The organism is Novosphingobium sp. NFX11, assembly GCF_057376415.1.
Window position 1 is genome coordinate 753,429 of sequence record NZ_CP080385.1, and the last position, 57,076, is coordinate 810,504.

Here is a 57,076-nt window from a genome sequence, read left to right on the forward strand (position 1 = left end):
CAAGCTGCGCCGCCTCGTCGGGCGCTACTGCCAGGTCTGCTACCTCGACGCCACGCGCGAGATCGCGCACGTGGTGGGCCACCACATCCACGTCGCCACCACGCTCGACGGCGACACCGCGCCGCGCGGCACCAGCCTCTACGCCTTCACCCCGCGCGCGGTGGTGGAGAGCACGAAGGAAGCGTGGCGCTCGGAAAGCGACAATCTGGAGAAGATGGGCAAGGGCCGCTGGTCGATCGGCCACCGGGTATACCGCGCGGCGCTGGTGCTGCTGGCGTTCCACGCGATCCTGTTCGCGATCGGCGGCTGGCGCGCAAACGCCGTGGCGCTGGCCGGGATGATCGGCGCGCGGTTCTGGATCGAGAGCTTCAACTACTTCCAGCACTACGGTCTTATCCGGATTCCCGGCACCCAGATCGACCGCCGCCATGTGTGGAACCATCTGAAGCCGATCTCGCGCGTGATGGGCTTCGAGATCACCAACCACGCCGATCACCACACCAACAGCTTCGCGGCGTTCTACGAACTGGTGCCCGATCGGCAGTGGATCCCGATGCCGAGCGTGTTCGTGTGCTTCTTCTCGGCGCTGATCCCGCCCTTGTGGCACCACAAGGTCATCATGCCCGCGCTGCGCCGCTGGGACAACGAGATGGCCTCTCCCGCCGAGCGCGAACTGGCACGCGAACAGAACCGCCGTGCCGGATGGCCCGACTGGTTCGAGGACAAGCCCGTGGCCGAAGGACAGATGGCGGCGGCGTAAGGCCCCTTCGTCATTGCGAGCGCAGCGAAGCAATTCAGGGCCGCGTAAACCGCCCTGGATTGCTTCGCTGCGCTCGCAATGACGAGGAGGTGGCCTTTGAGTGGCAGCCTCGCCGCTCCGGATCAGGCCTGCAATCGCTGCCCGATCCGGTCCATGGCTCCCGATGGAAGCCCCGCCATCGCCTCAAGGTAGGCTGCGGGGCTTGCGCTGATCTCGCCGATCTTGGCGAGGCCGGCTTCCAGATACTCCGGCCGCACCGACATGGCTTCTTCCAGCACCCATTGCGAACCGCGAGCACGATCCTTGCCGAGCAGCGCGTCGAGCCCGGACTCGATGCGCTCCGGTCCCATGGCGTTGGTCAGCAGGTAGTCGTGGAACACGTCGTCGCGGTGGACACCGAGCGCGATTTGCACCAGCGCGACCGCCAGCCCGGTGCGGTCCTTTCCGGCGAAACAGTGGATCAGGGTGGCGCCGTCGTCCTGGTCCAGCGCGGTCACCAGATGGCCCATGGATTCGCGAAAGCGCGGGCTGTCGGGCAGGATGCGGTAGATCCGTGTCATATGCGCGACGACTTCCTCGATCGTCGTCATCTTCAGGAACGCGGCGACGGCGTGGGGGATCGTTTCGTCATGGGCGGTCGCCCGGCGGATCGCACCGGCATAGCCGTCGAAGGCCCCGCCCCTTTCGAGCGTGCACTCCGAACCGGCGCGCAAGTCGATGATCGTCGCCACGCCGAGCGCGGACAGGATGCCCTCGAACCCCGCCCCCGCCGCTTCGAGCTGGCCCGAACGCAGCAGGCGCCCGGGCTTGAGCCGGGCGCCGGTGGCGGTGGCATAGCCGCCGAAGTCACGCAGGTTGTGGACGGGCGAGCCCGCCGGAAACGCGCCCTGAAGAACCGGGGGGTGCCGGTGGCCGGCTGGCTGTTCGATGTCATCACGCAAGAATCCCGTTGCTGGATTTCGAGGGGCCTTCTGGCAGCTTCGGCGCCTCGGGGTCAACGAAATGGTACATGGATTTACGATTTCCCGTCAGTGCCGCCCCTTCTCCAGCAGTGCGGTCAGGTGGCTCAGCACCACATGGGCGGAGGTCGCCAGCCAGCTGAGCAGTGCGTCCTGATGGTTGTTGCCGTCGCGCGCGGCGGTGAGGCAGCTGGAGAGGTCGATCACCGCGCATTTCCACGCGGCGAGCACGTCGTAGAAGAACAGCGCGGCCGGATCGACCGTGCGGCCCGAGGCATTTTCGTAGGCGGACAGGAATTCGTCCCGCCGGAACAGGCCCGATATCATCGTCTCGCCATCGGCACCCCGGTTGGCAAAAATGGGCTGGAGATTCCAGGCGAGGTCCTCGTGGAAGTCGCCGACGTGCGCCAGTTCCCAGTCGAGGATGGCGGTGACTTCGCCGCCCGCAGGGTCGAACAGGTAATTGCCGGTGCGGTAGTCTCCGTGGACCAGCACCGGGTCGGTGCAAGCAGGCAGGTTCTCGCGCAGCCAGCATTCGGCCAGCGCCATGATCGGGAAGGCATCGACGACGTCATCCGCCCAGACCTTGCCCCACCAGTTGACCTGCCGCAGCGCCATTTCGTGCGGGTCTCCGCCCGGCATCGCGAAGTCCGGCAGCGCGGCGGCGCGATAGTCGAAGCCATGGATGCACACGAGGTTGTCGATGAAGGCGGGCGCCAGCAGCGCGATCCAGTGCGCGTCGAAATCGGTGCGCAGACCCGATACGGAGGCGGCGGCCTGCGGCGGCTTGGCGACGCCGGGCACGAACGTCGTGACCAGCGCGGGCAGGCCGAAGGTGGCGCCGTCGATATCGGCATGGCGCACCTCGGGCACCGGCACGACCCCATGCATCGCACGCAGCACCTGATCCTCGCGGCGGCGGCATGTCTCGATGAGGCCCTCCAGCGGGTCCATGCGCAGGACGAGGCGCTCGCCGCCGTGGTCGAACACGAACTGCTCCTTGGAAGCACCGCCCGCCATGCGCCGCAGGCCCGAGATGCTGCCGGGGCCGTACAGGCTTTCGAGCGAGGCGGTGACCTGCGCGATGCTGCGCGGGATATAGGGCCCGGTGAGGCGGCGGGCCTTCTTCTCCTCGAGGATGGCGAAGATGCGAGGTTCGATGGCCACGCAGGTATCGGTGGTTTCGGCGGTCAGGATCACCGGGCGGTCTCCATGGTCAGGTTCGCGATGCTGTGCAGTTCGGCGGGGTTGAGGTCGAAACCGCTGGCGGCGAACCACGAACGATCGCGCAGCGACTGCCGCGTGCTGAAGGCAAGGACGGCATGGTGCAACGCCTCGCGAAAGGCGGGATCGCCATCCCTCGCGGCGGCGCGCACGAGGCTGTCGGTCGCGCGCATCACCGCCTTGTAGTGCGCTTCCGCCCCGCCGCCCGGCGCGCGCGCCTCGGCCAGATCGGCGGCGGCGGCGCGGGTGGCCGGGCCGCCGGAGGGCGCCAGCCCCTCCAGCGTCGCCTCGAGATCGGCAAGGCAGGTGCGCGCATAGCTTTCCGCCTTGCTCCACTGGATCGCCAGCAGGCGCAGGTGCCCGACGATCAGCGCCGCCTGCTCTGCGGCCAGGCTGTTGAGCGGATCGATCGCCGGGCGCACCACGTCCTCCATGGCGCGCACCATCGAGGCGATCCTGAGGTCGATGTCAGGCGTCATGCCAGATCGCTGCGCAGGCGATTGAGCGGGAAGCCCTCAAGGTACGTGCCCACGCCGATCGCCCCGTCGCTGCGGTGCCAGCGCGCCATCGTGATCGGCGAGAGGTTGTTGCCGTAAGGCACCCACGGGTGATGGACCAGCACGGAGCCCGAGACGGTATGTTCGCGGTCGTCGCGATCGACGATCGTCATCTCCATCGTCGTGGGGAACAGCCCCGGCCGGTGCGTGCGGACCGAGCCCGCCTTGGCCCCGCGCACTTCGCCGCCCACCAGCGCATAGCCGTGCTTGAAGACGTGCTGCTGCCCCACCGGCGCGGTGCGATCGACCGAGAAGATGCCGTGGAGCGCCAGCCCATCGTCGAAATGGGCATTGGCCCACAGGATCGGATGGAAGCCGTTCTCGGGACGCGGCCCCCAGCTGTGGTCCATGGTCGAGACGCAGTCGATCGCATGGGTCCGCCCGCCCAGCGAGAGCGAGCCCTTCATCCGCACCGTCATGTCGAAGTGCGCCGAATAGGCCGTCCCGAAGCCCGAGTTCGCCACCGCCGCCGCCGCGTCCGCCACGGCCATCGGGTCCATTGCGGGGTCGTGGATGTCGTAGGGCTCCATCAGCGCGGTGGCCTCGATGTGCAGCTTCACGCCGCCCGCATCGTAGTCGAGCACGTAGTCGCGGATCGAGGTGGCCTTGAACGACAGGCCGGTTTCCAGCCGGAAATCCTCGGCCCTATCCACCAGCGGGTTGTGGTTGATGAGGTCGATGTAGACCGCATCGTCGGCGCTGAACCCTGCCCGGTCGATGATCTCGATGTCGCTCACCGTCGCGCCCACTCCGGCGCGGTGGACGATGTAGATGAAGCCGAAGATGTTGGCCTCGGGAATGTAGAAGTTGAAGTATCCGGTCTCGGCCCAGTCGGCGCGGCTGACGTCGGGAAGGTGCAGGCGGGTGTCCGCATCGGTAATCATGCGTCTCTCTCCTTAAAAACGGTAGCTGAAGGTGGCGCCGTAGGTCGCGGGGCGGCCGGTGTAGCGGACGTAGACGTCCTGGGTCTGGAACGCGCTGGTCCAGTAGTACTTGTTGAAGACGTTGCGGCCCCATACCGAGAAGCGCCAGCTGTCGTCCGGCGCGTGCACACCGGCGCGCAGGTCGACCAGCGTATAGGCCCGGATTTCCAGCTGCGGGATGTCGCCGATGCTCGCGGTGGTGCGGCTGTTGTAGTTCGCCGAGGCCCCGACGAAGCCCTGCATCGAGGCCGTCAGCGGGAAATCATACCCCGCATCCGCCACCACCGACCACTTGGGCGAGAACGGGAAGCGCGCGCCCGAAAAGTCCGCCAGCTCGCCCGACTGGTTGAAGCCCGTGAACCGCGTGATCTCGGTATCGAGATAGGTCCCCGCCACGTTCAGGTGCAGGCCGTCCGCAGGCTGGATCACCACTTCGAGTTCGGCGCCCTTCACCCGCGACTTGGGCACCTGCACCAGCGCGTCGAGCGGCCCGAATATCTGGTCGAGGATACGCCCGCGCAGCTGCTTGTCCTTGTAATCATAGTAGAACACCGCGCCGTTCAGCTGCACCGCATGGTCGAACAGCGGTTGCTTGAAGCCCACTTCGTAAGCGGTGATCGATTCCTGCGCGACCGGCGCCAGTTCCTTGGCGGTGGCGGGCGCGACGGTCGGGAAGCTGCCTGCCTTGTAGCCCCGGCTGACGGTGGCGTAGATCAGCCCGCGATTGCCGGTCTTGTAATTGACGCCCGCCCGCCACGACAGGTTGTCCTCGTTCAGCTTGGCCTTGAGCGGGGTGATGAGCGGAAAGCCCTCGGCGGTCAGCGAATAGCACTGGCCCTCGGCGATCGGCACCACCGGCTGTCCGGGGCGGATCAGCGTTTGCAGGAATTCGAAGATCGGCGCGAAGCTCTCGTTGCCGCCCGGCCCCGGACCGACGAGCGCGCAGCTGGCGTTGTCGCGGCGGCTGTCGGTATAGCGCAGCCCCGCCTGCACCGTCAGGTTCGGGATCACCTCGTACTCGACATTGGCGAAAAGCGCCGCCGTCTTGATGAGGGAATCGTTGACCGGAGAGACGTTGCCGCCTTCCATCGGCCCGACGTAGTGCGTCGTCGCATCGGTGGCGTAATAGGTCGCGTGATCGCGCGTCTTGTCGCGCTGGTAATTGGCGCCGACGATCCAGCGCAGCCCCGCACTCGTGCCGGTCAGGCGCAGTTCCTGCGACAGCGAGGTGACTTTGCCGTCGGTCAGGATGTCGGCGATCTGCAGCGGCGTCGCGTCGTAGTCCTGGAAGGACTCGGTGCGATAGTGATTGTAGGCCGAGATCGAGGTGAGCGTGACCGTATCGCTCAGGTCGTAATCGACGCGCAGGCTCGCCTGGACGAAGCGGTCGTCGTGCTTCAGCGGGAACAGGTCGGTGGTCCAGTCGGCCGAGCGCGAGGTCAGCGGCTGCGGCGGCAGGGCGCGGATCGGCGCCTCGTTGGGATTGCCGGGCGCGCTGATGAAGGTCTCGGTGCGCTGCGGCGCCTGCGAGTCCGATTTGTCGAGCCAGCCGTTGACGTTGAGCGCCACCTTCAGCGTATCGGTCGGCTGCCAGTCGAGCAGCAGGCGGGCCTGCGTCTCGCGCCGGTTGCCCAGTTCGTCGCCGCTGCTGCTGCTCTTCTGCCACGGCCCGCTGCGGATGGCGCGGGCCGAGAAGCGCGCCAGCAGGTTGGGCGTGATCGGCCCGCTGACGAAGCCTTGCGCATCGATCGTGTCGAAGCGCGAATAGCTGAGATCGGCGCCCGCCTGGAAATCCTGCGTCGGCTTGGCGGCCACGAAGTTGATCGCGCCGCCGGTGGTGTTCTGGCCGAACAGCGTGCCCTGCGGACCCTTGAGCACCTCGACCCGCGCCACGTCGAGCGCGGCAGCCTTGGTCATTGCGCTGAACGGCAGCGGCACTTCATCGGTATAGACCGCCACGGTCGGCGGCGTGGCGAGCGAGAACTCGACGAAGCCGATGCCGCGCAAGGTGTAGATAGGGGTGTTGAACGGCGACGGCTGCGCGGTCAGGCCCGGCACGATCTTGGCGAGGTCGGCGGTGCTGGAAATCCCCGCCTGAAGCAGTTGCTCGCCCGAGGCCGCGGTAATCGACAGCGGCACTTCGTTGATCGACTGCGAGCGCTTCTGCGCCGTCACGATGATCTCGGCGATGCCGGAAGACGTCGGCGGCGCGGTTTCGCTGGCCTGCGGCTCGGCAGTTTGCGCCCAGCCCGGCATCGGCGCAAGGGCGCTGGACGCAAGAAGAAGCCGGGCGAAACGCCCGTTGCACGCGAATGCTCTGTTCATGATGTTCTCCCAATACTTTGTTCTGGTTTTATTTTTACTTGGTAATCAGAAGAGCGATTGATCCCTCTGCTTTCCGCCCGAACACCTCCCTCCAATCCCGCTCAGCCTGAGCCTGTCGAAGGCCCCGAAGCGCGGCGATAGGCTGCCTGTGCTTCGACAAGCTCAGCATGAGCGGAAACAGGGGGAGCCATGGGGCAGGATGGGGGGCGGATCGCTTAAGCCGTCAGCGCGGCTCCGGCCTTGTCGCCCTGCCCGTCGAACCAGTCGGGCCAGCCGGCGCGGCGGTTCTGTTCGCGGGCCAGTTCGCGTTCTTCGGGGCTGGCCAGTTCGTTGTCCCAGCGGCGCAGCGCGGGCTTGATGATGAGGTTGTGCCACAAGGGCGGGATCAGGGCCGAGAAGAAGCACACGAACACGCTCGGCATGCGGATCCACTGCCGGTCCGGGACCAGTTCGTGATAGGCCGCGAAACTGTTGGTGTGGTGATCGGCGTGGTTGGTGATCTCGAAGCCGATCAGGCGCGAGAGCGGGCGCAAGTGGTTCCACACATGGCGCCGCGCGATCGGGCCGTCCTCCAGCCGGACCAGGCCGTAGTGCTGGAAGTAGTTGAAGCTCTCGATCCAGAAGCGCGCGACGATCATGCCCGCCAGCGCCACCGCATTGGCGCGCCACCCGCCGACCGCGAAGAGGATCGCCTGGAAGATCGCCTGCGCCAGCAGCGCCTTGTAGAGCCGGTGGCCGATCGACCAGCGCCCCTTGCCCTGTGCGGCAAGGCCGTCGCTCTCGGTCGTCAGCGCCTCGATCGTGCTGGAAAGCACGGCGCGCACGGTGAAGCCGTAAAGCGATGTGCCGCGCGGCGCGGTATCGCCGTCCTTCACGGTCGCGACATGGATATGGTGCCCCACGACATGCGCGATCTCGCGCGTGCAGTCGAGGTAGCAGACTTGCGCATAGCGGCCGACGAAACGGCGCAGCTTGCCGCGCTGGTGGTAAAGCTCGTGGCTGGACGGCACCAGCGGCACCACCGAAAGCCAGCCGAGTGAAAGAATGACACCGATGTACTGACCCGCGGTGGCATCGGGTGCGCGGACCACCCAGAAGGCGGCGGCTACGTAGAGCCCCGGAGCCAGGAATGTCGCCAGCCACACAGGCAGATCGGCCGCGAAACCGCGCTTCATCCGGCGCGCGGAAAGATCGTCCGGCAGAATGCTGTCTAATAGAGCGAGGGCCGGCAGGGACGCAATTCCCGTCCAGACCCAATACCCTCCCAACGCGAATCCGGCATATGTACATAGCTGGACGAGCGCCGCTACATAGTAGCGAATACTGGACATGTTCCTCTCCTACATTTCATAGGATTTATTTTTATATTTTGTGTCTGGTATTTCTTACGCGGAGCATGCCGGGTTTCGGCGCGGGGACATTTCCCCTGTGGGCCATCGGCGTCGCTGTAGTGGAATGTATTACATTACAGATGATGACCGTCAACTGATTTATCAATATTGCGTAAAATTTATACGCAGTCCAGACTGCGCCGCGCGGCGCCTTGCGGGATCGATTCCCCGGCAAGGCGCAGGGCCGATACGTCCCACAGGGACGACAAGGGAGAGAACTGCATGATACTCAAAGGAAAGACCGCCATCGTCACGGGCGGCGCGACCGGCATCGGCCGCGCCATCGTCGAGCGATTCCTGGCCGAAGGCGCGCAAGTCGCGATCGCCGACATCAAGGGCGCCGAGGACGCCGCTGCCGCGCTGGGCGCCAATGCCTTCGGCGTCGCCACCGACGTCGCCGACAAGGCCAGCACCGAATCGATGGCACGGGCGGTGACCGACCGGTTCGGCGGCATCGACATTCTCGTCAACAATGCAGGCATCTTCACCGGCCTCAACTACACCCCGATGGAAGCGATCGAGGTCGATGCGTGGCGCCGCATCATGGACGTCAACGTCATGGGCCCCTGGCTCTGCGCCCGCGCGGTGCTGCCTGCGATGCGTGCCGCCGGCGGCGGCAGGATCATCAACATCGCCTCGGTCATCGCCAACCTCGGCATCCCCTTCATGCTGCACTATGTCGCATCCAAGGGCGCGCTCGGCGCTATGACGCGCGCGATGGCGCGCGAACTCGGCGCGACGCAGAGCGGGATCCTGGTGAACTCGATCTCGCCGGGCTACACCCACTCGGACAACGCGGTCGCCAACGCCGACCAGCACGCCGCCTTCGAAGGCACCGCGGCCTCGATGCGCACGATCGCCCGGCCGCAGCAACCGGGCGACATCGCCGGCGCCGCGCTGTGGCTTTCCGGTCCGGACGGCGGCTATATCAACGGCCAGAACATCGCCGTCGATGGCGGCATCTTCATGACCCAGTGACGCAGTGCCTCCCCGCGCGTTACGCACGCACGGGGAGGCACTTCAGATATGGCTGTGGCACCCTTGTGGTACCTCTAGGTGCCGTTGAGTGCATCCCGGTTCCGGGTCAGGTAAGAGCGGCTCAGCACGTCCTGCTGCACCCCGAAACCCAGCATTCCCGCGCAGTTCCAGCGCATGAAGCTCTGCGCATAGACCATCGAGGGGAACGGCGCCCAGACGCACCCGTTGATCGCCGCCGCCGTCAGTTCATGCCGCCGCCCCAGCGCATCCTCCACCTGCAGGTGGTTGGACATCGGCAGCCCGGCGTGGCGCTCCACCGCCCCTTGCGCGGAGACAAGACCGCTGACCACGCCGTCCTCCAGCACGTAGCCGCTGATGAGCGGGCCGAAGCCCGACCGCGCCGCCGGATCGAGGCCGAGGAAGGCGTGAACCGTCAGCTTTTCCGCGAAAGAGCCGTGAATCCAGGTGGCATTGCCGTTGTCCCGTTCCTTGCGCGGCCCCCAGCTGCGGTCCAGCGTATCGACGCAATCGACCGCGTAATCGCGCCCGCGCAGCCGCAGGCGTCCGGTGATCCGGCCGGTGATCTCGTAGTGCCCGGAGAACGCCGCCCCTCCCCAGCCCGCGCCGATGCGGCCCGCCGCCATCGGGTCCATCGCCGGGTCGTTCATGTCGAACGGCGCCATAAGTGCCTGAAAATCAAGTTCGAATGCGGTATCGTCGATACCTTCGTAGCGTATCCGGTAATGGGAAAGCGGGGCGACTGCCTCCACCGCCAGCCCATTGGAAAAGGCATAACGCAGCAGCGAGGTCGGGCACGGCAGATGCTGCTGGTTGTCGACATAGGCCTGCGCCTCCCACGCCGGAGCGATGCGGTCCTGCACCAGCACATCGACCATCGCCACGCCCAGCTTCGGCCGCGAAAGCACGTAGATGCTCCCGGAAATGCAGGCTTCGGGCACCGAAAACGGGAAGAAGTTGGTCTCGCACCAGTCGTAGGATGCATCGGCGCCGAACTGGAATTCGGCGTGTTCCCTGGCAATCATTCGCCATCCCTTCAATCAGTTGCCCGCGACCATGGCCTCCACGGTCGGCAGCAGAATCCGCATCGTGGTCGAAGCCCGCATCCTGAAACCAGCTACGCGCCCGCCGCGCCTGCCGGATGGAAAAGGCCAGCACCGCCGCGTCTATGGCGCGCCGCACGGCGGGTTCGCCGTCCTGCGCCATCGCGCGCACCAGCCCCTCCAGCGCGCGGCCGACGCGGTGGAAGGCAAGGCGCGGGTCGGCGGGATCGTCCACTTGCGCGCAGACCCCGGCCAGTTCGCGCCGCGCCCCCACTGCCGCAGGTCCGCCCTCGACCGGCGGCAGCGCGGCGACCACGGCCAGCAGGTCCGTCAGACACAGCGCGTGATAGGCGCCGATCAGCGGCATGTGCCGCTCCAGCATGCGCAGTTGCGCGAGCACCACGCCGCATTGCTCCACCGCCAGCAGATTGCCGGAATCGACTGCCGGAACAACGACATGCTCCAGCGTCTGCACGACACTGGCGAGGCGGATGATCGGGTCCGGTGTCATGCCATTTCTCCCGAAAGCAGCTCGCACAGGGTGCCGGACATCCCGGCCGTGCACGAGGCGAGGAACGCCAGCAGCGCGTTCTGGTGGTTGGTCCCGTCGCGCGCCGCGATGATCGACGAGCAATGGTTCATGGCGATCAGCTTGTAGCTCGTCAGGACGCGATACCAGTGCAGCGTCGCCGGGTTCACCGTGCGCCCGGTCAGCGCCTCGTAGCGCGAAATCAGGTGCTCGGTGGTGAACATCGAGCCGACATGGAACACGCCGTCGGCATCGCGGTGGCCGAACAGCGGCTCGAAACTATAGGCGAGATCCTCATGGAAATCGCCGATATGCGTCAGTTCCCAGTCCAGCAGCGCGGTGATTTCCTGCCGATCCTCGTCGAACAGGAAATTGCCGACGCGGTAGTCACCGTGGAGCAGGACCGGCTGCTCGCAGACGGGCAGATGGTCGTAGAGCCAGGTCTCGGCCAGCGTCAGCAGCGGCAGGGAATCGGTTTCCTCCAGCGCCCGCACGCGGGTCCAGTAATTGACCTGCCAAAGCGCCGCGTCGGTGGTTTCGGGCCGGGGAACGACGAAATCGTCGAGCCCCGCCGCGCGATAATCCACCGCGTGAATGGCGGCGAGATGGCCGATGAACTGCGAGGTCAGCGCAGCCCCGAGGCTTTCCCCGAACCGCGCCTTCAGCCCCGATGGCCCCGCGCCGCTGTCGCTGGGCTTGGTCACGCCGCCGACGAAGCCGGTGACCATCAGCGGCTGGCCCATCGTCTCCCCGTCGCCGTCCTCGGTCAGGACGGGCGGCACCGGCACCACACCCGCGACCGCGCGCAGGACTTGCGCCTCGCGGCGGCGGCAGGTCTCGATGATACCCTCGCGCGGGTCCATGCGCAGCACGCAGCGGGCGAAGGCGGGGTCGATCTCGCCCTCGACATCGAAGACGAACTGCTCCTTTGAGGCCCCTCCCCCATGCGGCGCACGCCCCATGCCCGCGCGGCTATGCCTTCGCGGGCGAACAGGACCGAGAGCCCTTCCGCGATATCGGCCGCGGTTCGAGGGATATAAGGCCCCAGCTTGCGGCGTTCCTGTTTCGCCAGCAGGATTTCGAGGAGCCGGGGCTCGATCGCATCGCGGTCGATCGCGGCCACCGGTTCTTGCGCTAAGCGCTGTGCCTGGGTCTGCATGACTCCTCCCTTTTTCTATTTTCCGGTGAACACGGGCTGCCGTTTCTGAGCGAAGGCGGTGATGCCTTCGCGCGCGTCGGCAGAGGCGGCGGCGCGGGCCATCGCCTGTGCTTCGGCCTCCATCTGCGCCTCCGCCGGGACTTCGCCCGAGAGACGCAGCAGGCGGCGGATTTCGCCGATGGCGCGGGTCGGTCCGGTGGCGATCTGGCGGGCGAGTTCTTCCGCCCGCGCCGCCAGTGCCTCGTCGCCTTCCAGCACTTCGTCGACCAGCCCGGCCCGGGCGGCGGCGGCCGCGTCCCAGGTCTCGTTGAGGATCAGGAAGCGGCGCGTATGGCTGCGTCCCATGCGGTGTACCAGCGAAAGCGAAGCACCGCCGTCGCAGGCCAGCCCGATCCCGGAATAGGCCGAGACAAACCGCGCCCGGTCGCTCGCCAGCACGAAGTCCGCCCCCGCCGCCAGCGCCACCATGCCGCCCGCGCAGACGCCGTGGACCGCCACCACGATCGGCGCATCAAGGCGCTGCAGCCGCAGAATTCCGGTATGGAAGTCGCCGGTCCACTGCTTCATCAGGCGCGGCAGTTCGTCCAGCCTTGGCAGGAAACCCGCGATGTCGCCGCCATAGCCGAAGGCCCTGCCTTCCGCGCGGATCAGCACGGCACGAACGTCGCTGCGTTCCGACAGGTCGACCGCCACGTCATAGAGGTCGCGGCAGAATGAGCCGTTGATGGGGTTGCCGGTCTCGGCCTTGGTGAACGTCAGCGCGGCGATGCCGCCCTGCACGTCGAGGCGCATCGTCTCGTAGCTCATGCCTCGACACTCGCCAGCGGCGCCAGCCTGTCGTCGAAGGCGTTCAGGTCCGGCACGGCGAGCACCGGGCGACGGTCGATCTGCGCCACGACGCCGCGCAAATCGTCCAGCAGGGCTGCCCGCGCCGGCTCGCCGATATAAGGCACGTTGTAGCCGACGAAGGGCTCCAGCACGCTGGTGCCGACATAGCCCAGCGTGCCCTGGAAGAAATGCCGCATCATGCCGGTGACCAGTTCGCCGTGCACGCCTTGCGCGCCGAACATGTTCTCGCGCCCGCCCAGGCTCATGGCCGCGAAACTGCGCTTCCCGGCCAGTCCGCCGCGTCCGTAGAGGCGCTTTCCGCCATACCAGACGCCCGACAGCATCACCCGGTCGAACCAGCCCTTCAGAATCGCGGGTGCGCCGAACCAGTAGATCGGGAAGGTGAACACCAGCAGGTCGGCGGCCAGAACCGGTTCGATCTCTTCGAGGATATCGGGTGCCAGCGTGCCGCTTTCGTAGCCGTGGCGCTGCTCCAGCGCGTAGACGAGGCGCTCATCGTCGCGGCGGCTGCCGAAGTCGGCGGGCGAGGCGACCGGGTTGAAGCGCTTGGCGTAGAGGTCGGAAATCGTGACTTCGTGACCGTCCGCCTCAAGCTGCGAAGCGATGACGGTCTTCATGGCGGTGACGAAGGAATCGCCCTCAGAATGGGCGTGAACGAGATGGGCTTTCATCGCGGCGTCTCTCCGGCGCTGTAGAGGATGGTTTCGGGCAGGGGCAGGCTCGCCGGGTCGCGGTCGAAGCCGGTGTCGGCCACCCAGGCGCGTTCGAGCAACGTCTGCCTGCGGGTGTGTTCCAGCACCACCGGTCCGATCGCGCGCAAGGTGGCAGCGTCTTCTCCGGCCTGCTGCACGGCGGTCTCGATCGCACCGCGCAAGGCCCTGACCGCCTGCTCCAGAGCGGTGCGGTCAGGCACCACCGGCGGGGCAATCGCGCGCACGTCCTCGATGGCCTGCGTGAGTTCGCCGCGCACGGGGTGCGCATCGGGCAGGCACGCGGCCACTTCGCTGCCGAAGGCGCTGAAGTCATGCGCATCGTGTACGTGGAAGGCGTATTCCTGGGGGATCTGCTTGCGCACCAGCGCCAGCGATCGGACGATCAGCGCCAGTTGCTCACGCGCGAAATCGGCGTCGGGCGGCAGGACCGGTGCGACGATGTCCTCCAGCGCCTTCTGCACGGCGGCGAGGCGCAAGGGTGTGTCAGGAACCATTCTCGGCCCTTTCCAGATGCTGTAGAAGCGTATCGACGCAGACATGGCCGAAGCCCGCCAGCCATGTCAGCAGTATGTCCTGATGGCTCTTGCCGCCGATCACACAGCGGATGCCGGTGGCGAGGACGATGATCGCCGACTTCCAGGTGTTCATGACGCTGTAGTAGGCGATCTTGCGCGGATCGACCGGGAAGCCCGTGGCCCGTTCGTAACGCTCCAGGAACTCGGCCTGCTCGATCAGGCCGCAGACGATGAAGCGCCCTTGGGCATCGCGATAGCCGTAACCTTCCTGCAGCGTCCAGGCGAGGTCTTCGTGGTAATCGCCGAGGTGGGCCAGTTCCCAGTCGAGAACCGCCGTCACTTGCGCGGTGGCGGGATCGAACAGGAAGTTGCCGGCGCGAAAGTCATGGTGGATCACCACCACTCGCTCGATCGGTGGCGCATTGGCGCGCAGCCACTGCGCGGTGTAGCGGATGATGGGCATCGGCTCGAACGAGTCTTCCTCCCATATCCGTTCCCACCAGTTGATGACCTGATGGACCCCGGCGGTGCTGTTGGGCTCCGGCCGATCGAAGGCGTAGAGATCGGCCGACTGCCAGTCGAATTGATGTATCCGCGCCAGTAGATCGACGAACTGTCCGCCTAGCGCATCCTGCAGTTCGGACGAGAACCCGGTGCCCAGCCCGGTGACGTTGCCGCCCGAGCCCGGCGCCTTGGTCACGCCCTCGACAAACCGGGAGATCATCGCCGGACGGTCGAACCATTGCCCCTCCGCGTCTACCCAGGGCGCATCGGGCACCGGCACCGTACCGGCCATCGCGCGCATCATCTGGAATTCGCGCAGGCGGTGTGTCTCGACGACGGATTCGGGCGGTTCGCGCCGAAGGACATGGCGCGCCTCGGTTCCGTCCGGTTGTGCCAGCGTGAAACTGAACTGCTCCTTCGACGCCCCACCGCCCAGCGGCGCGACTTGGGAGACCCGGGCGCCCGGCATGGCGTGCGCGAAGAAGCGTTCCAGCCTTGTCGCGATCTCGCTGACCGGACTAGGCACGTAAGGTGGGCCGGAACGCGCCTGCAGCTTTCGGGTAAGCGCCTGATCGATGGTGCGTTCGGTCGGATAGCGCAGGCGCAGCGCATCGATCCACTCGCGGGTGGGATGCTGCTTGCTATCCATCGCAGCGCCCGATCAATTTCTCGATGGAGGGCAGATCGGCGGTGTTCACGTCGAAGCCGCAGGCCGCGAACCAAGCCCGGTCCCGGGCGGCCTGACGGTTTGCATGCAGCAGGACTTCGCGGTGCAGCGCTCGGCGAAAGTGCGCGTCGCCGTCCCGATCAGCGGCGCGGACCAACTCTTCCAGCGCTTCGGACAAGGCGCGGTAGGCGACTTCGCCGCGCACGGGAGGCTTTCCGGCGAGGGCCGCCAGTCCAGCGGCTGCGGCAAGGGTTTCGGGCCCTCCCGCCGCGTCGATCCTGCCGGAGACCTCGACCAGATCCTGCATGCACAGGCGCGCGTAGTCCTCCAGTTTGTCCCACTGCGCCTCCAGCATGCCGATATGCGCGAGCATCAGCCCGGCCTGCTCCTGCGCCAGCGGATTGCCGGGGTCGATCGCGGGCATGATGACCGTCGCCAGCGCGCGGCGCATGCTGGACAGGCGCACTTCGAAACCGGGGTTCATGCCGCCTTCTCCTCAAGCATCAGGCGCGTGATCTCGTCGAGCAAAGGGTGCGTGACCATCGACAGCCAGGTCAGCAGGATGTCCTGGTGGTTATGCCGGTTGGCCGCCGCTGTCAGGCCGCTGCTCGCCATCGCCACTACGCTCCACGACAGCAGGATGCGGTAGAAGCGCAAAGTGTCGCGATCGACGATGCGTCCCGTCTCGCGCTCGTAGCCGCCGATGAAATCCTCGACGGTCATGAGGTTGGAGCACAAGTAGCGCCCCTGTTCGTCGCGCGCGCCGAAGATTTCGACCAGCGACCATGCCAGATCCTCGTGATAGTCGCCGACATGGGCGAGTTCCCAGTCAAGGATCGCGGTGATTTCGCCGCTGTCGCCGTCGAACAGGTAATTCCCAGTACGGAAGTCCCCGTGGACGAGAACGAGCTCCCGCGCGGCGGGCAGGTTGCTGCGCAGCCGGGATTCGACGACCGCAAAGCCCGGGATCGGCGCATAGGCCCCCTCCCGCCAGACCCGCGCCCACAAGTTGACGCGTTGGCGCGCGGCCTGGAACGGGTCCGCATCGGGAATGGCGAAGTGCCGCAATCCTGCCGCCCTGAAATCGAAGCGATGGATCGCCGCCATCAGCCGGAGGAACTGCGGTCCGAGCCGCTCGCGCCATTGCGGCGTGAAGCCGGTGCCAAGGCCCGACACGCCTGCGCCCGCCTGCGGCGGCTTGGTGCTGCCCTGCTCGAACGAGGTTATCATCCCGGAAGCGCCGAGCCATGTCCCTTCATGATCCAGAAAGCGGGGACGGGGCACCGGAACCACGCCCTGCATGGCTTCCAGGATCTCGAACTCGCGCTGTCGGCTCGTTTCCAGCACGCCGTCGGTCGGGTCCATCCTGACCACGAGCTGTTCGCTGCCCTCTATGCACGGCGCGTCCAGCGTGAAGAGAAACTGTTCCTTGGACGCGCCCCCTGCCAGCCTGCGCAGGCCGCTTACCTTCGCAGCAGGATGGAGGTTCTGCGCGAACAGGCGCGTGAGCCGCTCGGTGATGTCGTCGATCGCGACAGGATGATAATCGGATGACGCCAGCTTCGCCGCCCGACCATCCAGCATATGCGCGAGCGTGGGGTCCTGGTCGTTCGGATCGGCGGCGCGATGCCGCGCATGATCCGGGCACAGTTGTACGACGCGGGAATCCCCGCCGAACCTTTCGGTCATACATTCTCCCATGTATCTCTATCTGTTATTATCCGGCGCCAGGCACCGGCAGATCACGATCAAGACTTGAGGAAAGAGAAGTCCCTGATATTCGGCCGGACTTGCCGGACTATCGCAGCTATCGTCCTGCGGTCTTCGTCGGACACGATGCCATAGACGATCAATGCGGCATCGTGCGTCATGCGGGCCACGAATTCGGCATCGTCCAAATCTTCCTGGACCCACAGGTCGATCACGCCGGAACTGTGCGTCAGCAATGCCAGTGCGACATCGTCACGCGAAAACGATCCATCGCTCGGATGGTCGGACAAGTAACCGCGCTCGACCAGTCCTGCGAGACTGCGACGCCAGAAGTCCAAAGCGCGGTCGAGGTAGACCGGCCGCGCACCCATGTCGCGCTCGCCCAGCTGGAACTTGTAGAGCGGGCGATAGAGACCCGGCCGCTCCACGAAGAGTTCCGCCGCGAACGTCATGGTGTGTATGGCGTAGAGGACCGGGTCCTTCTCCGAAACATCCGCTTCGCGGCCGCTGATGATCGCATCCAGGCACCGGTTCAGAAGGCTGTAGAGTACCGTCCCTTTCGATCCGAACAGGTTGTAGAACGTCGTCGGGCTGATCCCGACATGCTTGGCCAGCTGGTGCATCGTGAAGTCGGTACTGGATGTCGAAAGGATCAGCGCCTCGACGCTGTCGAGGATAAGGTCCTTGCGCTGGTCTTTCGGCAGCTTTCTCAACATTTCGGAATCCCGGCAGCACCTTCGGAATGCAGGCAATGTGTGAAGGTTAGCGCCAGAACACGACTTCGCAATCGTAACTCCTGCCACGGCCAATCAAACAGTAATTCGCTTTTCGACAGCGGAGCGAACATTTGCGAACGCTTCCGCTTCCTCAATCACCAAGGTCGGGTCCTTTTCGACCCTGTGCCTCGAAGTGTAATACGTTACAAAAACTCGGTCAATATGTTTATTATTATCTGTTTTCGAAATGCCGGAGATTTCTCGCAGGGGTTCCGCAAGAAATCTCCGGCCCGCAGGCTTCACGCCATGACGTATATCGACTTGGTGTTCTGATAGGCTGCGATCGCCTCAGGCCCGAATTCCCGGCCGAGGCCGCTGGCCTTGATGCCGCCGAACGGCGCGCCCAGGGAAGGCATGTAGCCGTTCACGCCCACTGTGCCGCTGGCCACCTTGCGAGCGATCTGCGTGGCATGATCGCCGTCCGCGCTCCAGACCGAACCGCCGAGGCCGAACGCGCTGTCATTGGCGATGCGGATGGCTTCTTCCTCGCCGTCGTAGGGGATCACGGAAAGCACCGGGCCGAAGATTTCCTCCTGCGCGATGCGGGCTCCATTGTCGACGTCCGCGAAGATGGTCGGCTCCACGAACCAGCCCTGATTGGTCGACTGCGGACGGCCACCACCCGCGACAAGGCGCGCCTCCTGCTTGCCGATGCCGATGTAGCTTTCCACCCGGTCGCGGTGTGCGGCCGATGCCATCGGCCCTACCTGCGTCGCCGGATCGAGCGCATCGCCCACCACCAGTCCGTTCGCGAACTCGGCCAGCGCGCCGACCACTTCGTCATAGCGGCGACGCGGTGCCAGCACGCGTGTGCCGTTATAGCAAGCCTGCCCGTTGTTGAGCATGCTGGCCATCGGCACGCCCTGCAGGAACGCGCCGACATCGACGTCGTCGAGCAGGATCGCGGCGGACTTGCCGCCCAGTTCCAGCGTGACCGGGCGCAGCAGTTCGCCGCAGGTGCGCGCGATCGCCCGGCCCGCGCCGGTCGATCCGGTGAAGGCGACCTTGTCGATGCCGGGGTGCGAGACGAGGTAGGCGCCGACATCGCGGTCGGCCGCGACCCAGTTGAGCACGCCTGCAGGCACACCCGCTTCCAGCGCCGCCTCGGCGAGCAGGTAGCTGTCGAGGATCGTGCCGGGTGAAGGCTTGATGACGACGGTGCAGCCCGCCGCCATGGCCGGAGCGATCTTGTTGAGCGCCAGCGTCACCGGGAAGTTCCACGGCACGATCGCGGCCACCACGCCGATGGCGGAACGCTCCACCAGCGTCTCCTTGCCCATCTGCGAAGGCCGCACGTCAGGCGCGCCGAGGCCTTCGGCAAGCTGCGCGTAATACTGCACGACGCCTGCGCCGAACTGCCCTTCCAGCAGCGTGCTGAGACCGATCGGCATGCCGTTCTGCGCACTGACGGTGCGGGCGATCTCATCCCCCGCGCCGCGACGGCGGCGACGAAGCGCTGCATGACCGCCGCGCGATCCGCCGGGCTGGCATCGGTCCAGCCCGAGCTTTCGAAAGCCTTGCGCGCTGCAGCCACCGCCACATCAACGTCGGCCTCGACTGCTTCGGGCGCGCTGCCGTATTCCTCTCCAGTTGAGGCGTTTACCAGCGTGAAGCGGCGGTCACTGGCGGGGAAACCCACTGGTTGCCGATGAAGAAGGCGTCCTTGGATATCGTCATCGTGGTCATCCTCTTGTGGTATGGGGGTGTCAGGCGCGCGCACCGGCGGCCGAACTGGCATCGGTAAACTTGTCGTAGTGAATGGCGTCCAGCGCGACGCCCTGCGCCGTCAGTTCGGCGACGGCGGCATCGATCATCGGCGGCGGGCCGCACATATAGGCCTGCAGATCCTGCGATCCGCCGAGTTCGGCGATGGCGTCGGCGATCTCCCGCGTGACCAGACCGTGGCGGACGCCTTCGACCTGCTCTTCGGACAGGACCGGCCGAAACAGGAACTTACCCTCCCAGCGAGCAGCTATCGCTGCAATGTCTTCAAGACAGTAGAGATCGCGCTCTCCGCGCCCGCCGAACAGCAGCACGACGTCGCGCGCCACGTTGCGGGCAGCCGCATCTTGCAGCAGGCTCATCAGCGGCGACAGACCGCTCCCGCCGCCGACCAGCAGGATGGGCCCCTCGCCCGGCCGCAGCCAGAACCCGCCGTGCGCGCCCTCGATGGCGAATTCGGTGTCTGCCAGTTCGCCTGCGAACAGCGCCTCGGTGAAAGCGCCGCCCGGCACGCGGCGGACGAATGCGGACACCGTCCGGCTGCCTTCCGGCGCAGGGGCATGGCAGAACGAATAGGACCTGTGCCCCGGCCCCGAAGGCCACCGCACGTTCATGTACTGCCCGGCCTTGAAGCGCAGCGGCGCATCGACCTGCCAGGTCACCTTGCGGATGTCGTGCGTCAGATCCTGCACCGAAACAATTCGGCCGCCAACCGTCACCGGCGCCTCCTCCGCATCCGGCAGATCGACCTCGATGCGCAGATCCGATTCGGGGATCGCCTGGCAAGCCAGGATATAGCCCGCCTGCAGTTCCTCGCGGCTCAGCGTGTAGCCGAACGGCGTTATCGCATCGACCTTCCCCGAGAGCAGCCGCGACCGGCAACTGCCGCAAGTGCCGACCGTGCAGTCGTGCGGATAGGCCAGCCCGTTTTCGAGCGCCTGCTCCAGCACCGTCTTGTTCCGACCGACCGAGAAGGTCGCCCCCGAAGGGACAAGCTCCACCTGCGGCTCGGGCTTCTTGCCGAATAGCTTCTTGAACATGGTCCTATCCCAAATCGGCCGATTCTCGGTGGTCCGGCTTACGATCCAACTATCAGCGGATGCTGCAAAGCACAAACTCGTAAATCTGTTGACATTCGATTCGAGCTACATAATTTACGTATCAAGGTCACGCAAAAAACGTAAAAGTGATCTGGGAATGGGAGAACAGCATGAAAGCGATTCGCTGCGTGAGCATCTGCGCGCTCGCCGTCGGACTCACCTCGCCTGCCTTCGCACAGGAAAGCCAGGATACTGCCAGCCAAGGCGGCCTGCACGAGATCATCGTCACCGCCACCAAACGCTCCGAAAACCTGCAGGACGTGCCGGTCGCGGTTTCGGCGATCTCGTCTGAAACGCTGCAGTCCAAGGGCGTGTTCGAGACCTCCGACCTCAATGCCTCGATGCCGAACCTGCAGGTGTCCTCGCCCTATGGTTCGCAGCAACCGAACTTCTCGCTGCGCGGCGTCGGCGTCGGCACCGAATTCAACGCGAACGCCGCCTCGCCCGTCGGCGTCTATGTCGACGAGGTCTATCAGGCGTTCCGTTCCAGCCACGGCCAGCAGCTCTACGATCTCGAGCAGATCGAGGTCGTGCGCGGCCCGCAGGGCACGCTTTACGGCCGCAACACCACTGGCGGCGCGATCAACTTCATCACCCGCAAGCCCAAGCTCTCCGGCACCAACGGCTATGCCACCATCGGCTACGGCAATTACAACCGGATCAACGGCGAGGCCGCGATCGAAGTCACGCCGGTGGAGGACAAGGTCGGCATCCGCATCGCCGGAACTTACGTCGATTCCGACCCCTACTTGCGCAACCGTCTGGCGCCCGGCTTGAACACTTCGGCAGCGGGCGGTGCATCGGGGCTGAACCAGGTGAATGACCGCTCGCCGGGCGGCACCAAGAGCTACGGCATTCGCGGCACCCTGCGGATGAAGCCGACCGATACGCTCGATATCACGCTCAAGGGTTACTACGCCAAGGCCGTCGGCGGCACAGAGCCACCGCTGCCGACCGGGCAGTCGAAAACCAGCGACGTCATCGATTATACTTCGCCCAATTTCCTGCTCGGCGGCCTGTTCGGATCGCTCGCCCCGGCGGGTCTGCTTCCGGCTTCGTACAGCCAGTCGGGCGAAGGACTCGGCCTCAAGGAGATCCAGGCCGACACCATCGGCAAGGCGCTGACCCGCTCGGAAGGTGTCGTTCTGACGGTCAAGGCGGAACTGGGCGACTCGCTCGATCTGGTTTCGGTCAGCGGCTACGATTCCGGGCGTTACCTGCAGTCGATCACCGACTGCGACGGCACGCCGCTGCGCATGTGCGCGATCGGCTATCAGTCCAACTTCAATGCCTTCAACCAGGATCTGCGCTTCGTGCTCGACCGGCAAGCGTTCAAGCTGATCCTGGGCGGCGGATACGGCCGCGACTCGATCACGGCGGACAACCGCCCGGACTTCTTCAATTTCCTGAGCGACGTGCGCGCGGCGGTCGGCCTGCCAGACACGTATTTCAACCCGGGCGGCGCCTTCAACGGCACGGCGCTTTCGGCTGGCTCCCTGCCCACCGGCATCCGCGCGACGAACCATTCCAAGCAGAAGCGCACCAGTTGGGCCCTCTACGGCGAGGGCAGCTACGAGATCACGCCGACCCTGAAACTGACGGCGGGCCTGCGTTACACGATCGACAAGACACGCTTCATGGACGGCATCACGACCTATTACGAGGATGCCGGCAATGCGCGGATGATCACCGTGTCGGACTTCAACGATCCGGCGCTGGGCAACACCTACTTCATCGAGCCGGTGCGCGACGAAGCCGGCAACATCGTCATCCCGTCCTACCGCGACCTCGGCGTGCCGATGCCCGGCGGGCTTGAGCGCAGCGGCAAATCCAAGAAGTTCACCGGCCGCGCGATCCTCGACTGGAAGCCGGTCGACGACGTGATGCTCTATGCCAGCTTCAGCCGCGGCTACCGGGCGGGCACCTTCAACGGCCTCGCCTACGGCAGCGCCAATCAGGTCTACTTCGTGCGGCCAGAGCAGGTGAATGCCTACGAGATCGGCTTCAAGTCTCGCTTCCTCAACAACCGGGTGCAGGTCAACGGCGCGTTCTTCTACTACGATTACAAGGGGCAGCAGGGTCAGGTGGTGGATAATACCGCCACTGCCAACCTCATCGCGCTCGACGGCACCCTCAAGGGCTTCGAGGCGGACATCCAGTTCGCCGCCACCGACCGCCTGACGCTGACCGCGTCGGTCGGCATCCTCGACAGCAAGTACAAGGGATACGATCAGGCCGCCTGCGCCGCCAAGGATCTGTCCGGGCAATTTCCCGCGCAGGACGGCTCGTGCGTCCAGACCTCGGGCGGCAACGTCAGCGTCGGAGGCAATCCCTTCCCTTATGCCGCCAAGTCCTCGCTCAACTTCGGGTTCGACTGGGACGCGGCGGAACTGGGCGGCGGCACCATCAAGCTACACGGCGATGCCTCGTACACCGGCCGGTATTACTTCGACTCGTTCAAGGACTATAGCCGCGGCCCGCTCCCGAGCGTCGCCAGCGGCAAGTTCGGCGAGGGCAACGGCGACTACTGGCTGCTGAACGGGCGCATCTCCTACGATACGCCGCGCTACACGATCTCGGTCTGGGGCAAGAACCTGACCAACAAGGTCTATTACCCTTACGGCATCTCGCTCGAAAACCTGTTCGGCAACGGCTACCGCGTGCGCGGCCTGCCACGCACGTACGGCATCGAGGCGACGATGCGCTTCTGACGGTGACTGGGGCGGGGCCGATGGTCCTGCCCCTTTTTCATGACCTTACGACAACGAGAAAAATGGGAGAGTGCCGTGGAGAACCCCTACAAGTACGTCCGGATATGCGCATGGGGAGGCCCGATCCTCCTGATCGTCACCATCATCTTCTGGGGCATTCTGGGGCGCAACATTCCGCCCTACTCCGCCGGGCTTTCCGCCGCCGAGTTCAAGGCGCAGTTCGCCCCGGTGGCGGACCAGATTCGCGTCGGCATGACCGTGACGATCGCCTGCTCCGTCCTCTACTTCGTGTGGGGACTGGCGATCACCAAGGTCATGGAGAAAGTCGAGCGGCACAACAACGTGCTCTCCACCCTGCAGTTGTGGGGCGCCGGGTTCACGACCCTGATCTTCGTCATTCCCTGCGGCATCTGGCTGACCGCCACCTTCCGCGCCGACACGCTGGAGCCCGGCACGCTGCAGATCCTGTTCGATCTGGGCTGGATGATCTTCGACCTCGCCTACTCGCTCACCACCCTGCAGATGGTGGCGCTGGGCGTGTGCTTCCTTTCGGACCGGCGCCAGGTGCCGCTGTTCCCGGCCTGGGTCAGCTGGTTCAGCATCTGGGTGGGCGTGATGTTCGTGATCGAGGCGCTCAACCCGTTCTTCAAGACCGGCCCGTTCTCGCGCAGCGGCACCGTCAATTACTGGCTCGAGTTCTCGATCTTCTTCCTCTTCATGGCGATCATATCGGTCTATCTGTTCAAGGCGATCGACCGTCTGGTCCGGGAAGAGGCGCCCTGACCGTGCATGGCCAGCCAGGCGCGGGCAACCTGCGCGAACGCGACCGGACGCTGCCCGGCGATCCGGGCGTGTTCTTCTTCATCACGGCGGACATGGCGATGTTCGCGGTGTTCTTCCTGCTGTTCATGGTTGGGCAGTTCCAGGACCCGGAAGGCTATCGCGCCTCACGCGCGGCGCTCGACCCGGTGCTGGGGCTGACGAACACGCTGATCCTCGTCTTCAGCGGCTGGTGGATGGTCCGCGCCGTCGAAGCCGGGCGCGAGGGCGACTGGCGGCACGCCCGGACGCGGGTGCTGGCGGCAATGCTTTTCGGCTCCGCCTTCGCCCTGACCAAGGGCTACGAATACTACGCCAAGGTCTCTGCCGGCGTCACGCTGACCTCCAGCGAGTTCTTCGGCTACTACTTCGCCTTCACCGGCATCCACTTCCTGCACTTCGTGCTCGGAATCGGCGTGCTGGCGGTCACCGTAGGCAAGCTCGCCAAGCCCGAAGGCGCGAAAACGCTGGTCTGGCTGGAGAGCGCCGCCGCCTACTGGCACATGGTCGACCTGCTGTGGATGGTGCTGTTTCCCATGCTCTACCTTGCGGGAGGCACGGCATGAGCGGCCGCTTCGGCAGTACCGCCACCCTGCTCGCTCTCGCCGCGCTGTCTGTGGGCAGCTTCCTGCTCGTCGAAACGGAAGCGGCGTCCCTTGTCGTCGGCCTTGCCGCCGTCGCGATCGCACTGGTCAAGGCGTCGCTGATCCTGAACCGCTTCATGCATCTGGAATGGCGCCACCGGCCTTTCGCGCCGCTGCTGCTCGCCTGGCTCGGTATCGTCGGCGTCATCCTCGGCGGAGGACTATGCGCTTTGCCCTGGAAGGCTCCGACGCACATTCCTGTCGCCGTGAATGACAGGACTCTTCCCTTCGAGATAATAAAGTGATTAACTGGTTTAGAGGCGGTTCCTGGAATCGCTCGGCCGTATTGCCATCTGTGCCGTCTCCCGGCGCAGCACGGCGTTAGCGGACACGGACAATGGCGCCGGCAACAAGCCGGCGCCGATATGAGAATGACGGAGAGTTTGTCCTCGATGACCGATCATACCATGCGCATAGAGCGCGACGGCGCCCTCGCCCGTCTCGTCTTTTCCCAGGCAGAGCGTGGAAACCCCATCAACGCCGAATTCTGCGGGGCATTCCTCGATGCCGCAAACACGATCTCGGAAGACCCGTCGATCCGGGCCGTGCTGATCATTGCCGAGGGCAAGAACTTCAGCTTCGGCGGCGATATCGCCACGTTCACCGGTGAGCTCGACCGCCTGCCGATGATGATAAAGCGGTGGACCGCTGCTCTCCACGTCGGCATCGCCCGCTTCGCACGCATGGACGCGCCGGTCGTCGTCGCCGTGCAGGGCATGTCGGCGGGGGCATGAACGGGCTTGTCGCGGGGGCGGATTACGTCGTCGGCTCGGCCACTTCGCGCTATCTCGCCGCTTATGCGGGGATCGCCTTCTGCGCGGATGCCGGAACCTCGATCATGCTGTCGCGTCGCATGGGCATCGCCCGCGCCAAGCGCTTCCTGTTGATGAACGAACTGCTCGATGCCGACGCCGCATTCAGCGCCGGGCTGGTGGACGAAGTCGCGGCGCCTGAGGATTACCTCGCCCGCGCCGAGGCCGTCGCGCGCCAATTGGCCGAGGGTCCGACCCGCGCCTTCGGGGAAATCCGCCGCCTGTTCCTGAGCGTGGAGGACCAGCCCCTCGAAACCCAGCTCGAACTGGAGGCGCTGGCCCTCGCCCGCTGCGCCGGGACCGCCGACGCCCGCGAAGGCATCACCGCCTTCGCCGAAAAACGCAAACCCGTCTTCAAGGGGGAGTGACGCCATGTGGCTATATCCCGAAGTCCGCACGATGGGCGAATTCATCGAGTATCACGCCCGCCACACGCCCGATCGCCGCGCGCTGGTCTATGGGCAGCGCAACATCTCCTTCGCCGAATACGACCGGGCCGCGAACCGCATCGCCAATGCCCTCGTCGCCCACGGGATCGGTCCGGGCGACCGAGTCGGTTTCCTCGGCCTCAATTCGCCCGACTTCTATTTCTCGCTGATCGCGAGCGCCAAGACGCGCGGCGCTTTCACCGTGTTCAACTGGCGCCTTGCCGCAGGCGAACTGGCGCAGTTGATTGCGGACAGCCGCGCCAGCGTGGTGCTGGTCGAGCGCTCGATGGAAACCCTGTGGAACGAGGCCATAGCCATCGCCGGGCATGCTCCGGCGGCGATATGGTTCGACGAGGCGGACAGCATCGAGGCCCAGTTCGCCCACTACCCCGACACCCGCCCCGACCTGTTCATCAGCGAGGAGGACATCGCCGTCCAGCTCTACACCTCCGGAACGACGGGAGTACCCAAGGGCGTGATGCTCAGCCACGGCGGCTTCAACCGCATGCGCCTGTGCGAGCATCTCGAACCCGCCTATGAGTGGGTGGACGGCGACATCTTCATCAATCCTCTGCCGAATTTCCACCTGCTTTCGATCGGCATCGCTTTCCAGTGCCTCTACAACGGCGTCGCCATTTCGGTGGTGCGGCAGTTCGATCCCGGGCTCGTCTGCGAAGCCATCCAGCGCGATCGTCCCACGCTGGTGACGCTGACGCCGACGATGCTGCAGATGCTGCTCGATCATCCGCGCGCCGCCGACACCGATTTCACCTCGATCCGGCTGACGCTCTATGCCGGATCGCCGATCTCGCTCGGCCTCATCAAGCGCGCGATCGTGCGGATGCCGGGCAAGTTCATGCAGTTCTACGGCGCCACCGAGGCGGGCGGTGCCTTCTCCATCCTCCGCCCGGACGAGCATGACCTCGACAACGAGGCCAAGCTGCAGAGCTGCGGACGGCCGTTGCCACTGATCGAATTCCGCATCGTCGACGCGCAAGGGAACGAACTCGGCATCGACGAGCCCGGCGAGCTACTGATCCGTACACCGTCGATCACAACCGGCTACTGGAACCAGCCCGAGGCGACCGCCAAGGTGCTCAGGCACGGCTGGTATCACACCGGCGACGTCGCGCGCCGGGATGCGGAAGGCCTCTACTACATCGTCGATCGCCTCAAGGACATGATCGTGTCGGGTGGCGAGAACATCTACTGCGCCGAAGTCGAGAACGTGCTCTCCACCCATCCGGAAATCGCGACCGTCGCGGTGATCGGCGTGCCCGATGCGCGCTGGGGGAAGCGGTCATGGCCTGCATCATTCGCCATCCCGGCAGCACCGTCACCGAACCCGAAGTCATCGCCCATGCCCGCACGGCGCTTGCCGGGTACAAGGTGCCCAAGCGCGTCGTCTTCATGGAAAGCTTCCCGCTGATCCCCAGCGGCAAGATCTCGAAGAAGGACCTGCGCGCGCCCTATTGGGAAGCGCACGGAAGGAGCGTGGCATGACCGGCATGCACCCGCACCTATTCGCGCCGGTTCGGATCGGGACGCTCGACCTGCCCAACCGTGTCATCATGGCCCCGCTAACCCGCGCCCGCTCGGGCCCGGACCAGGTGCCCACCGCGCTGATGGCGCAGTACTACGCCCAGCGCGCCGACTGCGGGCTGATCGTGTCGGAGGCTACAGCCGTCGATCCGCTCGGAATGGGCTGGTATGGCGCGCCGGGCCTCTACAACCCGGAGATGGTCGCGGGATGGCGTGTGGTCACCGACGCCGTCCATGCCGCCGGTGGGCGGATGTTCGCCCAACTGTGGCATATGGGCCGTCTCGTCCTGCCTGACTATCTCGGCGGAGACTTGCCGATCGGTCCTTCGGCGATCGCCGGAGAAGGCGAAACGATGGCTCCGCCGCCGCCCGGCTACACCGGCGGCTTCCTGCCGATGAAGCCCTACGTCGTCCCACGCGAAATGGACCAGGCCGATATCGACCGCGTCGTCGCGAGTTACGGCGCGGCGGCGCGCAATGCGGTTGCCGCAGGGTTCGACGGCGTCGAGATTCACGGCGCCAACGGCTACATCATCGACCAGTTCCTCCAGTCGAAGACCAACTTGCGCAGCGACGGCTATGGCGGCGACGTCTCCAACCGGGCGCGCCTGCTGCGGGAGATCATCGAGGTCGTGGCGGCGCAGGTCGATCCCGGCCGCATCGGCCTGCGGATCAGCCCCACCAGCGAACGCAAGGGCATGGGTGATGAAGACCCCGGCGCCCTCGCCGAAACGATAGGGCAGATCGCCAGTGAGTTCGGCATCGCCTATGTTCATCTGATCGAGCCGATCGCCTCGGGGTTCATGGAAAAGCCCCGGCATCCGGTCATGGACCGGCTGCGCGCGTCCTATGCCGGAGCGGTGATCCAGAACGGCAGCTTCGACGCGGCGACCGCCGATGCGTTCATCGCTGCAGGGCAGGCCGATGCGGTATCGTTCGGACGCCCCTACATCGCCAATCCCGATCTGGTGGAGCGCATGCGCGAAGACCGGCCATTGGCTGCGGCGAACTTTGACTACGCCTATGTCGGCGGAGAATGCGGCTATACCGACTATCCCCGGTATGCCGGGTAATGATCGCGACCCTGCCGGAATTATCCGGCGGGTCGGATCAGCCGCGTAACCGCCTCGATAAGCGCCTTGCGTGTCGAGGCACGGTCATACCCGAAGGCCGTGTTGAGCACCGCGCGGCCTTTCATCCACATCGCGAAGGCCGACGCCTGCTGGCGCCGCAGCGAGACGAGGCCGGCCCAGATTCCGCGCCCGGCCTGATAGCTGGCGGTGCCGTCCAGTATCCGCAAGTGCTCGACGAGGGGAAGCAGTTCCGGCTCCCGCCCTGACAGCAGCGCGACTTCGCCAATCGTTCTCGCGAAGGACACGTAGAACCCGTTGTCGCCGCTCCCGTCGGCCGGCGAGATCGCGTTCGCCATGCCTTCGGCCCAGTCCTCCAGCGTAAGCGGCTTGTCCTTCGCGCTGTATGGATTCAGCGGATCGGCCACCTTGTGGATCATGGCGCGCCACATCGCCTGATTGCGAAAGTTCGACATGCCTCCAAAATGATAGGCGATGATCGAGGGAGACACGCCAAGGTTGCCGGCGATCCGCCGCTGGTTCACCTTCTCGATCCCGTGTTCGAACAGGTCACGCGCTGCCTCTGTCAGCAGCCGTTCGCGCAGGTCGTCTGGATTGGGCGGCGCGCGCATAGCGAAACTTTCGAGCCTGGGCTCCAGCAAGGCGCTTATGCTGTGCTCTTCATCCCACGATAGATCGAACATTGCCGCCAGGAGTGCACGCAAGGTCTCGCGCTGCAGGATGGGATATTCGGCGAAGGAATCGAGGCCTTGCGCCCAGACTTCCTCCATGCACAGGTAAGTGACCAGCGCTTCGGCAAAGCTGCGGTCCCGCCCCTGCCCCTCCAGAATATCGCCCCACGCCCGGACTCGCATATCGTGCCAGGCTTCGACGTGACGCAGGTTGCCGGCCACCGCTTGCGGATGGAACAGCACTTCCGACCAGAAGCGGGCATTGTCGCTCCCATGCCGTAGCCGGATATAGTTCGCGGTCCACTCGACGAAGTTCAGATAGCCGAGCGGTCGGCCGGCGATCTCTGCGCTCAGCCTTTCGTGAAACGCGGTATCTTCGGCAAGTGCCTGCTGCAGCGCCGCTCGAAGGAGGCCTGACTTGTCGCCGAAATGATGGACGATCGCCGCGGTCGTGACTCCGGCGTTCGCGGCTATGGCGCGCATCGGCATGTTGCGGATGCCTTGCCGCGCGATCCCCTCGACAGCTTTCCCGACAAGCAGAGATTTCAACGGATAGCCGTCCTGTCCGGACGGTGCCGCTTCCTGGAGAGCCTGTACCGACATGACCGCACCTTACAGGCCCACGGGTTGAGCGCAATGACCTTGCGTGACATCGAACATAACGAATGAACAGTTATTGCTCATCACATGATTTATATATATTATTATATATCAATATTTTAATTCGACGCCGAAGTTAGATTTGGCTCGATGACAAAACAGGATGGCAAATACCTCTTGTTCGCTTTGATTAATCAGGTTACCAATTTTCAAACAGCCGAATGAGTCGGCGAACGAATGGAGAGGAAGGACGCGAGCGCCGGGGCACAACCGCCGATCGAGCGCGCTGATGCGAACTTTCCAAAAGTCTTCAAACAAGGCCGTCACGCAGATTGCGGCCGGCGAGGCACCCCACGACTGCAGGAGACAGCGGCCGATGAACGTCATCACCTCGATCCCGAAATTTGCCGACAGGCACGCCTACAAGCACGATCTTGCCCCGGACGGCCGCGAGGCCCTCGCGCACATGCTTATCATTCCTGAGCACGGAATAGCCGGCTTCATCTATCCCAGCCTGCGCGGCGGCGGCACGGCGAAAGTGCGCACCACGCTTTTCGGCCCAGGCCTTGGCGAAGAAATCCACGAGGAGATCGAAGGCGAGGCCCCCGACCTCGATTTCGACGACTGGCGCTTCGGACCGCTGGAAATGGCCATCGTCGAACCTCACCACAAAGTCGAACTGCGCTGGAAGGGAGAGCGCATCCAGTTCGAGGGCACGTACGAGGCCGCCTATCCCGTCTATGCCTTCAGCTCGCACCCGGACGGCCTGCCACCTTACTACGGCGATGATCGCACCGAGCAGCACGGCAGGGTCACCGGCCAGTTGGCCGTCGACGGCAAGACCTTCAAGGTCAACGGCTGGCTCGTGCGCGATCATTCATGGGGACCGCGCGTCTGGGGGCTCAACCAGCATTACAAGTGGTTCCACGCAGTCACTGCCGAAGCGTCGATCCATTACTTCGAAATGCAGTCGTTCGGCCGGCGCCACCTGCAAGGCTATCTCGTCAAGGACGGCAGGATGACCCACCTCGTCGATGCCGAGTACGACTACACGTTCGACGAGAACATGATGCAGCAGACTTTCGATTCCACCGTATTCGACGACGAGGGCCGCACGGCGCGGGTGGAATGCAAGGCGTTCGCCAACATCCGGCTCGACTTCGATCCGATAACCTATCTTTGCGAGGCACCCGTCACCGTGACCATCGACGGAGTCCCCGGCGCCGGGTGGTGCGAGTTCTGCTGGAACAAGGACTATTACAACTTCGCCCGGCAACATGTGGCGAAGTACGGCCAGTAGAAAGCCGGGCCGACCATGACTGCCCTGACGATGAGGTTATCCCGATGGCTACGGTCCATTCGACCAGTACATCCGCCTTCGCATCCACGCCGGACCGATCCGATCTGGAGCCCGGCATCCGGGCCGTGCTCGATCGGCGGGCACTGCGAAAGGCGGCCAGCGACGTCTATCGCGTCGCGTCGATCGCAGAAGTTGAGGAACGCCTGTCCCGGTTCCTGGCAAGCGTCGCTCCGGGCCTGATCGCCAGCGGCGTGCGCCGGCTCGGCGGCGGCGCGTCCAAGGAACAGTTCTACTTTGAAATCGGCGGCGGCGCTGCTCCAGCGCAGGCCTACGTGCTACGCATGGAGCCGATCCAGTCGATCTCGGAATCGGACCGGGGCCGCGAGGCCGACCTGCTCAACGCGGTGCGGGGCATAATTCCCGCGCCAGAACCGGCATGGCTCGACGCGGAAGGGACATTCTTCGGCCAGCCCGCAGCCATCATGCATTTCGTCGCCGGTGTGACCAAGCCGAGCGACAACGGCAATACGGTAACCGGTCTGGGCACTTATCTGGGGCCGGATCTTCGCGGCAGGATCGCACCGCAATTCATCCGCAATCTCGCCGCCATCCACGCGCTGGACCTTGCCGATCCAAACCTTGCCAGCTTCCAGCGACCGGACGCCGATCCCTGGCAGGCGGCGCGCTGGCAGGTGAACTGGTGGGCTCGCCTGCACCGCGAAGACGTGGTCCAGGCCCATCCGGTGCTCACACTCGCGGAAGAGTGGATGTATGCCAACCTGCCCGCCGCGACCGATCTGGTGATGGTCCACGGTGACTATCGGACCGGAAACTACCTGTTCGACGAGGACAGCGGCGAGATCACCGCCATGCTCGATTGGGAACTGGCCCATATCGGCGACCCGCACGAGGATCTCGCGTGGACGCTGCAGCGGATATTCGGTTCGTCCGAGAACGGCGTGCACCTTGCCAGCGCGATGCTAACGCGCGAGGACTTCATTGCCGCATATATCGCGCAGACAGGACGATCGGTGGATCCGCGTTCGCTGCATTTCTACGAGATACTCTCCGCCTACAAATGCGTGGTTATGACGCTGGCGACCGGCATGAAGACCGCGCGCGACCGCCACAATCATCAGGACGTCCTGCTCACCTGGCTGGCACCCGCAGGATACATCTTCGTGTCCGAACTCTGCCGCCTTCTGGATGAGGCAACCGCACCATGAATCCATCGATCGAAGATCGCCTCGGCAGCATGATCCGGGCCATGGAAGAAGTCGTTCTCCCCGAACTGCGGGGACGCAAGGGGCTTGCGGAGGAGCAGGCATCGCTGGTGCTGGGGCATCTCCACCAGTTGCGCGCGCAGGCAGGCCTGAACACGCATTACGAAGACGCCGAGTTCCGCGCACTCGCAACGTTGGCCGCAGAACTGGTCGCAGCAGCGAGCGGCGGCCCGGTGACGACATCCGCAGCGCATGAATTGCGGTCGGCGGCCATGCCCGCAACCGACGATGACGCCCTGCGGGCAGCGACCGTACGGACGAGCGCCGCCATAGCCGCGCTGATCGCCGCTGCGCACGTCGATGGAGATACCCGGTTCCGCACTGCCGTCTACCGGCAGGTGCTAGGCCACGGGGCCGCGACCGCCCTGCGCGACCGGAGCTGGTTCGCGATTACCGGGTTCGAAGGCCCGGACACGGAACTGCCGTCGATGACGGCTGCGCTCACGTAGTTTCGGCTTTTCGGGCCGCGAACACCGGGCTCACAAGTTACGACGGAGGGGACTGTCGAAGATGAATTCCCGCCCCGTTCGCTCTCGATCTCGAAGGCGCTTTCAGGGTGAGCCAGCTCATCCGTCTGGAACCGCGCACTTACGGGATAGAGGCGAAGATGCAATTCCAGGCACGGAGAGATCGCATGCACCCTGTATTCGTCACCCTCGAACTCCATTTCGCACCGGGCATGATAGAGACGTTCCTGACGCAACTGCCCGGCATTCTCGAAGAGACGCGCAGGACCGACGGCTTTGTCGCCATCAGTGCCCATCGCCATCATGCGGACGCCGACAGACTCATCCTTTCCGAGCAATGGCACAGTGCGCTGGCCTATCAGACCTACCTGCAGGCCCGCATCGTCTCAGGGCTGTTCACGGACCTGGCCAAACTGCTCGTTGGGGACCCGCGCATCGACATCTGGCAGCCCGCTCATCTCACCGTAACGCCGCCAGTCGACTGACAAAGAAGGCGCGGGAGGCAAACTCTCCCGCGCCCTTTTCATGTCAGCCTGCGTCTGCCAGACAGCGGCGCGCCTCGGCGTATTCGTCCACCAGCGTACCGATCCATTCGCCTGCAGGCCCCGCGACCTTGACCGCGCCGATGCCCTGCCCGGCGCTCCAGATTTCCTTCCACGCCTTGGCGTTGTCGCCGCCGCCGTCGATGTTGATCGCCTTGCCCGCCGCGCGCACGAGGTTGTCCGGGTCCAACCCGTTCTCGACGATCGAGGGGCGCAGGAACGTCGCCTTCACGCCGGTGAACGAGTCGCTGACGAGGATGTCGTCGGCCGTGCAGTCGACGATCATCTGCTTGAAACCGACCTGCGTGTTGGCCTCTTCCGACGCAAGGAAGGCCGAGCCGACATAGGCGAGGTCAGCCCCCATCGCCTCGGCCGCCAGCACCGAGCGGCCGTTGGCGATGCAGCCCGAGAGGATCAGCAGCCCGTCCCACCACTCGCGGATTTCCTGCACCAGCGCGAAAGGCGAGATATTGCCGGTGTGCCCGCCTGCCCCGGCACCGACAGCGATGATCCCGTCCACGCCCATCTGCGCCGCCTTCTGCGCATGGCGGTTGCGCACCACGTCCTGGAACACCAGCGCGCCGTTGTCCTGAAGCCGCCGCACAAGGTCCGGGTTGGCCGCCAGCGCCAGCACCACGATCGGCACCTTGTGGCGCAGCACTACCTCGAGGTCCGGCTCCAGCCGCGAGTTCGAGGCATGGGCGACGAGGTTGATCGCATAAGGTGCGTCGCCCACTTCGGCCTTGATGCGGGCGATGTCGGCATCGAGCGCCTCGGTCGTGCGCGGGTTCAGTGCGGGCATCGAGCCGATGATCCCGGCCTTGCACTGCGCGATCACGAGGTCCGCGGTGGAGGCGATGAACATCGGCCCCGCCATCACCGGAATGCGCAGTCTGCCCTTGAGGGCGGCGATCTCTTCCCTGTTCATCGTCCTATCGCTTCCATGTTATCGTGCCGTCATCCAGCACCTTGCGATCCCCAACCAACGCGCGGAACCGCGCCGAGGCATCGCCGTCCTTCCATATCTCGAACGTGACTGCGTCCCCGGGCATGACCACGCCCGAAAACTTGCAGGCAAGCGCCCCCACCGCCCCCGGATCACGCCCCAGCGCACGCGAAACCGCCACGCCGGCGACGGCATAGCTCGCCAGCCCGTGCAAGATCGGGCGCGGGAAACCGGCCTTCGCCGCGAAGCCCGGATCGAGATGCAGCGGGTTCCAGTCCCCCGACAGGCGATAGATCAGCGCCGCGCGCGGCGAGATCGCGTAGTGCCCGACCGCATCGGGAGCGCCGACCGGTTCGAACTTCGCCTCGCGCGGGGCTTCGGGGCCGCCGAAACCGCCGTCGCCGCGCAGCAGCAGGGTCTGGCGCAGGCGGCAATGGACGGCGTCGGTATCGGCATTGCTGATCTCGCGCTCCAGCACCAGCACCGCGCCTCGCCCCTCACCCCGGTCGGTCAGCGAGACGACGCTCGCCGTCCCTGTCACCGTGGCGCCGGGGGCAGCGGCTCGAAGAACTCGGCTGCCTGCGCGGAATGCACCAGCTTGCCGAAATCGACCCCGAGCGCCGGCTCGCGAATCCACATGCCGGGCGAACACAGCGTCACACCATAAGTCGGCAGAACCCGCAGCGATCGTTCATCGAGAAACGCGAGATCGCCCGCGTCGCACGGATCGTGCCCCAGCCCGACGCCCAGCGCATAAAGGATCGCGTCACGCTCGGCATAGGACTGCGTGCGCACGCCGAAGCCGTAGTCCCGGATCGCGTCGGGCCGGATCATCGTCACACCGGGTCCCAGGTGAACACGTCGCCCGAGCGGTGGAGCGGGTAGAAGTCGTTGGCGAACTGCGGGAACACGCGCTCGGTGATCGTCTCGGGCGTCCAGCCCTCGGCGGTGTGGGCGGTGCGGATCGGACGCGACTGCGAGAACAGGTAGATCTCGTTGTTGCGCACGCCGAAGACCTGTCCCGTCACCTCCTTGCCGCCATCGCTGCACAGCGCCGCGCAGAACGGCCCGATCTTGTCGGCATCGAGCTTCTTGAGGCCCTCGACCCGCTTTTGCTGCTCGGGCGTGTCGGTCGGGATCGAACTGACCATGCGCGTCCACGCCCAGGGCGCCACCGCATTGGAGCGCACCCCGAAACGCTGCATGTCGATGGCGATGCACTTCGACATGCCGACGATGCCCAGCTTGGCCGCCGCATAGTTCGCCTGCCCGAAGTTGCCGACGAGCCCGGTCGAGGAGGTCATGTGCACGAAGGCGCCCGAGCCCTGTTCCTTGAAGAACGGCGCGGCGGCGCGGCTGGTGTGGAAACTGCCCATCAGGTGCACATCGATCACCGCGCGGAAATCCTCCGGCGTCATCTTGTGGAAGATCACGTCGCGCAGGTTGCCCGCGTTGTTCACCACCGCATCGATCCGGCCGAAGCTGTCGATCGCGGCCTGGACCATCGCCTGCGCCCCGTCCCATTCGGCGACGCTGTCGTGGTTGGCGACCGCCTGCCCGCCCAGCGCACGGATTTCCTCGACCACCTGCTCGGCGGGCGAAGCGCCCTCCTCACCCGCGCCGCTAAGCGCCACGCCAAGGTCGTTGACGACCACCGCAGCACCCGCCTTCGCCATGGCCAGCGCGATGCCGCGACCGACGCCGCGACCGGCGCCGGTGACGAGCACGGCCTTGCCTTCCATCATTCCCATTGTCGTATCCTCAGTAGCTCTTGGGAAGGTCGAGGACCTTCTCGGCGATGAAGCTCATGATGAGCTGCTCGGTGATCGGCGCGAGGCGCGTCAGCGCGGCCTCGCGGTACAGTCGCTCGACATGGTACTCCTTGGCATAGCCAAAGCCGCCATGCGTCGCGACCGATTGCCACGCCGCGTCATGACAGGCGCGGGCGGCAAGGAACTTGGCGGAATTGGCCTCGGCTCCGCAGGGCAGGCCGCTGTCGTAGAGGCGCGCGGCCTTTTCGACCATCAGCCAGGCGCTCTGCAGATACATCCACTTTTCCGCGAGCGGGTGCTGGATCCCCTGGTTCTGGCCGATCGGCCGGTCGAAAACCACGCGCTCCTTGGCATAGTTCACGCCCCGGCGCAGTGCGTCGGAACCGATGCCGGTGGCGGCGGCGGCGATCAGGATGCGCTCGGGGTTGAGCGAGTGGAGGATATAGCCGAAGCCCTTGCCTTCCTCGCCGATGCGGTCCTCGTCGGGGATGAACAGGTCCTCGATGAAGATCGCGTTCGAGATCCACCGCCTTGCGGCCCATCTTGGGGATCAGGTGGACGTCGATCTTGCTGCGGTCGAGATCGGTGTAGAAGATGGTGATGCCGTCCGTCGGCTTGCTCACATCCTCGAACTTGGTCGTGCGCGTCAGCAGCATGATCTTGTTCGCGACCTGCGCGGTCGAGGTCCAGACCTTCTGGCCGTTGACGCGGTAGCCGCCGGGCACCTTCTCGGCGAAAGTCTTGATCCGCGTGGTGTTGAGACCGGCATCGGGCTCGGTGAAGCCAAAGCACACCTGATCCTCGCCCGAGACAAGGCGCGGCACCCAGCGGGCCTTCTGCTCCTCGGTGCCCTTGACCACGATCGGGTGCGGTCCGAACAGGTTGATGTGGATCGTCGAAGACGCGGCGAACCCGCCGCCGCAAGAGGCAACCTCGCGGATCATCGTCATCGCCTCGGTCACGCCGAGGCCGGAGCCACCGTATTCCTCGGGCATGGTGATACCCAGCCAGCCGCTTTCGGCCATGGCGCGGTGGAATTCGCGCGGGAACTTGCCGTCGTCGTCGCGGGCGAGCCAGTATTCGTCGTCGAACGGCTTGCAGACCGCGCGCACGCCTTCGCGGATGGCTTCGAGATCTTCCTCGGTTGGAAGCGGACGGGGTGCACTCATGACGAAATCCTCGTTGAATGGGACTGGATGCGGCGCAGCAGGTCGGGCCCGCGCCAGAGCAGCCAGGCGGCGTTGACCATGTTGCCGGTGCAGCAGGTGACGATGAACAGCACGACCACGAGCGTCAGGTTACGTTCGTAGGCGTAGATGATGAGCGAGAAGAGCAGGAAGCCGGAATAGGCATCGGCCCAGACGTAAAGGCCCCAGACCACCGACCACACGTGGAGCTGGTCCGGGATGACCTCGCCGGTCGCGAAGGCATAGAGAAGGAACGCGGTCAGGCCGACCACGATCGCAAGGCTGGCGCCGCGCGCGAAACCGCTCATCCATCTTCTCCTGCTGCGGCCAGCGTCTTGTGCGCGGCCTTGAGGTGGGGAATGTCGAACATCTTTCCGTCGATGCCGATCGTACCGAGCTGCGGATTGGCGGCGAAGGCATCGACGATGCGGCGGGCATGGGCCACTTCCTCCTCAGACGGGCTGAAGCAGCGGTTGATCGTGTCGACCTGATCGGGATGAATGGCGATGCGGCCGAGGAACCCGTCGCGCCGGGCCTTGCGGCAATCGGCCTCCAGCCCCTCGGGATCGCGGAAGTTGGCGAAGAGCGTGTCGATCGGCACGACCCCGGCCGAGGCCGAGGCGAACAGGCACTGCGCGCGGGCAACCTGATAGGGGAAGGTCCAGGAGCCGTCGGGCTCCTTGTTGTCCGTCGCGCCGATGGCGGCGCCAAGGTCTTCCGCCCCCAGGTCAGGCCGACGAGGCGTGGGTGCGGCGGCGTGTAGGACTGCAGGTTGAACATCGCCAGCGGCGTCTCGGTGGAGACGACGGCGATCTTCACCGTGCCCGCCGCCATGCCCGCCTCGGCCTCGAGCCGGTCGAGCTTGCGGGCGATTTCGGCGATGTCCTCGGCGCCATTGGCCTTGGGGATCAACAGTCCCGCAAGGCCGGGGCGCACCACGGCGGCAAGGTCGTCGTCGATCAGCCCGCTGTCGAGCGGATTGGGCCGCACGAACAGCGCAGCGCCGACCTCGCCCGCGCGGTCGAGCCAGCCCGCGACGATGCCGCGCGCCTCGGGCTTCACCGCCGGAGCAACCGAGTCCTCGAGATCGAGGATCAGCACGTCCGCCGCGGTCTGCGAGGCTTTTGCGAACTTTTTCTCGCTGTCGCCCGGCACGAAGAGAAGCGAGCGCAGCCTCACGCCGGCTTCCTCAGCATAAGCGCATTGCGCTTGGTGCGGCAGACGATCTGGTCGTTCTGGTTGAGGCCGATATGCTCGAACAGGACGATGCCCTGCGTTGGGCGAGACTTGCTGGCGCGCACCTCCAGCACATGCGTTTCCGAGCGGATGGTATCGCCGGAGAAGACCGGGTTCGGAAACACCGTATCGGTCATGCCGAGGTTGGCGACCGTGGTGCCCAGCGTCGTATCCTGCACCGACAGGCCGATCACCAGTCCCAGCGTGAAGATCGAGTTCATCAGCGGCCTGCCGAACTCGGTCTGCGCCGCATAGTCGTGATCGACGTGAAGCTGCGCCGGGTTGAAGGTCAGCGACGAGAACAGCATGTTCTCGTATTCCAGCACGGTCTTGCGGATTTCGTGCCGGATCACCTGCCCGACCTCGAACTCCTCGAACCAGAGGCCTGCCATCGTATCGTCTCCCTATTATCTTGTCAGTTCAGGCGGCCGAGGATCGCCACGGCGGCGACGCTGTTGAACGGCGCACCGCCCAGATTGTGCGTCAGGCCGAAGTCGACCTTGCCGCGCTGGCGCTCGCCCGCCCGGCCCTGAAGCTGGTTGTAGACCTCGTAGGCCATGCGCAGGCCCGAGGCGCCGACCGGGTGGCCGAAACACTTGAGCCCGCCGTCGAGCTGGCACGGGATCGCGCCGTCGCGGTCGTACCGGCCATCGAGGATGTCGGCAGGCGCGCGGCCCTCGTCCGACAGGCCGAGGTCTTCCATGATGACCAGTTCGGTGATCGAGAAGCAGTCGTGCACCTCGGTCATGTCGATGCTCTGCTTCGGATCGTGGATGCCCGCCTCGGCATAGGCCTTGCCAGCCGCGACGCGGGTATTGGGCACATGCGCGCCGTCCCATTCGCCGTACTGCATCTCCCAGCCGTTGCTGGCGCTCAGCTGGATCGCCTTGATCGTGACGGGGTTCGCCTTGCCCAGCCCGCGCGCGATGTCGGGCGTGGTGACGATGGCGCAGGCCGCGCCGTCCGACACGCCGCAGCAATCGAACAGGCCGAGCGGATCGGCGATCATCGGCGCGTTCAGGATCTTGTCCATCTCCACCGCCTTGCGCATGTGCGCTTTGGGGCTGTGGACGCCGTTCTGGTGGCTCTTCCACGAGACATGCGCCATCGCCCGCTTGAGGTCGCCCGCGTCGATCCCGTGCCGCGCGGCATAAGCTCCTGCCAGCTGCGCGAACGTGCCCGGCGCGGAGCCATAAGGCATCCACAAGTCGTTCTGCACGCCCTTGGTCTTGAGCGGCAAGCCGCCGTAGCCGGTGTCCTTGAGCTTCTCCACGCCGATGGCCAGCGCGATGTCCACCGCGCCCGAAGCCACGGCATAAGCCGCGCCGCGCAGCGCCTCGGTCCCGGTGGCACACATGTTCTCCACCCGCGTCACCGGCACCCGCTGCAGGCGCAGAGCATGGGCGGCGGGCAGCGCGGAATTGCCGACGTTGATGTCGTCAAGCGCATTGCCGACCCACGCCGCCTCGATCTGCTCGCGCGCGATACCGGCATCCGCCAGCGCCTCGCCGAACGCCTCGACCATCAGACCGTCGGCGCCGAGGTCCCAGCGTTCGCCGAAGCGGCTGCAACCCATGCCGACTATGGCGACCTTGTCCCTGAATCCGCTCGCCATCAGGCGTCTCCCAACGTCGGGCGCGCGAGCGGCGCCGCTTTCCAGAAATAGGTGCGGGTGCCCAGCTCGCGGTTCTGCGACTTGATGCGCAGCCGCATGCGGACGCGGTCCCCCACCGCAAAGCCCTGCTCGGGCCGGTCGACCATCTCCATCAGCACCCGCGCGCCGTTGTCGAACTGGACGAGACCAAAGTCGAACGGCGGATCGGGGGTGAAGTTCAGCCGGTCCGCCGTGATCGAGACGATCTTCGCCTCCAGATCGGCAAGGCGCACGTCCTCCAGCATTTCGGGCTCGGACAGAGCCGGGTTGACCGGATAGGCGCTCTTGGGGAACTGGACGTTGCCCCCACTGTCGCGCCCGCCGATGAAGCCGATGGTGTCGCGGCCGACGCGCTCCAGCACGGTGGCCTGCGATTTCTGCTGGAATTCCGCGCGCATCCCCCAGTCGAGCGACAGCGCGCCCGAAAGATTGAGGAAGCGCGTGGGCGAAGTCAGGCGGAAGCCCTGCGCGAGAACCTCGGCGAACCCGGCCACGCCCTCGACTTCGCCGGTAACCTCGAAGACCAGAGCATCGACGCCACTGCCGAACCCGACGACCAGCACGTAGTCACCTACCGCCGCCGCCGCGAGCGCCAGGCCGAGGCCGTAGAGCGGCATCGCCGTGCCCAGATCGCCCGCCGCATCGGAAACCGATTGACAATGATTGGGCGCAGCGACCTTCAACTGGCGCGCCGCAGCGGCCCATGTCCCGCCGACCGGCTCGGCCACCGCGACATGCGTCAGATGTCCCGGCTCGATCCCCGCTTCCTCGCAGGCGTCGCGGATGGCGGGGACGATCAGTTCGGCCACCGCCACGTCGCGCACGAAGCGTTCCTCGTAAACGTAAGGCGTGGGGTGATCCTGCGAGGCGTAGCGATCGACCAGATCGTGCGTCACGCTGGCGAAACCCGCCAGCCGCGCGCCGCCACCCTCGCCGATGCGCACCGCGGCGGCGCCGTCGCCATAGGCCAGCTGCGCCGCGCTGCCCGCCTGCGTCAGCCGCTTTTCCGATGCGACGACGATCTGGTCGCCCGTACCCAGCAGCGCATCGAGCATGGCAGTCGTGGCGGCGCGGCGCGAATTGCCGAAGTCCACGGTGCGCACCGTGCGCGGCAGGGCCAGCGCATCGAGCGCGATCGCGCTTTGCGAACGCTCCGTATAATAGGCCGAGGTCGAGGCGATCCGCAGACTTTCGGGCGCGGTCTGCACCAGCCCCCGCGCCGCTTCTACAGCCATCGTCAGGCTGTCCTCGTCCCAGCCCGCCAGCGCGCGGAAACCGCCACGCGGCATGCCGAGGCCGCTCCAGGAATATTCGCGGGCGATCGCCTTGCGGTCGACGCGCAGCGCGGGCAAGTATGCACCCATCGCGGTTATACCGATCTGCACCCTATCCTCCGCAAGATCATTTTTCAGGTCCGCCGCTGCTTGGCGGCGGCATATCGTCGCAGCCTTCTTGACAGCGCCGAATCATTTTGTAAACAGGTTCACAATTAGTGGCAAGGGTGATTTGGCACCCCTCGGGGCAGCCTCCGGCCAAGGGAGCAGGACTTGGATATTTTCAGACAGGATGCACTGGCCGGGAAGGCCATTCTAGTGACGGGTGGCGGCAGCGGCCTTGGCCGGGAGATCGCCCGCAGCCTCAGCGCGCGCGGCGCAGTGGTGCATATCTGCGGCCGCCGCCAGGCGCTGCTGGACGAAACGGCCGCCGAAATTTCGGCGGCGACCGGCGGCGCGGTCCATGCTCACGCCTGCGACATCCGAGATGCCGATGCGGTGGACGCGATGGTCGAGGCGATCTGGCAGACGGGCCCGCTTTCCGGCCTGTTCAACAACGCCGCCGCCAACTTCATCGCACCGACCAAGGACCTGAGCGCCCGGGGCTTCCGCGCGGTGACCTCGACAGTGATCGACGGCACGTTCTACACCACGCTGTCGTGCGGCAAGCGCTGGATTCGCGACGGGATCGCAGGCGCGGTCGTCTCCAACCTGACGACCTGGGTATGGACCGGATCGGCCTTCGTGGTGCCGTCCGCCATGGGCAAGACCGCGATCGACGCGATGACCAAGTCGCTGGCGGTGGAATGGGGCCCTTACGGCATCCGCCTCAACGCCGTGGCCCCCGGCCCCTTCCCCACCGAAGGCGCCTGGGAAAAGCTGAACCCGATCCCGGACACGCAAAGCTCGGCCACCAATTGCGAGACGGTGCCGCTGCGCCGCTTCGGTGACATGCCCGAACTGTGCAACCTGATTACCTTCCTGTTGTCGGATGGGTGCAATTACCTGACGGGGCAGACCATCGCGATCGACGGCGCGCAGCATCTCGCCGGTCCCGGCACGTTCGCCGATCTCACCAACCTGACCGGCGAGCAGTGGGACGCAGCGCGCGCCGCGATCGCAGGTTCGGTCGCCAAGGAAAAAGCCCAACGGGGGAGCAACTGAGCCATGATCGAAAGATCCCTCTTCCAGCCCGAACACGAAATGTGGCGCGACACTGTCCGCAAGTTCATCGAGAAGGAAATCGTCCCCTTCCACGACCAGTGGGAAAAGGACGGCATCGTCCCGCGCGAGGTATGGCTCAAGGCCGGTGAGGCCGGGATGCTGTGCTGCACGGTTCCCGAGGAATACGGCGGCATCGGCGCGGATTATCTCTACGACGTCATCGTCTTCGAGGAATTGTGGCGCGCGGGCACGAGCGGCCCGGGCTTCCTGATCCACACCGACCTCGTCGCCTCCTACATCCTCGCCTTCGGGACCGAGGAGCAGAAGCGCCAGTGGCTTCCCAAGATGGTCAGCGGCGAGGCGATCGGCTCGCTCGGCATGACCGAGCCGCACGCGGGCAGCGATCTCAAGGCGATCCGCACCCGCGCCGAGCGCGACGGCGACGATTTCGTCATCAACGGGCAGAAGGTGTTCATCTCGAACGGCCAGCTCTGCGACGTGATCGTGCTGGCCACCAAGACCGACAGCGCCGCCGGGGCCAAGGGCACCTCGCTGTTCCTCGTCGATGCCAGCCTCCCCGGTTTCAACCGAGGGCAGAACCTCGACAAGCTCGGCATGAAGGCGCAGGACACCTCGGAACTGTTCTTCGACAACCTGCGCGTGCCTGCCAGCGCAATGCTGGGCGAGGAAGGTCAGGGCTTCGCGCTGATGATGACGAAGCTGTCGCAGGAACGGCTCGCCCAGGCGATCCGCTCGGCGACCGTGACCGAAACCGTCATCGAATGGACGGTGGACTATACCGCCGAGCGCAAGGCCTTCGGCCAGACCATCGGGGATTTCCAGAACACCCAGTTCGTGCTGGCCGACCTCAAGGCACGCGCGGTGATGGCGCGGGTCTTCACCGACAAGTGCATCGACCTGTTCATGAAGGGCGAGCTTGATCCGGTCGATGCCGCGATGGCCAAGATGACCACCTCGGAACTGCACTGCGAAACGGTCGACAAGTGCCTGCAATTGTTCGGCGGCTGGGGCTACATGTGGGAGTATCCGATCTGCCGCGCCTATGCGGACGCGCGCATCGTCAAGATCGCCGGCGGGTCCATCGAGATCATGAAGACCATCATCGCGCGTGAGATGTTCAAGGGCAAGCTGACGCGCAAAGGGTAATGGAAACACGCTTACCTCTTGATGCACGCGCGATTGCCGATAGTGCGGAGGTTTCAACCTCCGAAGGAAAGAGCGTGCCCAAGAATCTGGATTCCAATTTGCGCTTCGGCTTTTTGATCCACGACGTGTCGCGCATGCGCCGCATCGTCGTGGACCGGGCCCTCAAGCCCCTCGGCATCACGCGTTCGCAGTGGTGGGTGCTGGCCTTCCTGTCGCGCCGCGACGGAATGACCCAGACCGCCCTCGCCGCCGACCTCGATCTCACCAAGGTGGCGATCGGTGGACTGGTCGATCGCATGGAAGCCGGTGGCTTCGTGGAACGCCGGGCGGATGAACGCGATGCCCGCGCCCGTCGCATCTACCTGACCAAGGCTGGCCAGAAGCTGGTCGCCGCGATCAGGGAAGCGGTTGATGCGGTGGAAGCCGACATCATGAGCGTGGTGGAAGACGAAGAACTCGAGGGCGCCAGCGGCGTACTCCTCAAGGTCAAGACAAGACTGATCGAACTCATCGGCAGCGATGCCGAAGGGGCCGGCGACATAGAAATGTAGCCGGTCATGAACAAACGGAGGTTGTTGTGAAAGGTTTGGAAGGCAAGGTCGCCATCGTCACCGGCGGCGGACAGGGCATCGGGCGCGCGCTCGTTCTCAGGCTCGCGGCGGAGGGGTGCAAGGTCGCCATCTTCGATCTCAGCCCCGAGGCGGGGAAGAGACCGCCAAGCTCGCCGGAGACGCCGTGGTGCAGACCTGGCAGGTCGATGTGAGCGACTTCGAGGCCGTTCAGGCTGCGGTAGGTGCCGTTGAGGACACTCTTGGTCCCGTCTGGGCGCTGGTCAACAACGCCGGATGGGACAAGCCGATGCCCTTCCTCACGACCACCCCGGAGTTCTGGGACAAGGTCATCTCGATCAACCTCAAGGGCAATCTCAACACCCATTTCGCGGTCGCGGGCCGGATGGCGCAGCGCGGCGGCGGGCGGATCATCAACATCGCCTCGGACGCGGCGCGCGTCGGCACCAGCAACGAGGCGGTCTATTCGGCCTGCAAGGGCGGCCTCATCAGCTTCACCAAGTCGATCGCCCGCGAACTGGCGCGCAAGAACGTGCTCGCCAACTGCGTCTGCCCCGGCCCCACGAACACGCCGATGATGGCCAGCGTGCTGGGCGAAGGCGCCGACGCGGAGAAGTGGAAGGACGCGATGGTGCGCGGTATCCCCTTGAAGCGCATGGGAGAACCCGAGGACTACGCCGGCATCGTGGCAATGCTCGCGTCGGACGACGGCGCCTATATCACCGGGCAGGCCATTTCCGTCTCCGGCGGCATGAACATGGTCTGATCCGGCTATGTCGGATCAGGACAATACCCCGCCGCCGATCCCGGGAAACTGGGAAACCGGCATCGTTACCCGCACGGGAGCGTGGACGGTCGGCCAGATCTGGGTCGATTGGGAAGCGAAGCGCTACTGCCTGAAAGTCTCGGAAGATCACTGCAACGGCGTCGGCGGCATGCACGGCGGCGCCATGGCGACTTTCCTCGACGGGCAGGCCTTCGTCTACCAGGACCGCGAAGCCGCCGATCCCCATACGCCGACAATATCCTTGCAGGTCAATTACCTGGCTCCGCCCGTCGCGGGCGACTGGCTGGTGGCGGAGGTCGTGCTGGTGAAAACCACGCGCACGATGATCTTCACCCAGGCGATCGCCACCGTCGGAGAGCGGGTGATGGCCAGCTCCCACGCGATCTACAAGAACAACGCAGGAAAGGACTCGCTATGAGCGAAGCACCCCAGTTCGAGCACGTGATCTACGAAGTAAAGGGCCGCGCGGCCTGGATCACGATCAACCGCCCCAAGCTCTACAACGCCTTCAACGCCCAGACGATCGAGGAGCTGATCGCCTCGTTCAAGCTGGCCGCCGACGATCGCGGCGTCAGCTCGGTCGTGCTCACCGGCGCGGGCGACAAGGCCTTCTGCACCGGCGGCGACCAGTCGGCCCACGAAGGCCAGTACGACGGGCGCGGCATCGTCGGCCTGCCGATCGACGAACTGCAGTCGATCATCCGCGACATTCCCAAGCCCGTGATTGCCCGCATCAACGGCTTCGCGATCGGCGGCGGCAACGTCTTCGCGACGCTGTGCGACCTCTCGATCATGTCGGAATCGGCGAAGCTCGGGCAGGTCGGCCCCAAGGTCGGCTCGGTCGATGCAGGCTGGGGCACCGCCCTGCTCGCCCGCCACGTCGGCGACAAGAAGGCGCGCGAAATCTGGTTCCTCAACCTCCAGTATACGGCGGCAGAGGCGCTCGAGATGGGCCTCGTCAACAAGATCGTCCCGCACGACCAGCTCGATGCGGCGGTGACCGAGTGGACCGACATCCTCGCCCAGCGTTCGCCCACCGCGCTGGCGCTCGCCAAACGCAGCTTCAATGCCGACAGCGACAACATCCGCGGCATCTCGATGCTGGCGCTAAATGCGGTGAAGCTGTTCTACGACACCGACGAGTCCAAGGAAGGCGTCCGCGCCTTCACCGAGAAGCGCGCGCCCGACTTCCACAAGTACGTGAAGTGACGGAATAGCAGATAGCAAATCAGCAGGGTCGGCCCGTGGCACCACGACGCATCACCGCAGACGATCTGGCCGCAGTCCTGCCGCCCGGTGGGCTGACGCTGGTTTCGTCGTGCAGCGCGGAATCGGACCTGCTGGCCGATATGGTCGCCGGGGGGAGATACCCTGGCGGCCATGCGGTTCTCGGGAATTTTCGTACCCGGCCTCAACCGCCGGACATGGTCGGGAAGCAGCCTGAGCCGCGTGCTGACGTTCTTCCAGACGCCGCAGCTCAGGGCGGAACCCGAGCGGGTCGATTTCAGGCCGCTGTGCTACGGGCAGATATCCGCGCTCTATGCGGCCGAGCCGCCAAGCGCCGTGCTGTTCATGTGCAGCCCGCCCGATGAAAACGGAATGTGCTCGTTCGGGCCGGAAACAGCGTTCATTCCCGATTTCTGGCGATCCGCCGGAACGCGGATCGCGCATATCAACCCCGCCATGCCGCGCACGGCAGGCGATCCGGGTATTCCCTTCGGCGAACTGACCGCTTTCATCGAGCAGGATCAGGTATTGAAAGGCACGCCCACCGATCTTCCGGACCCTGTTTCGCGCGCGATCGCGGAACATGCGGCCCGGTTCATAGAAGACGGCGCCACGCTGCAGACCGGCCTCGGCAAAGTGCCCGACGCCGTCCTCGATGCCCTGCATGACCGCCGCGACCTGCGCCTTCATACCGGCCTCGTCGGCGACGGCGGGCTGCGGCTGGTGCGATCGGGGGCCATGGCCCCGGGTTCGAGCGCCCTCGTCGGCGTCGCGATCGGATCGCCCGAACTCTACGCCGGGCTGGATGATCCCCATTTCCAGTTCCGGCCGGTATCGGTGACGCATGATCCGCGCATCGCGGGAGCCGCCGGACACTTCGTCACGGTGAATTCCGCGCTGGAGGTCGATCTGTTCGGCCAAGTCTATTCCGAGGTCGGCCCCAAAGGCGCCATGTCCGGACCGGGAGGCGCCAGCGACTTTGCCGCCGCCGCCCGCCTGTCGCCGCGCGGGCTGCGCCTGATCTGCCTTCCCGCCGACGCGGCGAAAGGCACGTTGTCGCGGATCATCGACCCTGCCTCTGCACGCGGCCCGGCATCGCTGAGCCGGCTCGATACCGATGTAGTCGTCACCGAACATGGTGCCGCCGACCTGCGGGGCAAGAGCCATGATGACCGCGCCGAAGCCCTGATACGTATAGCCGCCCCCAATTCCGCGATGTCCTGGCAGAAAGCTGGCGTGCGGTTTCGGATCGGCTCTGAGAACACAAGAGAGGATTATATGGCCAAGACCATCATCAGCTGCGCCGTGACCGGTTCGATCCACACGCCGTCGATGTCGCCGCATCTGCCGGTGACGGCCGACGAGATCGCGCAGAGTGCGCTTGAGGCGGCAGAGGCAGGCGCCGCGATCGTCCACCTGCACGCGCGCGATCCCGAAACCGGCAAGCCGGTGCATGAACCGGAAGACTTCGCGCCGTTCCTCAAGGTCATCAAGCAGGCGAGCGACGTGGTAGTGAACATCACCACCGGCGCCTCGCCCTACATGCCCGTCGAATATCGCGTGAAACCCGCCGAGACGTGGCAACCCGAAGTGGCCAGCCTCAACATGGGGAGCATGAACTTCGGTCTGTTCCCGATGCTGAAGAAGGACCGGGAGTGGAAGCACGCCTGGGAGCCCGAAATGCTGGAGGCCAGCCATGATCTGGTGTTCCGCAACAGCTTCAAGGACATCCGCTATGCGCTGGAAACGCTGAACAAGACCGGCACCCGCTATGAGTTCGAGTGCTACGACACGGCGCACCTCTACAACCTGCACTACTTCTGGAAGGAGGGCTTGGTCGAAGGCCCGCTGTTCATCCAGACCTGCTTCGGCCTCCTCGGCGGCATCGGCGCGCATCCGGAAGACGTGATGCACATGAAGCGCACCGCCGACCGCCTGTTCGGCGACAACTACCGCTGGTCGGTGCTGGCGGCAGGCGCGAACCAGATGCCGGTGGCGGCGATGGCGGCCAGCATGGGCGGGCACGTCCGCGTGGGGCTGGAGGACTCGCTGTGGATCGGCAAGGGCCAGCTCGCCACCAGCAACGCGCAGCAGGTGACGAAAGTGCGCCAGATCATCGAGGGCCTTGGCGGCGAGATCGCCACCCCTGCCGAAGCGCGCGAAATCCTCGGCCTCAAGGGTGGCGACAAGGTCGCCTTCTGACCCTGCTTCTCGCAATGCCGCAAGCCGGCGCAGGAGAATTCATGACATTGCCCCTCCCCGATCTCACCCAGTTCCGTGTCGAGCGACAGGACAACGGCCTGATCCATCTCGTCTTCGACTGCCCCGACAGATCGATGAACGTCTTTTCCAACAAGGCGATCCATGAACTGGGCGCCTTCGCCGAATGGCTGCACCGCGCCGACGACGTTCGCGGCGTGGTCGTCCGTTCCGGCAAGGCCAACGGCTTCTGCGCGGGCGCGGACCTGACGGAACTGGGCGTCGCCTACGAGATGATCGTCGCCGCGCCCAGGGCCGACCGTTTCGATATCGCCTTCGACCACTTCTTCCCCCTCAGCCATGCGATCCGCCGTCTGGAGACCGCAGGAAAGCCGATTGCCGCCGCCGTCGCTGGTGTCGCGCTAGGGGGCGGATGCGAACTTGCTCTCGGCGCCCACTACCGTGTCCTGACCCGTTCCCGCCGTGCGATGCTGGGCCTGCCTGAATATGCCGTGGGGTTGCTTCCCGGCGCCGGTGGAACCCAGCGCATGCCGCGCCTCGTCGGCGTCGAGGCCGGGCTGGAAGTCCTGCTTCTCGGCCGTACCTACCAGGGCGAAGATGCCGTGGCTGCCGGCCTTGCCGGCGAGGTCGTGGATGAAGGCGACGAGATCGCCGCCGCCGAACGCTGGCTGCTGTCCAAGGCGGCCCACTGCGTGCAGCCCTGGGACCGCACTGACAGTGCTCCTTTGCCGCATGCCGAGATTTCCGGCGCCATCGAGCGCCATCGCGAACGCGAACTGGCAAGGATGCTCGGCCATGAACCAGCCCCTCTCGCCATTCTCGACTGCGTGGAGTTCGGCATCATCCAGCCGATCGATGGCGCCATCCGCGCGGAAATGTCCGTGTTTTCGGCTCTGATCCAGCGCCCCGAACCCCGCAACATGATCCGTACGATGTTCCTCGGCAAGCAGGCCTATGACAAGGCGGCAAAGGACGGCTCCCTGCCGGACAGCATCGAAGCCGCGCGGGAGGCGATCTCCACGAAAGTATCGCAGGCGTCTTCGCAATGCCCCGAATTGGCCAGCGCCCTGTTCGGAGCCCCTACCCCCGGATCTGCACCGGTCCAGCGGAGGGTCGGTACGGACTTCTGGCTTCGCGGTCGTCCGGCGGCGATGGCAGCTCTGAAGGAACTGTCACAGGACTGCAGCAGCATAGTCGCCGACATGGACGACATCACCCGCCTGCAACTCGATCACGCACTTGCTCGCACGCTTGTTGTGCCTGCCTATATCGGCGGCCTCGCTGGCATGGCCGAACTGGTCTAGGACGTCCTCTTGCGGGAGAGTTTAGAACTCTCCCGCAAGAATTGTATCAGGAAATCAGCAGCATAGGCACCTCGATCGCCTCACGAAACGCGGCCATGAATTGCGCGGCCAAGGCGCCGTCGATCGCGCGATGGTCGAAGCTGCCGGTCGCGGCCATGATCGTGGCCAGCGCAATATCGCCGTCGACTTTCCACGGCTGTTCCACCCCTGCCCCGATACCCAGGATCATGGCTTGCGGCGAATTGATGACCGGCACCATCTCATCGATGCCGAACATCCCCAGATTCGAGATGGTCGCGGTCCCGCCCTCGTAGTCGCCGGGCGTCAGGCGGCCTTCCCTCGCCTTCGCCGCAAGCGACCGGCCCGCTTCGGAAACAGCGCCAAGGGAAAGGGCCGCCACATCCCGGATGACCGGTGTGACGAGGCCGCCGTCGATGGCCACCGCCATGGCGATGTCGACGCGTTCGAAGCGATGAATCCGGTCCCCGGCGAACTGCACATTGGCTTCTGGAACCTGCTCCAATGCCCACGCCATCGCCTTGATAACACAGTCATTTACTGAAACGCGGGCACCGCGATGCGAGACGGCACCGTTCAATTCCCGGCGCAGTTCGAGCAATCCGTCAAGACGGCAGCGGGCGGTGAGATAGAAGTGCGGGACGGTCTGCTTGCTCTCGGTCAGGCGCCGGGCGATGGTCCTGCGCATAGTGGACAGGCTCTCGCTGCGCATCGGTATTCCCTGAGGCGCGGGCAGCGGCCGATCTTCCGCCGGGATCAGGGCAACCGATGCCGCCGTCGCAAGTCCCAGATCTGCCGCCATTATCCTGCCGCGCGACCCCGAGCCCGCGATCGAGTCCAACCCGATGCCGCGTGCCGTGGCAAGGCGCCGGGCGAGCGATGTCGAACTGACATCCGGGGCTGAAACGGGCAATGTCTGAATCGGCTCGGCGTAGGTTTCGGCAGCAGCGAGAGGGACAGGATCGGTGTCCTCACCGGCACTCAACAGTGCCACAACGGCACCTACGGGTACATCAACGCTACCTGCAGGCACCACCAGACGCGCTATGCGGCCATCTTCGGCGGCTTCCATTTCCATGGTCGCCTTGTCGGTTTCGATCTCGGCGATCAGGTCGCCCGCCTTGACGGTATCACCCGTGCCGACCAGCCAGCGGGCAAGCGTCCCCTTCTCCATCGTCGGGGACAGCGCCGGCATTTTGAGTTCAATGGCCATTTCAGTTTCTCCGGAAACAGTTGCGTCGCTGCATTGGCGGTGGCGTCGGCATCGAAGCGCAACTGGCCCGATGCCCGCCAATCTTCAGCCCAGGGCCGCGCGCATCTCGGTGATCGTAGCGGTCATCATCGTCATCCCGATTGCTGCGAAAAGGAGCGCTTCAGAACCCCACTTTATCCCCGCCCTTGAGGCCGAGGATTTCGCGCGCTTCGGCAGGGGTGGCGATCTCGCCGCCGAGGCCCTCGATGATCTGGCGCACTTTCGTCACCTGCTGCGCGTTGCTGGTCGCAAGCTGGCCCTTGCCGATCCACAGCGAGTCCTCCAGCCCCACGCGGACGTGCCCGCCCATGCTGGCCGCCATCGCCGCCACCGGCATCTGGTTCGCGCCTGCCGCCAGCACCGACCAGCGGTAGTTGTCGCCGAACAGGCGGTCGGCGGTGCGCTTCATGTGCATCACGTCCTCCGGGTGGGCGCCAATGCCGCCGAGGAGGCCGAAGCAGGTCTGGATGAACAGCGGCCCTTCGACCAAGCCCTCCTTCCAGAAGTAGTGCAGGTTGTAGAGGTGCGCCGTGTCGTAGCATTCGAACTCGTAGCGGGTGCCGGTCTTATTCAGCGTTTCAAGGGCATAGCGGATATCTTTGAAGCTGTTGCGGAAGACGAGGTCGTGGCTGGCCTCCAGCATCTCCGGCTCCCAGGCGTGCTTCCACTCCCGGTCCTTTTTGAGCATCGGGAACAGCCCGAAGTTCATGCTGCCCATGTTGAGGCTGGCCACTTCGGGTTGCCACGTCTTGGCGGGTTTCACGCGGTACTCGACCGGCATGTAGGGCGAGGCGCCGGTGGTGATGTTGACCACCACGTCGCTCGCCTGCTTGATCACCTTGAGGAACGGCGCGAAGTCTTCCGGTTCATGCACCGGCTTGCCGGTTTCGGGATCGCGCGCGTGGAGATGGACGATCGCCGCCCCGGCCTCTGCCGCTTCCAGAGCGCTCTGCGCGATCTCGTCGGCCGTCACCGGCAGATGCGGCGACATCGACGGCGTGTGGATCGAGCCCGTCACGGCGCAGCTGATGATGGTCTTGGACTTCGGCATCTCGCCCTCCGTTTTTCGCTGCCGATCTCTGCCGAGGCATTCGTTGTGAACGTCGATGTGGTTTAAACTGTCCAAACGGTCAATATGATTCTTACCGCGGAGCGCGACCGGACACAGAGATCGCAGGCAAAGTCGTCAAAATTGGCGAATCCAGCTCGCGCCTTTACTCCCCGTCACGAATTATCTGACCATATGACTAATAGCCAGCCCAGCAAAAACGGCACAGGAATGCCGGAAGGTAGGCACCAACCGCATCGGTCATGCTCACCATAACTCCGATATTTATCTATGAATTACAGTATATAAATCGATCATCACGCCCAACTTCAAAGCCTTTGGCAACCTGCAGATCAGCAGCAGATCACAAGTTCGAATAATGGCTTGACGCGCCAAATGCGCTCATTAGAATTCCAATTGGTCAGGTTAAGCAAATGCAACCGGCGAGCGCAAAGCGCCGCACCATGGGGAGGATAATCGATGAAAATGCATGCACGCGCTGTGCTTTTTGCAGGCGGATCGCTGCTGTCGCTGGGGCTTTCCGCGACGTATGCGAACGCGCAGACCGCTGAAGCCACACCGCCACCCTCGTCCGCCAGCACGAACGAGATCGTCGTCACCGCCAACAAGCGCGAACAGAACCTCAGCGAAGTCGGCTCGTCCGTCAGCGCGGTCAGCGGCGAGGCGCTGAAGGTCCAGAACATCTCCAACATCGCGGACCTGGCGAAAGTGACGCCGGGCCTCACTTTCGCGCCGACGCCGAACGCCACGCCGGTCTACACGATCCGCGGCGTCGGCTTCTACGACAGTTCGCTGGCGTCCTACCCCGACGTCGCCGTCTACATGGACCAGTTCCCGCTGGCGCTGCCGGTGATGTCCGCGCAGACCGGTTTCGACCTCCAGCGCGTCGAAGTGCTGAAGGGTCCGCAGGGCACCCTGTTCGGCAACAACGCCACCGGCGGCGCGATCAACTTCGTCGCCAACACGCCCACGCCGACGCTGGAGGGCGGCGCGACCTTCAGCTACGGCCGCTTCAACACGATCGAGGCCAACGGCTTCATCAGCGGCCCGATCACCGATACCCTGGGCGGACGCATCGCGGTGAAGGCGGTCAACGGCGATCCCTGGCAGAAGAGCTATACCCGCGACGATCGCAACGGCCGCGCCGATACGATCGCCGGGCGCATGATCCTCGAATTCGAGCCGAGCAGCGACTTCAAGGCCTCGCTCAACCTCAACGGCTGGCGCGACCAGAGCGAGCCGCAGGCCCCGCAGCGCATCGCCTTCGTGCCGCAGAACGACGTGTCCGGCGCCCCCGCCATCGCGCCGTTCACCTATGCCGACGGCCCCGTGCCCTATCCGCAGGCGACCTACCCCAACGCACCGCGCAATGCCCGCGCCGCCGACTGGTCCACCGACTATCGCCCGCGGCAGGACAACCGCATGCTGCAGGGCCTGTTCCGCATGGACTACGACTTCAGCGGCATCACCGTCACGTCGCTGACCGGCTACACCGACCTCAAGTTCGACAACACCACCGAAGGCGGCGGCACCGCGCTGCGCGACCTCGACTTGCGCAGCGACAGCGGCCACATCAAGAGCTTCACGCAGGAAGTGCGCATCGCCAACGATTCCCACAACGCGCTGCGCTGGGTGGTGGGCGCGAACTACGAGCGCACCAAGGTCAACGAAGTCACCTGGCTGACCTACACCGACACCAGTTCCACGTACGTCAACGGCATCGTCGGCAGCACGTATGAAACCCGCCAGAAGATGACGAACTACGCCGCCTTCGGAAACCTGGAGTTCGACGTGAACGACCAGATCACGCTCAAGGCCGGCATCCGCCAGACCCGTGCCAAGCGCGATGCCTATGCCTTCAACGGCGATCTGCCGCAGTTCCCGATCCTGCCGACCGACACCACTTTCGGCGGCACTCCGGGCGTCACGCTGACCGACTTCTTCAACGCGGTGTACGGCTCGCTCGGCCCGCTCTACGGCGGCCCGGGCTACCAGATCCCGACGATCGCACCGGGCGGCTCGATCATCCTCGACACGCGCGGGCTGGTGCTGGGCGATCCTTCGGCGAACGATCCGGTCGATCCCGATACTTTCCTGACCGCCACCACCGTCAACACCCGCATCCGCGAGAACAGCACTTCGTGGATGGTCGGCGCGGACTTCAAGCCGGTGGACGGCCTGCTGCTCTACGCCAACGTCTCGAAGGGCTACAAGGCGGGCAGCTTCCCGCACTTGTCGGGCGCGATCTTCGATGCCTATGCGCCGGTGAAGCAGGAATCGATCATGGCCTACGAAGCGGGCTTCAAGGCCCAGTTGATGGATCGCCTGCTCACCATCAACGGCGCCGCGTTCTACTACGACTACAAGAACAAGCAGACCCGCGCGAAGTTCGTCGATCCGATCTTCGGCGCGCTCGACAAGCTGCTGAACGTGCCCAAGTCCACCATCAAGGGCGCCGAACTCGAAGTCACCGCGCGCCCGATGCAGGGCCTGTCGCTCAGCGCCTCGGTGACGTACCTCGACGCCAAGGTGGACAAGTACCTCGGCGCCGTGGGCCAGACGGCGGTAAGCGGCGTGCTGGTGCCGGTGAACGCCTCGTTCAAGGGCGTCGACCTGCCGTTCTCGCCCAAGTGGCAGTACTCGCTGCGGGCGGACTACACGTTCCCGGTCAGCTCGGCGCTGGACGGCTTCGTGGGTGCGGGCCTCAACGGGCAGAGCAGTTCGGTGTCGGCGCTGGTCGTGCCGGGTTCGGCCACCTTCGGGGCGACCTCGGACCTCTACGACATCAAGGCCTATACGCTGGTCAACGCCAACCTCGGCATCCGTTCCTCGGACGGCAAGTGGACAGCGTCGGTCTGGGGCAAGAACATCTTCAACACCTATTACTGGAGCAACGCCACGCAGGCCTACGACACCTTCGTGCGCTACACCGGCCGTCCGGCGGAATACGGCATCACGGTCGGCATGAACTTCTGAAGAAGCAACCTACCCTCCTGAAAGGCCCGGAAACCGCGAGGTTTCCGGCCACTTTTTGCCATCGTGACGGATGAAGATCAGATGCTGGTATGCCCTCCGTCGATCGCGAACGAGGCGCCGGTGGCGAACGAGGCTTCGTCCGACAGCAGCCAGCGCACCGCACCCGCGATCTCGGAAGGCTGGCCGAAGCGGTTCATCGGATGGACGGCGGCCAGCGCCTGTTCCAGCCCGGCATCGACCTCCATCGCGCCCTTCAGCATCGGCGTGAGCGTACCGCCCGGCAGCACCGCGTTGATGCGGATGCCCTTCGTCGCATAATCGATCGCGCCGCCGCGCGTCAGGCCCATCGCTCCGGCCTTGCTGGCGCAGTACTCGCTGCCGTTCGGGAAACCGACCATCGCGGACGTGGAGACGATGTTGACGATCGCCCCGCCCTTGTCGAGCATCGCGCGGATCTCGTGCTTGTTGCACAGGAACAGCCCGCGCAGGTTCACCGCGTGGCAGCGGTCCCATTCGTCGAGTTCGATTTCGTGCAGCAGCTTGCCGCGCTGGGGACTCCGGCGGCGTTGCAGGCGCCATCGAGGCGGCCGTAGGCGCGCACCGCCGCCTCGATCATCGCGGTGACCGAGCTTTCATCCGCCACGTCCGCCGCGATGCCCTGCGCGGTGCCGCCCGCCTGCCCGATCGCTGCCGCGACAGCCTGCGCCTTGCCGCCATCGAGGTCCGCCACGGTCACCCGGCAGCCCGCCTCGCCCAGCGCGAGCGCCACCGCTTCGCCGATCCCGCTGCCACCGCCGGTGACGACGATCGACTTGTCCTGAAGACCTTTCATTCCTTCGTTCTCCCATCTTCGCATCCTTCCCCACTCGATACGGGTGGGCGTGCAATGTTTTTATTGACCATAAGGTAAGTTTAGTCCAGCCTCCTCAAAACGAACGGGGAAACGAGGATGACGCCGAAAACGGCGAGCCGGGGCACGATTGCCCTGGGCATGGCAGCGGCTATCGCAGGTCTGGCATTCCTGATCGGCGGCCTGTGGCTCGTCGCTCTGGGCGGCTCGATCTATTACCTGCTTGCCGGAGCCGTGCTGCTGGGATCAGGCACACTGATCGCCCTGGGGCGCGGCACCGGCGCCAAGGGCTATGCGCTGTTCCTCACGGTCACGATCTCATGGGCGGTGGCGGAAAGCGGGTTCGCGCCATGGCCGCTGACGGCGCGGCTGCTGGCCCCGGCGCTGCTCGGACTGCTTTTCGTCATTCCCGGTGCGCGCGCCTCGCTCGGCCGGGGCGCCAGCCTTGCGGCGGGTGTCGGAGCACTGGCGCTGCTGCTGGTCGTCGGCGCGCACTTCGGGCGCGACAGCCACGACATTCGCGCGGCCGAAGCGATCGCCGCCTCGGCGCCGATCCCCGCAGACGCAGCGGGGGACGAATGGACATCGTGGGGCGGGGACAAGGGCGGAAGCCGCTTTTCCCGGCTGGCGCAGATCACGCCCGCCAATGTCGGCAAGCTCGAAGCCGCGTGGACCTTCCATACCCGCATTCCGTCCGACCCCTCCACCGGCTACCTCTCCGCAACACCGCTGATGGTCGGCGGGCGGATGTTCCTGTGCGGGCAGGACAATTCGGTCTTCGCGCTCGATCCTGACAGCGGCCGGGAACTCTGGCGCTTCGATCCCCGGGTATCCGCCAAGGGCTCCTCCGCCGTGCGGACCTGTCGCGGCGTGGCCTTCGCCCGGACCGAAGGCGCCGGCCGCTGCGCCGCGCGGATCGTCACCGCCACCTTCGACGGCCGCCTGATCGCGCTTGATGCCACCGACGGCAAGCCCTGCGAGGGCTTCGGCACGGACGGCGCCGTCAACCTGTTCGACGGCATGGGACTGGTGCAGCCCGGCTTCTACTATTCCAGCGCCCCGCCCGCCATCG

Annotated in this window: 50 protein-coding genes and 8 pseudogenes (2 of these 58 only partly in view); 24 read left to right on the plus strand and 34 right to left on the minus strand. The window is 65.3% G+C overall.

The features are described 5' to 3' along the window. Positions 1-760, plus strand: partial view of an alkane 1-monooxygenase gene (locus KZO24_RS21190; RefSeq protein WP_271181457.1) — the 3' portion only. The gene continues 356 nt to the left of window position 1, outside the view; the window shows 760 of its 1,116 coding nt (coding positions 357-1,116); the start codon falls outside the window, past its left edge; it ends in the stop codon at positions 758-760. A 122-nt stretch (positions 761-882) separates the two neighbouring features. On the opposite strand, the gene KZO24_RS21195 is transcribed toward KZO24_RS21190, so the two are convergent. From KZO24_RS21195 to KZO24_RS21220, 6 genes are all read right to left on the minus strand, one after another. Further along, a complete protein-coding gene (locus KZO24_RS21195) occupies positions 883-1,701 on the minus strand; it encodes a tyrosine-protein phosphatase (RefSeq protein WP_486487654.1) in 819 nt (272 codons plus the stop codon). A gap of 87 nt (positions 1,702-1,788) precedes the next feature. Continuing rightward, positions 1,789-2,919, minus strand: coding sequence for a phosphotransferase family protein (locus KZO24_RS21200; protein ID WP_486487655.1), 1,131 nt, complete (start codon positions 2,917-2,919; stop codon positions 1,789-1,791). After that, positions 2,916-3,422, minus strand: a complete 507-nt coding sequence (locus KZO24_RS21205) for a hypothetical protein (protein WP_271181460.1) — start codon at positions 3,420-3,422, stop codon at positions 2,916-2,918. The genes KZO24_RS21200 and KZO24_RS21205 overlap by 4 nt, the downstream gene beginning before the upstream one ends. Then, complete coding sequence (locus KZO24_RS21210; protein WP_271181461.1) at positions 3,419-4,384, minus strand: DUF7064 domain-containing protein; 966 nt, start codon at positions 4,382-4,384, stop codon at positions 3,419-3,421. The genes KZO24_RS21205 and KZO24_RS21210 overlap by 4 nt, the downstream gene beginning before the upstream one ends. Positions 4,385-4,396: 12 nt before the next feature. After that, on the minus strand, positions 4,397-6,748 hold the full coding sequence (locus KZO24_RS21215; RefSeq protein ID WP_271181462.1) for a TonB-dependent receptor: 2,352 nt from the start codon (positions 6,746-6,748) through the stop codon (positions 4,397-4,399). A gap of 215 nt (positions 6,749-6,963) precedes the next feature. Then, entirely contained in the window at positions 6,964-8,079 is a 1,116-nt protein-coding gene (locus KZO24_RS21220; RefSeq protein WP_271181463.1) for an alkane 1-monooxygenase, read from the minus strand. Positions 8,080-8,361: 282 nt separating this feature from the next. Between KZO24_RS21220 and KZO24_RS21225 the strand changes: the two genes are divergently transcribed. After that, the gene (locus tag KZO24_RS21225; protein WP_036525234.1) at positions 8,362-9,117 is read left to right on the plus strand and encodes an SDR family NAD(P)-dependent oxidoreductase; all 756 of its coding nucleotides are present in this window, start codon (positions 8,362-8,364) and stop codon (positions 9,115-9,117) included. A gap of 74 nt (positions 9,118-9,191) precedes the next feature. Here the strand turns inward: KZO24_RS21225 and KZO24_RS21230 are convergent, their stop codons facing one another. From KZO24_RS21230 to KZO24_RS21280, 11 genes and pseudogenes are all read right to left on the minus strand, one after another. Next, positions 9,192-10,160 (minus strand): DUF7064 domain-containing protein, encoded by a 969-nt coding sequence (locus tag KZO24_RS21230; protein WP_271181464.1) that lies wholly within the window; start codon positions 10,158-10,160, stop codon positions 9,192-9,194. Positions 10,161-10,685: 525 nt separating this feature from the next. Next, a complete protein-coding gene (locus tag KZO24_RS21235; RefSeq protein WP_486487656.1) occupies positions 10,686-11,669 on the minus strand; it encodes a phosphotransferase family protein in 984 nt (327 codons plus the stop codon). A 212-nt stretch (positions 11,670-11,881) separates the two neighbouring features. After that, positions 11,882-12,673: an enoyl-CoA hydratase/isomerase family protein gene (locus KZO24_RS21240; RefSeq protein WP_271181467.1), complete on the minus strand. Its 792-nt coding sequence runs from the start codon at positions 12,671-12,673 to the stop codon at positions 11,882-11,884. Continuing rightward, positions 12,670-13,386 carry an NAD(P)H-dependent oxidoreductase gene (locus KZO24_RS21245; protein WP_486487657.1) on the minus strand — a complete coding sequence of 239 codons (717 nt, stop codon included), beginning with the start codon at positions 13,384-13,386 and terminating at the stop codon, positions 12,670-12,672. The genes KZO24_RS21240 and KZO24_RS21245 overlap by 4 nt, the downstream gene beginning before the upstream one ends. Beyond that, positions 13,383-13,922, minus strand: a complete 540-nt coding sequence (locus KZO24_RS21250) for a hypothetical protein (RefSeq protein WP_271181468.1) — start codon at positions 13,920-13,922, stop codon at positions 13,383-13,385. The genes KZO24_RS21245 and KZO24_RS21250 overlap by 4 nt, the downstream gene beginning before the upstream one ends. Continuing rightward, entirely contained in the window at positions 13,912-15,096 is a 1,185-nt protein-coding gene (locus KZO24_RS21255) for a phosphotransferase family protein (RefSeq protein ID WP_271181469.1), read from the minus strand. Before KZO24_RS21255 ends, KZO24_RS21250 begins: the two co-directional genes overlap by 11 nt. Continuing rightward, complete coding sequence (locus KZO24_RS21260) at positions 15,089-15,598, minus strand: hypothetical protein (RefSeq protein WP_271181470.1); 510 nt, start codon at positions 15,596-15,598, stop codon at positions 15,089-15,091. Before KZO24_RS21260 ends, KZO24_RS21255 begins: the two co-directional genes overlap by 8 nt. Further along, positions 15,595-16,803 (minus strand): phosphotransferase family protein, encoded by a 1,209-nt coding sequence (locus KZO24_RS21265; RefSeq protein WP_486487658.1) that lies wholly within the window; start codon positions 16,801-16,803, stop codon positions 15,595-15,597. Before KZO24_RS21265 ends, KZO24_RS21260 begins: the two co-directional genes overlap by 4 nt. Before the next feature lie 59 nt (positions 16,804-16,862). After that, complete coding sequence (locus tag KZO24_RS21270; protein ID WP_036525245.1) at positions 16,863-17,540, minus strand: TetR/AcrR family transcriptional regulator; 678 nt, start codon at positions 17,538-17,540, stop codon at positions 16,863-16,865. A gap of 299 nt (positions 17,541-17,839) precedes the next feature. After that, positions 17,840-19,277, minus strand: a pseudogene (locus tag KZO24_RS21275) (aldehyde dehydrogenase). A 29-nt stretch (positions 19,278-19,306) separates the two neighbouring features. Further along, positions 19,307-20,362 (minus strand): 2Fe-2S iron-sulfur cluster binding domain-containing protein, encoded by a 1,056-nt coding sequence (locus tag KZO24_RS21280; RefSeq protein WP_271181473.1) that lies wholly within the window; start codon positions 20,360-20,362, stop codon positions 19,307-19,309. A gap of 170 nt (positions 20,363-20,532) precedes the next feature. Here KZO24_RS21280 and KZO24_RS21285 point away from each other — a divergent pair, with 170 nt between their 5' ends. The 7 genes and pseudogenes from KZO24_RS21285 (at position 20,533) to KZO24_RS21315 (ending at position 28,451) form a co-directional block, all read left to right on the plus strand. Then, a complete protein-coding gene (locus KZO24_RS21285) occupies positions 20,533-23,133 on the plus strand; it encodes a TonB-dependent receptor (protein WP_486487659.1) in 2,601 nt (866 codons plus the stop codon). Between the two features lie 75 nt (positions 23,134-23,208). Next, positions 23,209-23,916: a hypothetical protein gene (locus KZO24_RS21290; protein ID WP_271181475.1), complete on the plus strand. Its 708-nt coding sequence runs from the start codon at positions 23,209-23,211 to the stop codon at positions 23,914-23,916. Between the two features lie 2 nt (positions 23,917-23,918). Next, positions 23,919-24,518 (plus strand): cytochrome c oxidase subunit 3, encoded by a 600-nt coding sequence (locus KZO24_RS21295; RefSeq protein WP_271181476.1) that lies wholly within the window; start codon positions 23,919-23,921, stop codon positions 24,516-24,518. Beyond that, positions 24,515-24,841: a cytochrome C oxidase subunit IV family protein gene (locus KZO24_RS21300; protein WP_271181477.1), complete on the plus strand. Its 327-nt coding sequence runs from the start codon at positions 24,515-24,517 to the stop codon at positions 24,839-24,841. Before KZO24_RS21295 ends, KZO24_RS21300 begins: the two co-directional genes overlap by 4 nt. A 162-nt stretch (positions 24,842-25,003) precedes the next feature. Then, positions 25,004-25,776, plus strand: a pseudogene (locus KZO24_RS21305) (enoyl-CoA hydratase/isomerase family protein). Between the two features lie 31 nt (positions 25,777-25,807). Further along, positions 25,808-27,339 (plus strand): annotated as a pseudogene (locus tag KZO24_RS21310) (class I adenylate-forming enzyme family protein). Then, positions 27,336-28,451, plus strand: coding sequence for an alkene reductase (locus tag KZO24_RS21315; protein ID WP_271181480.1), 1,116 nt, complete (start codon positions 27,336-27,338; stop codon positions 28,449-28,451). The pseudogene KZO24_RS21310 and the gene KZO24_RS21315 overlap by 4 nt, the downstream one beginning before the upstream one ends. Before the next feature lie 20 nt (positions 28,452-28,471). On the opposite strand, the gene KZO24_RS21320 is transcribed toward KZO24_RS21315, so the two are convergent. Together KZO24_RS21320 and KZO24_RS21325 are read right to left on the minus strand one after the other, a co-directional pair. Then, the gene (locus KZO24_RS21320) at positions 28,472-29,743 is read right to left on the minus strand and encodes a TetR/AcrR family transcriptional regulator (RefSeq protein WP_271181481.1); all 1,272 of its coding nucleotides are present in this window, start codon (positions 29,741-29,743) and stop codon (positions 28,472-28,474) included. A 108-nt stretch (positions 29,744-29,851) separates the two neighbouring features. Continuing rightward, complete coding sequence (locus tag KZO24_RS21325; protein ID WP_486487660.1) at positions 29,852-30,127, minus strand: hypothetical protein; 276 nt, start codon at positions 30,125-30,127, stop codon at positions 29,852-29,854. Between KZO24_RS21325 and KZO24_RS21330 the strand changes: the two genes are divergently transcribed. The 4 genes from KZO24_RS21330 (at position 30,117) to KZO24_RS21345 (ending at position 33,275) form a co-directional block, all read left to right on the plus strand. Continuing rightward, positions 30,117-31,040 carry a DUF7064 domain-containing protein gene (locus KZO24_RS21330; protein ID WP_271181482.1) on the plus strand — a complete coding sequence of 308 codons (924 nt, stop codon included), beginning with the start codon at positions 30,117-30,119 and terminating at the stop codon, positions 31,038-31,040. The genes KZO24_RS21325 and KZO24_RS21330 overlap by 11 nt on opposite strands. Before the next feature lie 44 nt (positions 31,041-31,084). Continuing rightward, positions 31,085-32,266 carry a phosphotransferase family protein gene (locus KZO24_RS21335; RefSeq protein ID WP_271181483.1) on the plus strand — a complete coding sequence of 394 codons (1,182 nt, stop codon included), beginning with the start codon at positions 31,085-31,087 and terminating at the stop codon, positions 32,264-32,266. Then, entirely contained in the window at positions 32,263-32,772 is a 510-nt protein-coding gene (locus KZO24_RS21340) for a hypothetical protein (RefSeq protein ID WP_271181484.1), read from the plus strand. The genes KZO24_RS21335 and KZO24_RS21340 overlap by 4 nt, the downstream gene beginning before the upstream one ends. A 107-nt stretch (positions 32,773-32,879) precedes the next feature. Continuing rightward, positions 32,880-33,275: a putative quinol monooxygenase gene (locus KZO24_RS21345; RefSeq protein ID WP_271181485.1), complete on the plus strand. Its 396-nt coding sequence runs from the start codon at positions 32,880-32,882 to the stop codon at positions 33,273-33,275. Positions 33,276-33,318: 43 nt separating this feature from the next. Here the strand turns inward: KZO24_RS21345 and KZO24_RS21350 are convergent, their stop codons facing one another. The 11 genes and pseudogenes from KZO24_RS21350 to KZO24_RS21400 all read right to left on the minus strand — a co-directional run bounded on the left by KZO24_RS21350 (position 33,319) and on the right by KZO24_RS21400 (position 41,512). Continuing rightward, positions 33,319-34,260 carry an NAD(P)H-dependent flavin oxidoreductase gene (locus KZO24_RS21350; protein ID WP_271181486.1) on the minus strand — a complete coding sequence of 314 codons (942 nt, stop codon included), beginning with the start codon at positions 34,258-34,260 and terminating at the stop codon, positions 33,319-33,321. Positions 34,261-34,264: 4 nt separating this feature from the next. After that, positions 34,265-34,819, minus strand: coding sequence for a MaoC/PaaZ C-terminal domain-containing protein (locus KZO24_RS21355; protein WP_486487661.1), 555 nt, complete (start codon positions 34,817-34,819; stop codon positions 34,265-34,267). After that, complete coding sequence (locus KZO24_RS21360) at positions 34,816-35,112, minus strand: hypothetical protein (RefSeq protein ID WP_486487662.1); 297 nt, start codon at positions 35,110-35,112, stop codon at positions 34,816-34,818. Before KZO24_RS21360 ends, KZO24_RS21355 begins: the two co-directional genes overlap by 4 nt. Positions 35,113-35,114: 2 nt before the next feature. After that, entirely contained in the window at positions 35,115-36,029 is a 915-nt protein-coding gene (locus tag KZO24_RS21365; RefSeq protein ID WP_271181488.1) for an SDR family NAD(P)-dependent oxidoreductase, read from the minus strand. Between the two features lie 10 nt (positions 36,030-36,039). Next, positions 36,040-37,219 (minus strand): annotated as a pseudogene (locus tag KZO24_RS21370) (acyl-CoA dehydrogenase family protein). Beyond that, the gene (locus tag KZO24_RS21375; protein ID WP_036525272.1) at positions 37,216-37,545 is read right to left on the minus strand and encodes a hypothetical protein; all 330 of its coding nucleotides are present in this window, start codon (positions 37,543-37,545) and stop codon (positions 37,216-37,218) included. Before KZO24_RS21375 ends, KZO24_RS21370 begins: the two are co-directional and overlap by 4 nt. Continuing rightward, positions 37,542-37,838, minus strand: coding sequence for an HpcH/HpaI aldolase/citrate lyase family protein (locus tag KZO24_RS21380; RefSeq protein ID WP_486487775.1), 297 nt, complete (start codon positions 37,836-37,838; stop codon positions 37,542-37,544). The genes KZO24_RS21375 and KZO24_RS21380 overlap by 4 nt, the downstream gene beginning before the upstream one ends. A gap of 221 nt (positions 37,839-38,059) precedes the next feature. Continuing rightward, positions 38,060-38,416, minus strand: a pseudogene (locus KZO24_RS21385) (aldolase/citrate lyase family protein); the annotation flags it as partial. Then, positions 38,413-38,865 carry a MaoC family dehydratase gene (locus tag KZO24_RS21390; RefSeq protein WP_036525275.1) on the minus strand — a complete coding sequence of 151 codons (453 nt, stop codon included), beginning with the start codon at positions 38,863-38,865 and terminating at the stop codon, positions 38,413-38,415. The pseudogene KZO24_RS21385 and the gene KZO24_RS21390, both read right to left, overlap by 4 nt. 23 nt (positions 38,866-38,888) lie before the next feature. Beyond that, positions 38,889-40,088, minus strand: a complete 1,200-nt coding sequence (locus tag KZO24_RS21395; RefSeq protein ID WP_271181491.1) for an acetyl-CoA acetyltransferase — start codon at positions 40,086-40,088, stop codon at positions 38,889-38,891. Continuing rightward, the gene (locus tag KZO24_RS21400) at positions 40,088-41,512 is read right to left on the minus strand and encodes a hypothetical protein (RefSeq protein ID WP_430098996.1); all 1,425 of its coding nucleotides are present in this window, start codon (positions 41,510-41,512) and stop codon (positions 40,088-40,090) included. Before KZO24_RS21400 ends, KZO24_RS21395 begins: the two co-directional genes overlap by 1 nt. A 168-nt stretch (positions 41,513-41,680) precedes the next feature. Between KZO24_RS21400 and KZO24_RS21405 the strand changes: the two genes are divergently transcribed. The 9 genes and pseudogenes from KZO24_RS21405 (at position 41,681) to KZO24_RS21445 (ending at position 49,839) form a co-directional block, all read left to right on the plus strand. After that, positions 41,681-42,565 (plus strand): SDR family oxidoreductase, encoded by an 885-nt coding sequence (locus KZO24_RS21405; RefSeq protein WP_486487744.1) that lies wholly within the window; start codon positions 41,681-41,683, stop codon positions 42,563-42,565. A 3-nt stretch (positions 42,566-42,568) separates the two neighbouring features. Further along, the gene (locus KZO24_RS21410) at positions 42,569-43,732 is read left to right on the plus strand and encodes an acyl-CoA dehydrogenase family protein (RefSeq protein ID WP_271181494.1); all 1,164 of its coding nucleotides are present in this window, start codon (positions 42,569-42,571) and stop codon (positions 43,730-43,732) included. A gap of 74 nt (positions 43,733-43,806) precedes the next feature. Further along, entirely contained in the window at positions 43,807-44,283 is a 477-nt protein-coding gene (locus tag KZO24_RS21415) for a MarR family winged helix-turn-helix transcriptional regulator (protein ID WP_271181495.1), read from the plus strand. A 26-nt stretch (positions 44,284-44,309) separates the two neighbouring features. Continuing rightward, positions 44,310-45,067: pseudogene (locus KZO24_RS21420) on the plus strand (SDR family NAD(P)-dependent oxidoreductase). Positions 45,068-45,074: 7 nt separating this feature from the next. After that, complete coding sequence (locus tag KZO24_RS21425) at positions 45,075-45,506, plus strand: PaaI family thioesterase (protein WP_271181497.1); 432 nt, start codon at positions 45,075-45,077, stop codon at positions 45,504-45,506. Then, positions 45,503-46,297, plus strand: a complete 795-nt coding sequence (locus tag KZO24_RS21430) for an enoyl-CoA hydratase-related protein (protein ID WP_271181498.1) — start codon at positions 45,503-45,505, stop codon at positions 46,295-46,297. Before KZO24_RS21425 ends, KZO24_RS21430 begins: the two co-directional genes overlap by 4 nt. Before the next feature lie 756 nt (positions 46,298-47,053). After that, positions 47,054-47,512, plus strand: a pseudogene (locus tag KZO24_RS21435) (acetyl-CoA hydrolase/transferase C-terminal domain-containing protein); the annotation flags it as partial. Between the two features lie 81 nt (positions 47,513-47,593). Further along, positions 47,594-48,517, plus strand: a complete 924-nt coding sequence (gene kce, locus KZO24_RS21440) for a 3,5-dioxohexanoate:acetyl-CoA acetone transferase (RefSeq protein WP_271181500.1) — start codon at positions 47,594-47,596, stop codon at positions 48,515-48,517. A 41-nt stretch (positions 48,518-48,558) separates the two neighbouring features. Continuing rightward, a complete protein-coding gene (locus tag KZO24_RS21445) occupies positions 48,559-49,839 on the plus strand; it encodes an enoyl-CoA hydratase-related protein (RefSeq protein ID WP_271181501.1) in 1,281 nt (426 codons plus the stop codon). Between the two features lie 46 nt (positions 49,840-49,885). On the opposite strand, the gene KZO24_RS21450 is transcribed toward KZO24_RS21445, so the two are convergent. Together KZO24_RS21450 and kce (KZO24_RS21455) are read right to left on the minus strand one after the other, a co-directional pair. Continuing rightward, positions 49,886-51,070 carry a dihydrolipoamide acetyltransferase family protein gene (locus KZO24_RS21450; protein WP_271181502.1) on the minus strand — a complete coding sequence of 395 codons (1,185 nt, stop codon included), beginning with the start codon at positions 51,068-51,070 and terminating at the stop codon, positions 49,886-49,888. Positions 51,071-51,230: 160 nt separating this feature from the next. Continuing rightward, entirely contained in the window at positions 51,231-52,160 is a 930-nt protein-coding gene (gene kce / locus KZO24_RS21455) for a 3,5-dioxohexanoate:acetyl-CoA acetone transferase (RefSeq protein WP_271181503.1), read from the minus strand. 477 nt (positions 52,161-52,637) lie between these two features. On the opposite strand from kce (KZO24_RS21455), the gene KZO24_RS21460 reads away from it, so the two are divergent. After that, a complete protein-coding gene (locus KZO24_RS21460) occupies positions 52,638-55,154 on the plus strand; it encodes a TonB-dependent receptor (RefSeq protein ID WP_271181504.1) in 2,517 nt (838 codons plus the stop codon). A 77-nt stretch (positions 55,155-55,231) separates the two neighbouring features. Here the strand turns inward: KZO24_RS21460 and KZO24_RS21465 are convergent, their stop codons facing one another. Together KZO24_RS21465 and KZO24_RS21470 are read right to left on the minus strand one after the other, a co-directional pair. Beyond that, positions 55,232-55,648: an SDR family NAD(P)-dependent oxidoreductase gene (locus tag KZO24_RS21465; RefSeq protein WP_486487663.1), complete on the minus strand. Its 417-nt coding sequence runs from the start codon at positions 55,646-55,648 to the stop codon at positions 55,232-55,234. Beyond that, positions 55,645-55,986 carry an SDR family NAD(P)-dependent oxidoreductase gene (locus tag KZO24_RS21470; RefSeq protein ID WP_486487664.1) on the minus strand — a complete coding sequence of 114 codons (342 nt, stop codon included), beginning with the start codon at positions 55,984-55,986 and terminating at the stop codon, positions 55,645-55,647. The genes KZO24_RS21465 and KZO24_RS21470 overlap by 4 nt, the downstream gene beginning before the upstream one ends. Before the next feature lie 159 nt (positions 55,987-56,145). On the opposite strand from KZO24_RS21470, the pseudogene KZO24_RS21475 reads away from it, so the two are divergent. Further along, a pseudogene (locus tag KZO24_RS21475) lies at positions 56,146-57,076 on the plus strand (membrane-bound PQQ-dependent dehydrogenase, glucose/quinate/shikimate family); it runs 1,387 nt beyond the window's last position.

Excerpts from the sequence above, each read along its gene's own strand:
- KZO24_RS21285 (WP_486487659.1), top strand. The coding sequence starts at position 20,533 with ATGAAAGCGATTCGCTGCGTGAGCATCTGCGCGCTCGCCGTCGGACTC.
- KZO24_RS21425 (WP_271181497.1), top strand. The coding sequence starts at position 45,075 with ATGTCGGATCAGGACAATACCCCGCCGCCGATCCCGGGAAACTGGGAA.
- KZO24_RS21430 (WP_271181498.1), top strand. The coding sequence starts at position 45,503 with ATGAGCGAAGCACCCCAGTTCGAGCACGTGATCTACGAAGTAAAGGGC.
- KZO24_RS21220 (WP_271181463.1), bottom strand. The coding sequence starts at position 8,079 with ATGTCCAGTATTCGCTACTATGTAGCGGCGCTCGTCCAGCTATGTACA.
- KZO24_RS21470 (WP_486487664.1), bottom strand. The coding sequence starts at position 55,986 with ATGAAAGGTCTTCAGGACAAGTCGATCGTCGTCACCGGCGGTGGCAGC.
- KZO24_RS21335 (WP_271181483.1), top strand. The coding sequence starts at position 31,085 with ATGGCTACGGTCCATTCGACCAGTACATCCGCCTTCGCATCCACGCCG.
- KZO24_RS21245 (WP_486487657.1), bottom strand. The coding sequence starts at position 13,386 with ATGAAAGCCCATCTCGTTCACGCCCATTCTGAGGGCGATTCCTTCGTC.
- KZO24_RS21395 (WP_271181491.1), bottom strand. The coding sequence starts at position 40,088 with ATGGCGAGCGGATTCAGGGACAAGGTCGCCATAGTCGGCATGGGTTGC.
- KZO24_RS21315 (WP_271181480.1), top strand. The coding sequence starts at position 27,336 with ATGACCGGCATGCACCCGCACCTATTCGCGCCGGTTCGGATCGGGACG.
- KZO24_RS21240 (WP_271181467.1), bottom strand. The coding sequence starts at position 12,673 with ATGAGCTACGAGACGATGCGCCTCGACGTGCAGGGCGGCATCGCCGCG.
- KZO24_RS21445 (WP_271181501.1), top strand. The coding sequence starts at position 48,559 with ATGACATTGCCCCTCCCCGATCTCACCCAGTTCCGTGTCGAGCGACAG.
- KZO24_RS21205 (WP_271181460.1), bottom strand. The coding sequence starts at position 3,422 with ATGACGCCTGACATCGACCTCAGGATCGCCTCGATGGTGCGCGCCATG.
- KZO24_RS21215 (WP_271181462.1), bottom strand. The coding sequence starts at position 6,748 with ATGAACAGAGCATTCGCGTGCAACGGGCGTTTCGCCCGGCTTCTTCTT.
- KZO24_RS21460 (WP_271181504.1), top strand. The coding sequence starts at position 52,638 with ATGAAAATGCATGCACGCGCTGTGCTTTTTGCAGGCGGATCGCTGCTG.
- KZO24_RS21365 (WP_271181488.1), bottom strand. The coding sequence starts at position 36,029 with ATGGGAATGATGGAAGGCAAGGCCGTGCTCGTCACCGGCGCCGGTCGC.
- KZO24_RS21210 (WP_271181461.1), bottom strand. The coding sequence starts at position 4,384 with ATGATTACCGATGCGGACACCCGCCTGCACCTTCCCGACGTCAGCCGC.
- KZO24_RS21280 (WP_271181473.1), bottom strand. The coding sequence starts at position 20,362 with ATGTTCAAGAAGCTATTCGGCAAGAAGCCCGAGCCGCAGGTGGAGCTT.
- KZO24_RS21320 (WP_271181481.1), bottom strand. The coding sequence starts at position 29,743 with ATGTCGGTACAGGCTCTCCAGGAAGCGGCACCGTCCGGACAGGACGGC.
- kce (WP_271181503.1), bottom strand. The coding sequence starts at position 52,160 with ATGCCGAAGTCCAAGACCATCATCAGCTGCGCCGTGACGGGCTCGATC.
- KZO24_RS21270 (WP_036525245.1), bottom strand. The coding sequence starts at position 17,540 with ATGTTGAGAAAGCTGCCGAAAGACCAGCGCAAGGACCTTATCCTCGAC.
- KZO24_RS21260 (WP_271181470.1), bottom strand. The coding sequence starts at position 15,598 with ATGAACCCCGGTTTCGAAGTGCGCCTGTCCAGCATGCGCCGCGCGCTG.
- KZO24_RS21250 (WP_271181468.1), bottom strand. The coding sequence starts at position 13,922 with ATGGTTCCTGACACACCCTTGCGCCTCGCCGCCGTGCAGAAGGCGCTG.
- kce (WP_271181500.1), top strand. The coding sequence starts at position 47,594 with ATGGCCAAGACCATCATCAGCTGCGCCGTGACCGGTTCGATCCACACG.
- KZO24_RS21265 (WP_486487658.1), bottom strand. The coding sequence starts at position 16,803 with ATGACCGAAAGGTTCGGCGGGGATTCCCGCGTCGTACAACTGTGCCCG.
- KZO24_RS21340 (WP_271181484.1), top strand. The coding sequence starts at position 32,263 with ATGAATCCATCGATCGAAGATCGCCTCGGCAGCATGATCCGGGCCATG.
- KZO24_RS21225 (WP_036525234.1), top strand. The coding sequence starts at position 8,362 with ATGATACTCAAAGGAAAGACCGCCATCGTCACGGGCGGCGCGACCGGC.
- KZO24_RS21235 (WP_486487656.1), bottom strand. The coding sequence starts at position 11,669 with ATGGGGCGTGCGCCGCATGGGGGAGGGGCCTCAAAGGAGCAGTTCGTC.
- KZO24_RS21255 (WP_271181469.1), bottom strand. The coding sequence starts at position 15,096 with ATGGATAGCAAGCAGCATCCCACCCGCGAGTGGATCGATGCGCTGCGC.
- KZO24_RS21230 (WP_271181464.1), bottom strand. The coding sequence starts at position 10,160 with ATGATTGCCAGGGAACACGCCGAATTCCAGTTCGGCGCCGATGCATCC.
- KZO24_RS21325 (WP_486487660.1), bottom strand. The coding sequence starts at position 30,127 with ATGACGTTCATCGGCCGCTGTCTCCTGCAGTCGTGGGGTGCCTCGCCG.
- KZO24_RS21450 (WP_271181502.1), bottom strand. The coding sequence starts at position 51,070 with ATGGCCATTGAACTCAAAATGCCGGCGCTGTCCCCGACGATGGAGAAG.
- KZO24_RS21390 (WP_036525275.1), bottom strand. The coding sequence starts at position 38,865 with ATGGCAGGCCTCTGGTTCGAGGAGTTCGAGGTCGGGCAGGTGATCCGG.
- KZO24_RS21410 (WP_271181494.1), top strand. The coding sequence starts at position 42,569 with ATGATCGAAAGATCCCTCTTCCAGCCCGAACACGAAATGTGGCGCGAC.
- KZO24_RS21360 (WP_486487662.1), bottom strand. The coding sequence starts at position 35,112 with ATGATCCGGCCCGACGCGATCCGGGACTACGGCTTCGGCGTGCGCACG.
- KZO24_RS21330 (WP_271181482.1), top strand. The coding sequence starts at position 30,117 with ATGAACGTCATCACCTCGATCCCGAAATTTGCCGACAGGCACGCCTAC.
- KZO24_RS21350 (WP_271181486.1), bottom strand. The coding sequence starts at position 34,260 with ATGAACAGGGAAGAGATCGCCGCCCTCAAGGGCAGACTGCGCATTCCG.
- KZO24_RS21300 (WP_271181477.1), top strand. The coding sequence starts at position 24,515 with ATGAGCGGCCGCTTCGGCAGTACCGCCACCCTGCTCGCTCTCGCCGCG.
- KZO24_RS21375 (WP_036525272.1), bottom strand. The coding sequence starts at position 37,545 with ATGAGCGGTTTCGCGCGCGGCGCCAGCCTTGCGATCGTGGTCGGCCTG.